This is a genomic window from Chitinivorax tropicus (assembly GCF_014202905.1).
GTDB classification, from domain to species: Bacteria; Pseudomonadota; Gammaproteobacteria; order Burkholderiales; family SCOH01; genus Chitinivorax; species Chitinivorax tropicus.
In genome coordinates this window covers 1-41560 of record NZ_JACHHY010000028.1, presented here as the reverse complement: position 1 = coordinate 41560, position 41560 = coordinate 1, and the positions used below count along the sequence as shown (strand labels likewise).

General features: G+C 55.3%; 32 protein-coding genes, 1 tRNA gene and 1 pseudogene. 12 read left to right on the top strand and 22 right to left on the bottom strand.

Annotated elements, in window-relative coordinates:
* Positions 1 to 620: 620 nt before the first annotated feature.
* From gyrB to dnaA, 3 genes are all read right to left on the bottom strand, one after another.
* Positions 621 to 3047 (bottom strand): DNA topoisomerase (ATP-hydrolyzing) subunit B, encoded by a 2427-nt coding sequence (gene gyrB / locus HNQ59_RS17315; RefSeq protein ID WP_184041651.1) that lies wholly within the window; start codon positions 3045 to 3047, stop codon positions 621 to 623.
* A gap of 223 nt (positions 3048 to 3270) precedes the next feature.
* A complete protein-coding gene (dnaN, locus tag HNQ59_RS17310; RefSeq protein WP_184041650.1) occupies positions 3271 to 4377 on the bottom strand; it encodes a DNA polymerase III subunit beta in 1107 nt (368 codons plus the stop codon).
* Between the two features lie 88 nt (positions 4378 to 4465).
* The gene (gene dnaA / locus HNQ59_RS17305; RefSeq protein WP_184041649.1) at positions 4466 to 5830 is read right to left on the bottom strand and encodes a chromosomal replication initiator protein DnaA; all 1365 of its coding nucleotides are present in this window, start codon (positions 5828 to 5830) and stop codon (positions 4466 to 4468) included.
* Between the two features lie 172 nt (positions 5831 to 6002).
* Here dnaA and HNQ59_RS17300 point away from each other — a divergent pair, with 172 nt between their 5' ends.
* The 6 genes from HNQ59_RS17300 to mnmE all read left to right on the top strand — a co-directional run bounded on the left by HNQ59_RS17300 (position 6003) and on the right by mnmE (position 10135).
* Complete coding sequence (locus HNQ59_RS17300) at positions 6003 to 6290, top strand: hypothetical protein (protein ID WP_184041648.1); 288 nt, start codon at positions 6003 to 6005, stop codon at positions 6288 to 6290.
* A gap of 69 nt (positions 6291 to 6359) precedes the next feature.
* Positions 6360 to 6494 (top strand): 50S ribosomal protein L34, encoded by a 135-nt coding sequence (gene rpmH / locus HNQ59_RS17295; protein WP_184041647.1) that lies wholly within the window; start codon positions 6360 to 6362, stop codon positions 6492 to 6494.
* Positions 6495 to 6499: 5 nt separating this feature from the next.
* The gene (gene rnpA, locus HNQ59_RS17290) at positions 6500 to 6871 is read left to right on the top strand and encodes a ribonuclease P protein component (protein ID WP_343074314.1); all 372 of its coding nucleotides are present in this window, start codon (positions 6500 to 6502) and stop codon (positions 6869 to 6871) included.
* Complete coding sequence (yidD, locus tag HNQ59_RS17285) at positions 6847 to 7056, top strand: membrane protein insertion efficiency factor YidD (RefSeq protein ID WP_184041645.1); 210 nt, start codon at positions 6847 to 6849, stop codon at positions 7054 to 7056. The genes rnpA and yidD overlap by 25 nt, the downstream gene beginning before the upstream one ends.
* A 21-nt stretch (positions 7057 to 7077) precedes the next feature.
* Positions 7078 to 8730 carry a membrane protein insertase YidC gene (gene yidC / locus HNQ59_RS17280; RefSeq protein ID WP_184041644.1) on the top strand — a complete coding sequence of 551 codons (1653 nt, stop codon included), beginning with the start codon at positions 7078 to 7080 and terminating at the stop codon, positions 8728 to 8730.
* Positions 8731 to 8794: 64 nt separating this feature from the next.
* Positions 8795 to 10135 carry a tRNA uridine-5-carboxymethylaminomethyl(34) synthesis GTPase MnmE gene (gene mnmE / locus HNQ59_RS17275; RefSeq protein ID WP_184041643.1) on the top strand — a complete coding sequence of 447 codons (1341 nt, stop codon included), beginning with the start codon at positions 8795 to 8797 and terminating at the stop codon, positions 10133 to 10135.
* Positions 10136 to 10440: 305 nt separating this feature from the next.
* On the opposite strand, the gene hemB is transcribed toward mnmE, so the two are convergent.
* The gene (hemB, locus tag HNQ59_RS17270) at positions 10441 to 11448 is read right to left on the bottom strand and encodes a porphobilinogen synthase (RefSeq protein WP_184041642.1); all 1008 of its coding nucleotides are present in this window, start codon (positions 11446 to 11448) and stop codon (positions 10441 to 10443) included.
* 276 nt (positions 11449 to 11724) lie between these two features.
* Here hemB and HNQ59_RS17265 point away from each other — a divergent pair, with 276 nt between their 5' ends.
* The gene (locus HNQ59_RS17265) at positions 11725 to 12894 is read left to right on the top strand and encodes a THUMP domain-containing class I SAM-dependent RNA methyltransferase (protein WP_184041641.1); all 1170 of its coding nucleotides are present in this window, start codon (positions 11725 to 11727) and stop codon (positions 12892 to 12894) included.
* A gap of 40 nt (positions 12895 to 12934) precedes the next feature.
* Here the strand turns inward: HNQ59_RS17265 and HNQ59_RS17260 are convergent, their stop codons facing one another.
* From HNQ59_RS17260 to HNQ59_RS17220, 9 genes are all read right to left on the bottom strand, one after another.
* Positions 12935 to 13579, bottom strand: a complete 645-nt coding sequence (locus HNQ59_RS17260; protein ID WP_184041640.1) for an MBL fold metallo-hydrolase — start codon at positions 13577 to 13579, stop codon at positions 12935 to 12937.
* 84 nt (positions 13580 to 13663) lie between these two features.
* Positions 13664 to 14035, bottom strand: coding sequence for a VOC family protein (locus tag HNQ59_RS17255; protein ID WP_246491064.1), 372 nt, complete (start codon positions 14033 to 14035; stop codon positions 13664 to 13666).
* Between the two features lie 59 nt (positions 14036 to 14094).
* Positions 14095 to 14901, bottom strand: coding sequence for a substrate-binding periplasmic protein (locus tag HNQ59_RS17250; protein ID WP_184041638.1), 807 nt, complete (start codon positions 14899 to 14901; stop codon positions 14095 to 14097).
* Positions 14902 to 15078: 177 nt separating this feature from the next.
* Complete coding sequence (locus HNQ59_RS17245) at positions 15079 to 15459, bottom strand: SirB2 family protein (protein ID WP_184041637.1); 381 nt, start codon at positions 15457 to 15459, stop codon at positions 15079 to 15081.
* 88 nt (positions 15460 to 15547) lie between these two features.
* Positions 15548 to 16105, bottom strand: coding sequence for a riboflavin biosynthesis intermediates N-glycosidase (gene ybiA, locus HNQ59_RS17240; RefSeq protein WP_184041636.1), 558 nt, complete (start codon positions 16103 to 16105; stop codon positions 15548 to 15550).
* On the bottom strand, positions 16102 to 18879 hold the full coding sequence (locus tag HNQ59_RS17235; RefSeq protein WP_246491063.1) for a M16 family metallopeptidase: 2778 nt from the start codon (positions 18877 to 18879) through the stop codon (positions 16102 to 16104). The genes ybiA and HNQ59_RS17235 overlap by 4 nt, the downstream gene beginning before the upstream one ends.
* Positions 18880 to 19012: 133 nt before the next feature.
* Positions 19013 to 21760 carry a M16 family metallopeptidase gene (locus HNQ59_RS17230; RefSeq protein ID WP_184041635.1) on the bottom strand — a complete coding sequence of 916 codons (2748 nt, stop codon included), beginning with the start codon at positions 21758 to 21760 and terminating at the stop codon, positions 19013 to 19015.
* Between the two features lie 1085 nt (positions 21761 to 22845).
* Positions 22846 to 22922, bottom strand: a tRNA-Met gene (locus HNQ59_RS17225).
* Positions 22923 to 23158: 236 nt separating this feature from the next.
* Positions 23159 to 24307: a class I SAM-dependent methyltransferase gene (locus HNQ59_RS17220; protein ID WP_184041634.1), complete on the bottom strand. Its 1149-nt coding sequence runs from the start codon at positions 24305 to 24307 to the stop codon at positions 23159 to 23161.
* A gap of 150 nt (positions 24308 to 24457) precedes the next feature.
* Here HNQ59_RS17220 and HNQ59_RS17215 point away from each other — a divergent pair, with 150 nt between their 5' ends.
* The 3 genes from HNQ59_RS17215 (at position 24458) to HNQ59_RS17205 (ending at position 28985) form a co-directional block, all read left to right on the top strand.
* Positions 24458 to 25198: a pteridine reductase gene (locus tag HNQ59_RS17215; RefSeq protein ID WP_184041633.1), complete on the top strand. Its 741-nt coding sequence runs from the start codon at positions 24458 to 24460 to the stop codon at positions 25196 to 25198.
* 407 nt (positions 25199 to 25605) lie between these two features.
* Positions 25606 to 28308: a lamin tail domain-containing protein gene (locus HNQ59_RS17210; RefSeq protein WP_184041632.1), complete on the top strand. Its 2703-nt coding sequence runs from the start codon at positions 25606 to 25608 to the stop codon at positions 28306 to 28308.
* Between the two features lie 62 nt (positions 28309 to 28370).
* Positions 28371 to 28985 (top strand): NF038129 family PEP-CTERM protein, encoded by a 615-nt coding sequence (locus HNQ59_RS17205; RefSeq protein WP_184041631.1) that lies wholly within the window; start codon positions 28371 to 28373, stop codon positions 28983 to 28985.
* A 114-nt stretch (positions 28986 to 29099) separates the two neighbouring features.
* On the opposite strand, the gene HNQ59_RS17200 is transcribed toward HNQ59_RS17205, so the two are convergent.
* The 7 genes from HNQ59_RS17200 to HNQ59_RS17170 all read right to left on the bottom strand — a co-directional run bounded on the left by HNQ59_RS17200 (position 29100) and on the right by HNQ59_RS17170 (position 36770).
* Entirely contained in the window at positions 29100 to 29897 is a 798-nt protein-coding gene (locus HNQ59_RS17200; RefSeq protein WP_184041630.1) for an aldolase, read from the bottom strand.
* Between the two features lie 183 nt (positions 29898 to 30080).
* Positions 30081 to 30779 carry an iron-containing redox enzyme family protein gene (locus tag HNQ59_RS17195; protein WP_184041629.1) on the bottom strand — a complete coding sequence of 233 codons (699 nt, stop codon included), beginning with the start codon at positions 30777 to 30779 and terminating at the stop codon, positions 30081 to 30083.
* The gene (locus tag HNQ59_RS17190) at positions 30779 to 32479 is read right to left on the bottom strand and encodes a class I adenylate-forming enzyme family protein (protein ID WP_184041628.1); all 1701 of its coding nucleotides are present in this window, start codon (positions 32477 to 32479) and stop codon (positions 30779 to 30781) included. Before HNQ59_RS17190 ends, HNQ59_RS17195 begins: the two co-directional genes overlap by 1 nt.
* Before the next feature lie 21 nt (positions 32480 to 32500).
* On the bottom strand, positions 32501 to 33694 hold the full coding sequence (locus HNQ59_RS17185) for an MFS transporter (RefSeq protein WP_184041627.1): 1194 nt from the start codon (positions 33692 to 33694) through the stop codon (positions 32501 to 32503).
* Positions 33691 to 34584 carry an NAD-dependent epimerase/dehydratase family protein gene (locus tag HNQ59_RS17180; RefSeq protein WP_184041626.1) on the bottom strand — a complete coding sequence of 298 codons (894 nt, stop codon included), beginning with the start codon at positions 34582 to 34584 and terminating at the stop codon, positions 33691 to 33693. The genes HNQ59_RS17185 and HNQ59_RS17180 overlap by 4 nt, the downstream gene beginning before the upstream one ends.
* 24 nt (positions 34585 to 34608) lie before the next feature.
* Positions 34609 to 35427, bottom strand: a complete 819-nt coding sequence (locus HNQ59_RS17175) for a 2-amino-3,7-dideoxy-D-threo-hept-6-ulosonate synthase (RefSeq protein WP_184041625.1) — start codon at positions 35425 to 35427, stop codon at positions 34609 to 34611.
* A gap of 8 nt (positions 35428 to 35435) precedes the next feature.
* Positions 35436 to 36770: a 3-dehydroquinate synthase II domain-containing protein gene (locus tag HNQ59_RS17170; RefSeq protein ID WP_184041624.1), complete on the bottom strand. Its 1335-nt coding sequence runs from the start codon at positions 36768 to 36770 to the stop codon at positions 35436 to 35438.
* A gap of 1771 nt (positions 36771 to 38541) precedes the next feature.
* Here HNQ59_RS17170 and HNQ59_RS17165 point away from each other — a divergent pair.
* Complete coding sequence (locus HNQ59_RS17165; RefSeq protein ID WP_184041653.1) at positions 38542 to 38871, top strand: TM2 domain-containing protein; 330 nt, start codon at positions 38542 to 38544, stop codon at positions 38869 to 38871.
* Between the two features lie 79 nt (positions 38872 to 38950).
* Here HNQ59_RS17165 and HNQ59_RS17160 read toward each other — a convergent pair whose 3' ends face one another.
* Both HNQ59_RS17160 and ybiB read right to left on the bottom strand, forming a co-directional pair.
* The gene (locus tag HNQ59_RS17160; protein WP_246491062.1) at positions 38951 to 39706 is read right to left on the bottom strand and encodes a glycine-rich domain-containing protein; all 756 of its coding nucleotides are present in this window, start codon (positions 39704 to 39706) and stop codon (positions 38951 to 38953) included.
* A gap of 126 nt (positions 39707 to 39832) precedes the next feature.
* Positions 39833 to 40819 (bottom strand): DNA-binding protein YbiB, encoded by a 987-nt coding sequence (gene ybiB, locus HNQ59_RS17155; protein WP_184041623.1) that lies wholly within the window; start codon positions 40817 to 40819, stop codon positions 39833 to 39835.
* A 219-nt stretch (positions 40820 to 41038) separates the two neighbouring features.
* On the opposite strand from ybiB, the pseudogene HNQ59_RS17150 reads away from it, so the two are divergent.
* Positions 41039 to 41560, top strand: a pseudogene (locus HNQ59_RS17150) (transposase); the annotation flags it as partial.

The following is a 41560-nucleotide window of genomic DNA, read 5'->3' as shown; positions in this document are numbered from 1 at the left end:
GAGCGCTCGCGAACTTCGGGGGAGAACTTAACTGACTTCTTCATCGCTCTATCTTCTCAAGAGTTAGAGCCTCCATCAAACCCGGGGCGGTTCAGATGAGCGAGAAAAGATTGAACGAATTAAGCAGGAGGTCGTAGCAAGAATCCAAGCGCTACGGAAGCGTAGTCCTGCGTTGTACGCGATCGAGTAGCGGATGTCTCGGTGTTTTCAATGGAAATATGCATTAGGAGTTTGGTACAGCATAGTGATTTGACGATGCTATCCGACGGCAAAGAATATATGTAAGGCAATGACCGTTCCTGGTCGACAGCGACGGTGGGCCGAGTCGTCGCGAAAGGCACCATTGGCTCCGGAGGATTACAACCCACCGGCTGCTTACAGGCAACTAGTACGAACAGTGATAACCGGCCAAAACCTGTCCTTCAGTCGCACTCCGCATTGGTCATTTGAGCGGCAGCTTTGATCTAGAGCGGCCATTGTTCATAGATCGCTCCAACGGCCACAAAGGCCGAAATTGCGACAGAAAGTGAAAAGGCCCCATCAGGGGCCTTTTCACTTTCTGCGTCACCAATTTTTCACTAACTTGGCACAGTTTTCACTTTCTGTGTCATCCGACAACCTCACACATCAATATTCCGCGCAACCAGGGCATTGGTTTCAATGAATGCGCGGCGGGGTTCGACTTGGTCGCCCATCAGGGTGGTGAAGATGTCGTCGGCGGCCATGGCGTCTTCGATCTGCACTTTTAGCAGGCGACGGACTGAGGCGTCCATGGTGGTTTCCCAGAGCTGCTCAGGGTTCATCTCGCCCAGGCCTTTATAGCGTTGGATGCCAAGCCCACGGCGGACTTCTGCGAGCAGCCAGTCCAGGGCAGTTTTGAAATCAGGCACGGCGCGGCTTTGTTCGTTGCGTTTGACATAGGCACCCTCGTTGAGCAGACCAGCCAGTGCTTCGCCGGTTTTGCGCAGTTGCCGATAGTCGCCGCTTTGCAGGAAGTCGCTGTCGATGTACCAGAAGTTGGCATTGCCGTGTTGCATGCGGCTGATTTTCAGCACCCAGGCGTCGTTTTTGTCATCGTGGACGGCATCGACACTGAAGTTGATGTCGTGGATAGCAGCGCGGATGTGTTGGGCGGCAGCTTCGGCGGCGTCTTTGTCGCGTAGGCTGATGTCGCTTGGGCGGTTGATCAGTGCGTAAAGTACGGCGGGGTCGATCACACGGCTTTCGCGCTCGATGACTGCTTCAGCCAGCAGGTATTCGCGGGCCAGTTCATCAAGGGTGTTGCCGATGATGGGTGTGGCGCCTTCGCTTGGGTAGAGTTCGGCGCCCTCGAGTGCTTGGCGTAGCAGGAATTGTTTCAGCTCGTGGTCGTCTTTCAGGTAGCGCTCTTGTTTGCCGCTCTTGACCTTGTACAGCGGCGGCTGGGCGATGTAGATGTGGCCGCGCTCGACCAGCTCGGGCATCTGGCGGTAGAAGAAGGTCAGTAGCAGAGTGCGGATGTGCGCACCATCAACGTCCGCATCGGTCATGATGATGATGCGGTGATAGCGCAGTTTGTCCGGGTTGTAGTCTTCTTTGCCAATACCGGTGCCCAGTGCGGTCAGCAGGGTGACGATCTGTTCGCTGGAGATCACTTTGTCGAACCGGGCTTTTTCGACGTTCAGCACTTTACCGCGTAGGGGCAGGATGGCCTGGAATTTACGGTCGCGCCCTTGTTTGGCGGAGCCGCCCGCAGAGTCCCCTTCGACCAGATACAGTTCGGATTTGGCGGGGTCTTTCTCTTGGCAGTCGGCCAGTTTGCCGGGCAGGTTGAAGCTGTCGAGCGCGCCCTTACGCCGGGTCAGTTCGCGTGCTTTGCGCGCAGCTTCGCGGGCACGGGCAGCATCGACGATTTTGCCAGTGATGGTTTTGGCATCGACTGGGTTTTCCAGAAAGAAATCCTGTAGGGCTTGTGACAGCACCTCTTGCACGACGGGGCCGATTTCGCTGGAGACCAGTTTGTCTTTGGTCTGCGAGCTGAATTTCGGGTCGGGCAGTTTGACGGAAAGCACGCAGGTCAGGCCTTCTCGCATGTCATCGCCACTGGTTTCGATCTTGGCCTTTTTGGCGATTTCGTTCTGCTCGATGTACTGGTTGATGGTGCGGGTCATGACATTCCGCAGTGCGGTCAGGTGAGTGCCGCCGTCGCGCTGTGGAATGTTGTTGGTAAAGCATTGCACTGATTCTTGATATGAGTCGTTCCACTGCATGGCGCACTCGACGGACATGCCGTCTTTTTCACCTAGCGAGTAGAAAATGTGCGAGTGCAGGGCGGTTTTGTTGCGGTTCATGTATTCCACGAATGCCCGCACGCCACCTTCGAATTGGAACAGTTCTTCTTTACCCTGGCGACGGTCGATCAGCTCGATGCGCACGCCATTGTTGAGGAAGCTCAGCTCGCGGATGCGCTTGGCCAGGATTTCGTAGTGGAATTCGACCAGGCCGAAGGTTTCGACCGAGGCGAGAAAATGCACTTCGGTGCCACGGTGATCGGTGTTGCCGACGACTTTCAATGGCTCGGTGGCGACACCCTGGCGGAATTCCATGGTATGGACGTTGCCATTGCGGCGGATGGTGAGGCGTAGCCAGTCTGACAGGGCGTTGACCACCGAGACACCAACGCCATGCAAGCCACCCGATACTTTGTATGAGTTCTGGTCGAATTTGCCGCCCGCATGTAGCTCGGTCATGACGATCTCGGCGGCGGAGCGCTTGAATTCATCGTCTTCTTTGATATCGGTTGGGATGCCACGGCCATTGTCCTCCACCGAAATCGAGTTGTCGGGGTGGATGATGACCTTGATATGGTTACAGTGGCCGGCGAGCGCCTCGTCAATGGCGTTGTCCAGCACCTCGAACACCATATGGTGCAAACCGGTGCCGTCCTGTGTGTCACCGATGTACATCCCCGGACGTTTGCGGACTGCTTCCAGGCCCTTCAGGACCTTGATGCTGTTGGAGTCATAACTGTTGTCGCCGTTTGCTGCCGGGTTTGTTTGATCAGACATCTTGCCCTCAACTGCTGTTACCGCGCTGTCTTGCGGTTGGTCGTTATCTGGTTGGAGTGCAGCCCATTTGGCGCATTCCGAAAATTCAGTGCCTGGTGGCGCAAAAGCCTGATGACCCGGCACTGATCGAGCGTTGTTCACATTACTTTGCAAGTGTTGCCGGGCAACGTTAAAACGCTGACGCCGGCAGACGCCGGCGTATGTTCATTGTTGTCGGTCCGGATCAGATCCGCATCGGCATCACGACATATTTGAAATGTTCGTTGTCCGGCACCGTGACCAGCACGCTGCCCATGGCATCACCAAAGCTGAAATGCAGGATTTCCTCGTTGATATTGGCCAGCACATCCAGCAAATAGGTAATGTTGAAACCGATATCGAGCGAATCGCCTTGGTAATCGACTTCCAGCTCTTCTTGGGCCTCTTCTTGCTCGCTGTTGTTACATAGAATGCGCAACAGGCCATTCATCAACACCACCCGAACCCCACGGAATTTTTCATTCGACAGGATCGAGGCGCGCTGCAGTGCCTGTTGCAGCTGCAGGCGATCGATATTGAGGTGCTTGTCGTTGCGCGCAGGAATCACCCGGTTGTAGTCTGGGAATTTTCCATCCACCACCTTTGACACCAGTACCACGTCGCCAAAGGCAAAACGCACCTGGTTCTGACCGATTTCAATCCGAATCGGGGTATCGGTATCGCTCAACTGTTTATACAGCTCCAGCACGGTTTTCCGTGGCAGGATCAAGTCCGTCTTGGCAACGTCGGCTTCCAGCTGATGGCTGACCAACGCCAGACGGTGGCCGTCCGTGGAAACCAGCTTCAGCTCGCGACCATCAGTGACCACGCACAAACCATTCAAGTAGTAGCGGATGTCCTGATGCGCCATGGAATATTGCACCATCGACAGCAGATGCTTCAGGGTTTTCTGTGGCAGCTCGAATGCGACGGACTCACCGGCAGCGGGGGCCAGTTTTGGGAAGTCATTGGCTGGCAAGGTCTGCAGATTGAAGCGGCTCTTGCCGGCTTTGACAGTCAGCTTGCTGTCCGTGTGGTCGAGCGAAACCTGTGTCTGGTCAGGGATCGCACGCAGGATATCCTGCAGCTTTTTAGCGGAGACGGTGATGGCAAAATCATCACCCACCAGTTCGCCCGGCGCTTGACTGGTGATTTGAATCTCCAGATCCGTGGCGAGAAAGGTCAGCTGCGTGCCTTTCTTTTCAATCAAAACGTTAGACAGAATCGGCAGCGTATGGCGGCGTTCCACGATGCCGGTAACGGTGGTCAACGGCTTCAGAATGAGGTCGCGTTCAGCCTGCATCAATACCATTTGCTATTTTCCCGTGTGATCGTTTCGGCAAAAACCGAAAATTTTAACAAATTCAGCGCGGTCATTCCAAACCGGGCGCCGGGGCCCATCAGCCTTTGATCATTTGCATCAAGACTTGAAAATCATGTTTCAGTTGCATGTCCGATTCGCGCAAGTCCGCAATGGTACGGCACGCATGCAACACAGTAGTGTGGTCGCGGCCACCAAAGGCTTCACCAATGGCAGGCAGAGACATCTGAGTCAGCTCCTTGGCGAGCGCCATGGCAATCTGACGGGGTCTGGCGATATTGCGGCTGCGCTTCTTGGAGTGCATGTCCGCCACCTTGACCTTGTAGAAATCGGCTACCACTTTCTGGATGTTTTCAATCGAAACCAGTCGGTTTTCAACAGCCAGCACATCCTTGAGCGCATCTTTCACCAAATCCATGGTGACTGGGTTGCCGGTGAATCGCGAATAAGCCAGCACCCGCTTCAATGCTCCTTCCAGGTCCCGTACATTAGAACGGATGTGGCGGGCAATGAAGAAGGCGACATTATCATCAAGCTTGAAATTCTCCTGCTCTGCCTTTTTCAGCAGAATGGCGACGCGCATTTCCAGCTCGGGCGGCTCAATGGCAACTGTCAGCCCCCAGCCGAAACGGGATACCAAGCGATCATCCATTTCCTTGATTTCCTTTGGAAAGGTATCGCAAGTGATGATGATCTGCTTGTTGGCTTCGATCAGCGCATTGAATGCGTAAAAGAATTCTTCCTGGGTGCGGCTTTTGCCGCTGATGAACTGAATATCATCGATCAGCAGCAGATCCAGCGAGTGGTAATAGCGCTTGAATTCATCAAAAGCCTTGTGCTGATAGGCCTTGACGACATCAGACACATAGCGCTCAGCATGGATGTAGCGAATTCGCGCCTGTGGATTCTGATGATGCACCAGATTGCCAATGGCGTGAACCAAGTGAGTCTTGCCCAGGCCTGAGCCACCATAGACAAACAAGGGGTTATAGGCGACACCAGGGTTCTCGGCAATCTGCATGGCGGCAGCACGTGCCAACTGGTTTGCCTTACCTGTGACAAGGTTGTCGAAGGTGTAGGTCGGAATCAACCGGGTGGTCTCGTTGCTGGCACCCATCTGCTTGAAAGCGGTTGCCTTGGCGGCGGTGGGGGCTTTGGCGGCGGCATCGCCCCCGCCATTGGTGCCAGGTTTGTTGTCCGTGTTTGCAAGCGCAAGCCCGACACTGATCGGACGGCCAAAATACTCGATTGCCAACTCCTCGATCCGGGTCAGGAAACGATCCTTGACGAATTGAATGGCAAACCGATTCGGCGCAATCAGGCGCAGCGCTTCATCATCGGATTCGCACTTGAGCGGCTTGATCCACGTGTTGAACTGCTGGGCTGAAAGCTCGCGTTCAAAGGTGGACAGGCACTCCGGCCAAAACTGCTCTTGTGACGGCATCTTGTTTAAATATCACTATATAAGGCGTGGTGTTGACGAAATTGACGCGGTGGGGGTGCCGCGTGTGCAGACAGCTTTCTGCAGGATGCACTGATTGCGACGCAAGTACAGACTGCCATGTCAGAAAAGAAAATGCCGCGCATGGAACGCGACACGACGACCGGCAGACGGTATGCGCAACAGCAAACATGGAGCGGGCGGCGAGACTGCCCGTTTCAACAATCCACAAGTCGGTATTGGTGCAAATGGCTACAAACACCGCTATGGATTGGTGGTTCCGAACATCGCTTGCAATTGGCCAAACCCAGCGTCGGGTATGCACAAAAAAGCTTACCTGCCCAGCTTTTGCCATAAATTGAAGCATTATGGCTGGCGCCAGAGATACTTTGATCAAGGGCGACTGGAGCTGCATATTTTAGCCCTTTTGGTCCGACTTATCCACAGCCCTGAGAAAAAATAAGCCTTGACAACCCGTTGTATAAAATCGTCTAATCGCACGTTTAATTCGTTCCGTTTGTTGGGGTAACACATGAAACGCACGTATCAACCGTCCGTGGTTCGTCGCAAGCGCACTCACGGCTTTCTCGTCCGTATGAAAACCCGTGGCGGCCGTGCCGTGATTGCCGCACGCCGCGCCAAGGGCCGTCATCGCCTGTCCGTTTAAGCGGGTTGCGCGGTTTGTCGCGCTTTGGCCGTGACAGAAGGTTATTAAAAACGGATGAATTTTCATCCGTTTTTAATTTCCGCTGCTCAGTTCGTGGCGAGTTTCTTCAAGTGTTGGGAAAACGCAACGACCTGTCCCAGGCTCGCCTGGGTATAGTAGTCAGCAAAAAGCTGGCGAAACAGGCCGTTCGGCGCAACACCATGAAGCGTCTCGTTCGCGAAACTTTCAGGTTGAATGATGGCGAATTGGCTGGACTGGATGTTATAGTCTGGCCGCGTCAAGCATTTGGCCACGAAGAAGCGGCTGTCGTTCGAGCTGAAATGCTCGAATTATTCCGGAGGATCCGCCGAAAATGTCGCGCCTCCTCATCGCCCTGATCCGCATTTATCAATACGCGATCAGCCCGATGCTTGGGCCGCGTTGCCGTTTCTCGCCCACCTGCTCGCATTATGCCATTGAGGCTGTCAGCAAGCATGGCGCCCTAAAAGGCAGCTGGCTTGCCATAAAACGCATTTGCCGGTGCCATCCGCTCCATCCGGGCGGTTATGACCCGGTCCCCTGATCAGCACTTTACAGGACTTGCATGGAAACCCGTCGTCTCATCCTGTTCATGGTTATTTCTGTCGCCATTTTGTTTGGTTGGCAGAAACTCGAAGAAAGTCGTCGCCCACCGAAACCTGCAGTAGCGACGAACCAAGCAGGCACTACACAACCTGCAGAGAAAGTCGCCGATATATCGGGGTCTGAATCTGCCAAGCTCACCTCATCTGGTCGTCTAAAGGTTACTACTGACCTTATGCAGCTGGAAATCGACGCCATGGGTGGCGACATCCGTAAGGTGGCGTTATTGAAGCATGGCGATGCCAGTGACCCGAAGAAGCCATTTACCTTGCTGGAGGATGGTGATCGTGTCTATATCGCGCAAACAGGTTTGATGTCATCAGCCCTGCCGAATCTGCCTACCCATCGCACCCAGTTCAAGCTTCCTGAGTCAGAGGTGAAGCTGGCCGAAGGACAGGATGCTTTGACGATTCGACTGGAGGCGCCAGAGCTGGGCGGCGTGAAGATCGCCAAGATTTTTACGCTCAAGCGAGGCAGCTATGTCATTGACGTTGACTATGAGATCACCAATGGCAGTGCTGCGCCTATCAATATGTCGGCTTACTACCGTTTGCTGCGCGATGGGCAGCCGCCGGTTGGCGACCCAAAAATGTTGCATACCTTTACTGGCCCGGCTATCTACACGGAACAGAAAAAATTCCAGAAGGTCGAGTTCAGTGATATCGAAAAAGGCAAAGCTACAGATAAGTACGTTGCCGCATGCGACAATGGCTGGATAGGCATCATTCAACATTACTTCACTGCTGTCTGGTTGCCCAAGCCTGCGACACAGCAGGTTGCCGCGAGCTGCGATGGCAAGACTGACCTGCGCTATGACCTGAAAAAAGTTGGCAATCTGTACTCGGTTGGTGTGATTCGTGATGTGCCTGCCGTGGCGCCTGGTCAAACAGTGAAAACAAGCATGCCATTGTTTGCTGGCCCCATCGAAACTGCCATGGTTTCAAAATTGGCCCCAGGGCTGGAGCTGACCAAAGACTATGGTATTTTCAAGGTCATCGCCTCGCCTTTGTTCTGGTTGCTTGAAAAGCTACATGGTCTGGTGGGCAACTGGGGGTGGGCGATCATTCTGCTGACCGTTGTAGTGAAGGCGATTCTGTACCCGCTGTCTGCTGCAAGCTATCGCTCGATGGCGCAGATGAAAGCATTGGCACCTCGGCTGGAGCGACTGAAAGAGCAGTTTGGTGATGATCGCCAGAAGATGCATCAGGCGATGATGGAGTTGTACAAGACCGAGAAGATCAACCCGTTGGGTGGTTGCTTGCCCATGCTGTTGCAAATGCCGATATTCATGGCGTTGTACTGGGTACTGGTGGCGGCAGTCGAGCTACGTTTTGCACCTTTCATGGGATGGGTGACGGATTTGTCGGCAACGGACCCCTATTTCATCTGGCCGCTACTGCTGGCCATTTCGATGGTGGTGCAGACGTATATGAGCCCGCAGCCGACCGATCCGATGCAGGCCAAGATGCAAAAGATCATGCCGATCGCGTTCTCGGTGATGTTCTTCTTCATGCCGGTTGGTCTGGTGCTGTACTGGCTGGTGAATAACTTGTTGACGATTGCGCAACAGAAGTTTGTCGAACGTCAGTTTGCGCAGTCCAAGAAAGCCACCTGAGTATCGGTAAATGAATGACAATGACGGCAGGCCTTGGCCTGCCGTTTTTGCTGATGGAACCCATATGTTGACCAACGAAACCATTGCCGCGATTGCAACCGCCCCTGGTCGAGGTGGGGTGGGCATCGTCCGTGTGTCCGGCCCTGCTGTGCAGGCTATGGCTCAGTCCCTGTTGGGCTGTGTTCCCCCCGTCCGCCTGGCAACGTTTGGCCGCTTTCGCAATGCAATAGGTGAAATACTGGATGAAGGGATAGCGCTCTACTTTGCTGGGCCTCACTCCTTTACGGGTGAGGACGTGCTGGAATTGCAGGGTCATGGTGGCCCCATGGTGTTGCGGCGTGTTTTACAACGATGCATCGAGCTGGGTGCGCGGATGGCAGAGCCTGGTGAGTTCACCAAGCGGGCTTTCCTGAACGACAAATTGGATCTGGCCCAGGCGGAAGCCGTGGCGGATCTGATCGATGCCAGCAGCGAAGAGGCCGCCAAATCAGCCCTGAGATCATTGCGTGGCGAGTTTTCCAGCCAGGTCAGACAGCTGGTTGATCAGGTCATCCACCTGCGTATGTTGGTTGAGGCATCATTGGATTTTCCGGAAGAGGATATTGATTTTCTGGAAGCGGCTGATGCCAAGGGACAACTCAAGACCATCCAGGGACAGCTGGCTGCGGTCAGCAAGGCGGCCAAGCAGGGCAGTATCCTGCGTGAAGGTGTACATGTTGTCTTGGTTGGTCAGCCCAATGTCGGCAAGTCGTCCTTAATGAACGCGCTGGCTGGCGATGATGTTGCGATTGTCACGGATATCGCCGGTACGACGCGCGATGCCATCCGTGAGCAGATCCATATCGAGGGTGTGCCACTGCATATCATCGATACGGCGGGCCTGCGGGAAACCATTGATCAGGTTGAACAGATTGGGATCAACCGTACTTGGCAGGCAATCGAAAAGGCTGATATTGCCTTGTTGCTGGTCGATGCCCGGCATGGGTTGACCGAAGCGGAACAGGCCATACTGGATCGTTTCCCCGACAAGCTTCGACGCCTCAAGGTCTTCAACAAAATCGATCTATCGGGCGAACAGGCAGGGCTGGGTGAATCAAATGGTATTCCAGTCATTTATCTATCCGCCAAACAAGGGCTGGGTATTGATTTGCTACGTGCGCAGCTGCTGGCGGCGGTTGGATTCGAAAGCGATGGCCAAGGCGTGTTCATGGCCCGAGCACGCCATCTCGACGCCATCCGGCGGGCAGCAGGCCACCTGGGCGAAGCTGACATGCAATACATGCAAATTGAACTGTTTGCTGAAGAGTTACGGCTCGCACAGAATGCGCTGAATGAAATCACCGGTGAGTTTTCAGCGGATGATCTGTTGGGTGAGATATTCAGCCGTTTCTGTATCGGCAAATAACCCACATGGCATTGATGCCCCCACTCACTTGGTAGTGGCTATTCGAGAGAGCGGCGTTGCCCGCCGGGTTTTGCGTCGCCAGATAGGAATGGAGCAGTCTCAGTGGACTGGGTGCCCTCGCTTTCATGCGGAGCCTTGCTGAGCAAGACGCTCGGGTTGGTTTCCTCCGAGAGCTTTCTGTGAAGCCCGCCCCATGCGGGGAGCCATGATCTGCTAGGCTGCACACGCGGCACCCAGCCTCGCCAGGGGGCTGGCTTGAACACAGGTCAGGGGGCCAGGTCAGCAGAGCCTGGCCTGGGCACCGATCAGCGCTGCTCTTTCAACCAGCGGGCCGCATCCAATGCGAAATAGGTCAGAATCCCGTCTGCCCCAGCGCGTTTGAAGCACAGTAACGATTCCAGCACGCAGTCACGCTCCTTCAGCCAGCCGTTTTGTACTGCAGCCTTCAACATGGCATATTCGCCAGATACTTGATACGCAAAGGTCGGTGCCCCGAATTCATCTTTTACCCGGCGTACTACATCCAGATAAGGCATGCCGGGTTTGACCATCACCATATCGGCACCTTCAGCCAGGTCACGCGCTACTTCGTGCAGCGCCTCGTCGGTATTGCCAGGGTCCATTTGGTAGGTGAATTTGTTGCCCTTGCCCAGATTGGCGCTGGAGCCCAGTGCTTCACGGAATGGGCCGTAGAAAGCCGAAGCATATTTGGCAGAGTACGCCATGATGCGGGTCAGGATATGGCCATCTGCCTCCAGGGCTGCGCGCAGGCTGCCGATCCGTCCGTCCATCATGTCGGAAGGGGCCACGACATCGGCGCCGGCGGCGGCATGACACAAGGCTTGTTTGGTCAGAATGGTGACGGTTTCGTCATTGAGCACATAACCATTACCGTCTATCACGCCATCCTGACCGTGACTGGTATAGGGGTCGAGTGCAATGTCAGTGATGATGCCCAGCTCGGGAAAGCGCTCTTTCAGTGCTTCGACGGTACGGGGCACCAAGCCATCCGGGTTGTAGGCCTCCTTGCCATCCAGCGATTTCAACTGTGGATCGATCACCGGAAACAGCGCCAAAGCGGGCACACCCAATTCTGCTGCCTGTTCTGCGGTGCGCAGTAACCGGTCGATGGTCTGGCGCGCTACACCCGGCATGGAGGAAACGGCCTCGATCTTATCGCTGCCATCCAACACAAACACTGGGTAGATCAGATCATCGACAGTCAGCGTGTGTTCCCGCATCAGGCGGCGGGAAAAGTCGTCCCGACGCATGCGGCGGGATCTGGCCAATGGGAACTTACCTTGAAAATTCATAGTGCTACCTCAGTTGATTGTCAGAAGTGCCAATTCAGTGCCGCAAAACAACGTACCAACAGAACCTGATGCTTTATCACGTAGTATCAGAGGCTAAATATGCTATGCTGCGCCGCTTGTGTTGGAAAGCATGTAGCAATCTGAAAAACCGATCGGACGGGGTCTGCTCACATCGGTTTCTCGTCCAAATTCGCCTATCCTTCGATATGTCTCAACATTCGCCGCGGGCCTGAGCGCATCATTCTGCCCACGACGGCTTTCGAGGTTCACCAAAAGATGTCGCAAAAACCCACTCACCAATTCTTCGCCCCATGCCCCCGTGGACTGGAAACTCCACTTGCCCAAGAGCTGTCCGAGCTTGGCGCTGGTGGTATCAAAGCCGTCGATGGCGGCGTGCATTTTAACGGCGACTGGCTGACCGGCGCAAAGGCGAATCTGTGGAGCCGACTCGCCAGCCGCATCCTGTGGCGGGTTGCCGATGGGCAGTACCGTAGTGAGCAGGACATCTACAAGTTGGCACGCGATACGGAATGGCACTGGTTGTTCAAAGTGACCCATACTTTACGCATCAACGTATCTGCGCATAAAAGCCCCTTGCGTAGCTTGGAATTTGTCACCTTGAAGATCAAGGATGCCGTCTGCGACCGTTTCCGCGATGAATGTGGCGAGCGTCCCAATATCGATAAAAACAACCCGGATGTCAGCATCCATTGTTTTCTGGATATGAGCCGTTGCAGTATCTACCTCGATTTCTCGGGCGAGCCGTTGTTCAAGCGTGGTTGGCGTATGGCCACCAATGAGGCCCCCCTGCGCGAGAACTTGGCGGCTGGCATTTTGCGGCTGGCTGGTTGGGCGCCCGGCACACCGCTTTACGACCCGATGTGTGGCAGCGGCACCTTTCTCGTCGAGGCGGCGATGATGGCGCTCAATGTCGCACCAGGGTTGAATCGACACTTTGCTTTTGAAAAGCTCAATACCTTCAACAAAGCAAAGTGGCAAGCCTTGTTGAATGAGGCCCAAGCGGCGAGAAAGCCCGTCGAGCCGCTACCTATATGGGGCAGCGACAAATTCGGTGATGCATTGAAAGCCGCCCGCACCAACTTGGCTGAAAATGGCTTGGCTGATTGCATTCAACTCAAGCAGATGGACGTGGTGGATGCCTCTGCGCCAGCCGAGACAGGTGTCATGGTGTGCAACCCGCCTTATGGGGTGCGACTGGATGAGGAGGAGCGCTTGGCTGCGCTATACCCGCTGCTGGGCGATGTGCTGAAGCGGCACTTCGCGGGCTGGAACTGTTATTTCCTGACGGGCGACCCTCGCCTGGCCAAGTTGATTCGCTTGTCCACAACCAAGCGCACAGTGCTGTTCAACGGTGCGCTGGAGTGCCGCCTGTTTGAGTACAAAATGCGTGCTGGCAGCAACCGTAAGGATCAAGTGGCCGAATAAGCCACGCAGTGGCCGCCGTGGTCACGTCATGCTGTCGGCCTCAACCAAAACGGCGATCCGCCACAAAGGGGTTGGTTGCGCGCTCTTGCCCGATGGTGGACATGGGGCCGTGCCCTGGTACAAAGCGGGTGTCATCCCCCAGCGACCACAGCTGGTTACGAATGCTATCCAGCAACTGGGCATGATTTCCGCCGGGGAAGTCTGTTCGTCCGATGCTTCCCGCAAACAGCACATCACCGACAAACGCCAGCTTTTCACTTGGCTCGAACAAGATCACATGCCCTGGGGTGTGCCCGGGGCAGTGGCGGACTTCCAATCTGAGCTGGCCGACTTCGACCACATCCCCCTGTTTCAGCCAGCGGGTGGGGGTGAATGATTCCGCCGCGCCGAAGCCGAACATGGCCGCCTGGATCGGCAACTGGTCAATCCAGTATTGGTCACCAGGGTGTGGGCCCTCAATCGGCAGTGATAAGCGTTTGCCCAGCTCCGCTGTACCACCTACATGATCCAGATGACCATGGGTGAGGATCAGTTTGGTGAGGTTGACTTGTTCTTCCGCCACGATCGACAGCAGGTGCGCCACGTCGCCGCCAGGGTCGATCAATGCTGCGTCGCGGGTGTGTTCGCACCACAGCAAGCTGCAATTCTGTTGAAAAGGGGTCACCGGAATGATTCGGAATGGCATGAGGCCCGCCCATCAGAGTATCGATGGCGCAGTGTAGCATGGCCGCTGTATATAGATGGCGCGAGGGCGGATGATGCAGGACCACTACACCGGCTTGCCAGATGTGTGGCTTGAGAAGAACGTGATGACCCACCCTGACGGGTCTTGCAGGTAGAAGACTTCATGGTCAATGGCAGGCCGTGACTCAATAGGCGAGGGAGCAAGCCCCAGTGCGGTGAGGTGCCGATGCGTTTCATGGAGGTCATCCACCATCAGATCAAATGGGGCATCACCGGGTGTGATCGAGTCCTTTTGCTGCAAAATAAGGTGTGTGCCACCGCGTAGCTCATAGACGGCCACCGCGTTCCCTTCGAAGATGGGTCGCATGCCAATGGCCCGGATAAACCGGGCAGACTCACCCATTCGATCTGTTTCAAGCGTGATATGCGCCACGGCTACCACAGGACGTTGTTCCATATCTTTCATCTTCCCTTTTCATGACTGGCCATCAGCGCACACCGGTGCCATATTGGCGATCAACGTGGGGCGAGGTGTGTGTGCCATATTTTCTGAAGGCGCCCGGTCTGCTCCAGCTCAGAGATGCCGGTGTTCAATAACTTAAGTAGAGCCTGGGCGTGAGGGTAGCTGCGCGGAACCATGAAATGAAAGGGAGTTGGCTCGATGCCTGGCAGGGGGGCGCTGGCCAGATCAGGGTCACTGAAATAGTCGATGCCGACGATCTTGAAGCCCTCGATCACCTCGATTTTTTCAACGAATAGATCGCAGCTCATCAAATGCAGTCGCTTGATGACTGTGTGGAGATTCGGCGCATCTTGATCGATCCGGCCTGGCGGATAGCCATAGTGCTCATAATTGAATCCCCAGACGCCGCACGCCTTGAACTGATACAGCTCAGCCAGGCCATCGAGTTTCAGGCCATCTGGAAAACGGCGCTTGGAATAGAAATAATGACTGGTCAGCGAATAATAAGGACGGGAGATCAGGTAATCGCGAGCCCGTTCTTTACTGAGGCTGGCGTTCTGAAGCATCTGATATCGAAGACCTAATTTACCCTCGGCCAGGCAGCGTGCCCAGGATTGCAGCTTGACCTGGAACCTGACTTTCGCCTTGTCCAGAATCGCATGCAGAACGTCGATCGAGTAGCCTTTCAGTACCTTACCGCGTTTGCCATTCGCGTCGCGCTCCAGATAGGTGAATGGCGGCCATTCCTGCACATCTTCACAGATGGTGATCAGAGTATTGTCTGGCAATGCATCGGCAACAGCCGCCGGATGCGCTGCCAAGATCAACAACCCCAATGCAGACTGCGTTTTCCAGAGCATCACCGCCAACACCCATCAGGCACATGCTTTAGTGTAGGTGGGAAACGCGCTGCTTTCAGTGATTTATCCGAACATTCAGATCATCAAGCTGGCCTTGTGTGATTGCTTGGCTGGGGCTTACAGAATACATGGTAGCCAGCTAGGCATGGCTCATAAACCCGCACTGATGGCACGGGGTCATCCAGCCAACACCGGGGATTTGGTGAGGGCAACACCGACGATATAGGTGAAAGTCAGCGTGGCGCCCAGCAAGGCCAGCAGCCGAATCGGCTTGGTCCTGCCGCGTTTGAGGGCAATGCTTCCAAGGACGATATAAAGGATGAGCGCGAGGAGCTTGGCGGTCAGCCAGTCCATCACGAACGGATACTGGCGCGACCAGATCACCATGGCGATTGCCGTGCCAAGCAAAGCGGTGTCATTGATGTGGGGCACGACCTTGACCCAGCGCTGTTGCAACCGAGGGGATGTTTGCCACATCCAGTACCCACGGAGCAGGAACAGCGAGATGCTGATGGCGGCAAAGGTCATGTGCAGGTGTTTGAGTGCGATATAGGGCATGGTGGGTGGCTTTCGCAATGGGATGGGCCCTGTGGCGTCGCCAAGCGGATTTGCCAGGCGACGCCACGGGTGAGTGGCTTGCTGCTGTTTACAGGGGCTCCGTCAATAATCGATCACGGACGGCCATCAGGACAAAACCCAGCAGGTTCAGCCCTGGCCATTGGCCTGGGTGATTGGCGTGCGCGTGATCGGCGGACAGACCGATTCCCCAGATGGCATCGGTCGGGCTGGCCTCGACCAGCACCTGTTCCCCTGTGCTTAGCAAAAATGCGCGCATGGCGGCATGTTGGCGGAATTTGGCCAGATTGCCTTGCAGCACGATATCGAGCCGATGATCAACCCAGGTCTGGTCGTGAAAGCCCCGGATCTTGCGCCCGAGCTTTTTGGCCTCGGCGGGGCTCGGGGTGGCAAGGATCGCCTGACGGATCGGCTCATCGCTGAACAAGCGTGCCTTTTCGGCCATCATATAGTGCTCTGCCGTGGCATAGCGGTCGCCATCCAGCTCAAACGATGCGGGAAACCATTGGCTGAGGCAGCCTTTACCTGGGCTGCCGTCGTGGTTCGGCTGATGTCCCCAGAAATGCAGAAAGGGTACTTGGTGCCCCGCTGACACCTGTGCAATCAGGCTGTCCCGGTCTGAGATCATGGTTTGGCCTCTGCTTTTTTGTCTGCCCCGGCAAAATCGCCAGCGTAAACATGGACAAATTGTGCAGGTTGCAGGTAGTGACGCAACACCGTGTTGACTTGCTCGACGGTCACTCGCGCCAGCGCTGCCTCCCGATCGATGGCAAATTGCATGGTGCGTTTCAGCAGCATATTGCTCGCCAGTGCGCCCGCCAAGGCCCCGTCTTGGGTGCGGGCGATTTTGGCTGCTTCCAGCAGGCCGTTGCGAGCTTCATCCAGCTCTTGCTGGGTGACACCCTCTTTGAGGATGCGATCGAGCTCCTCTGACACCGCCTGTTGTAGTCGTTGACGATTTTGTGGGGCGTAGATCGCATACAGACTGAGGCCGCCATTCGGCTCGAACGGCGAGGCGCTCAGGCTGGAGCCCGCGCCATAGCTGATGCCTTCTTTCTGTCGCAAACGGTCTGCCAATCTGGATTTCATGCCACCAGCACCCAAGATCTGGTTGGCAATCGCCAGCGGCACGTAATCCGGCGCGTCATCCTGCAACGGGAAGCGCAACGCTGCCAGATAGTTGGCATTGGCCTTGTCCGGCGTTTCGATCTGCATCGAGGTGGCGGGCTTGACCAGATAAGGCATGGCAACCCGCTGGTAATTGGTTTGGCTCTTCCAATCCGCAAACAGCTTGGGCAGGATCGTCCGTATTTTGCTTTCTTCGAATTCGCCTACCAAGCTGAATTCGGCATGATTGGCGCCGTAAAACTGCTGGTGGAAGTGGGTCAGATCGGCCAGCTTGACGGAGTTGATGGCCGCCAGCTGTTCGTCAAAGTCTTTGACATAGCGGATATCGTCTGGCGGATAGCTATTGCCGTGACGCATCAATGCCAATCGAGCCAGGGCATCGGGCTGGGCACGGCTGATGTCCAGATTGGTGCGCCATGCGGTACGGAATTGCTCGAACTCTGTCTCGGGGAAAGTAGGCTTGCGCAGAATGTCTGATAGTAAGGTCAGCAAAGCAGGTAGTTGATCACGGCGGGTCTGGAACGTGACCGAAAGACCTGTCGCATCCCCTGTGATCGAAACATTGGCTTTCAGCTCATCCAGTCGATCAGCGATCTGCTGGCGGGTCAGGCCAGCAGCACCTCTCAACAGCAGGCCAGCTACCATCTCGCCCGTGGTTTTCTGGTTGCGTAGCGCCTGCTCGTTGCCAAAATGCAACAACAGCGTGCCATTGACGGTATTGCCACGGGTGGTCTTATGCAGCAGAGCGGCCTGCAGACCATTTGCCAGCTTGAATCGCTGTGTCTGTTTCTCGATGTTGGCGGGGCTGGCGTCGAAGCTCTCACCTGCTGTCACCGCAGCCCGCCCTTGGTAGCCGGCGACCAGTGTGGCCGCACTCGGGGCTGCAGGCACGACCACCCGTTCCGATTTCTGTGTGGGTACAAACTGCCCAAAGGTGCGGTTGTTTGGTTGGAAATAGGTATTGGCGACGCGTTGTACATCTTTCAACGTCACAGCTTCAATCTGGTCGCGCCCGAGAAAGAACAGGCGCCAATCGCCTAATGCAATGGCCTCGGACATGATTCTCCCCAGTGATACCGGGTCGTTCAGAATCTGCTCGTATCCGTTCAGACTGATGGTTTTGGCCCGCTTCAGTTCCTCCTCGGTGATCGGCTGGCTGGCCAGGCTTTCCAGTCCATTCAACAGGGCCTTGCGAGCCGCTTCTGGTGATTGGTCATTGCTCAGGCGCACCAGGAATTGCGCCAGGCCGGGCTCCATGGTCGGTACGAGATAGCTTGATACCCCCGTCGCCAGCTTACCCTCCACCAATGTCTTGTGCAGACGCCCGGTGGGCGTATCAGCCAAGATATCCATCAATAGACTGAGCGGTGCGAAGTCTGGATGCGTGGCGGCGGGCACATGGTAAGCACTGCCCAGTAGCGGGGTCTCGCCTGCGCGCCGCAGGGTGACTTCCCGTGGGCCATCTTGCGGTGGCTCGACTGTGTAGGTGGGTGTCAGCACGCGTGTGGGCTTGGGGATGACGCCAAAATACTGGTGCACAGCCTTGAGTGCGGTGGCCGGATCGAATTTTCCTGTGATCACCAGCACAGCGTTGTCCGGCTGATAATACTTGCGATAGAACGCCTGCAGATGGTCGATGCTGACATTTTCGACATCTGACCGGGCACCGATGGTTTCCTTACCATAGTTGTGCCATAGATATGCGGTAGCCCGCATCCGCTGTGACAGAATCCGGAACGGGCTGTTCTCGCCAGACTCCATTTCGTTTCTCACCACTGTCATCTCGGTATCGAGATCTTTACGGGCGATGAAGGAATTGACCATCCGGTCTGCTTCCATTTTCAGCACCCAATCCAGATTGTTGTCGCTGGCGGGGAAGGTTTCGAAATAATTGGTGCGATCCAGCCACGTTGTGCCATTGAACTGCATCCCCCTGCGGGTCATTTCCTGCGTCAATTGCCCGTTCGGCAGGCTGGGGGTGCCTTTGAATACCAAGTGTTCCAGCAGATGCGCCATGCCGGTTTCGCCATAGCTTTCGTGCCGCGAGCCAACCAGATAGGTTACATTGACTGTCGTTGTAGCCTTGCCGGCATCAGGTGCAAATAGCACCCGTAGGCCATTGGCCAGCTTGTATTCGGTCATGCCTTCCACCTCGGTTTGGAAAGTCACACCAGGGGGAATCAGAATCTGCGCGGCGGTGGCGGATTGAAAGAAAAAAGCCGCCAGCGACAGGCTGACGGCGAGAGTCATCGATTTCAGTTTCATGGTTTCCATTCATCGCTTCCCTGGCCTTGCGAGCCAAGAGAGCTGGCGTATGATCCTGGCCAGCACCTGAAGTGACGCGGGTGCTGGCCAGGCCGTGGTTCAATATGTTTGATCACCACACCGGTATTACCGGTATGGTTGATTATTGCTTGAACTCACCTGCATAGACTTTCACAAATTTGGCTGGGTCGATGTATTTACGGATCACCGCATTGACATCTGCCAAGGTCAGTTTTGCCACTTTGGTTTCCAGCTCGGCAACGAACTGCATCGTGCGGCCATCGTCCATCAGGCTGGCCAACTCAGCCGCCAGTGCCGGGTCTTGCGCACGTTCCAGTTTGAAGTTCTGCAGCAGACCCGCCTTCGCATCCTGCAGCTCTTTCTCGGTGATGCCGTCCTTGACCAGCCGGGCCAGCTCCTCGCTGACGCCTGCCTTCAGCTTGGGCAGATTCTCCGGCGCATAGATTGCCTTTACCTGCAGTGTACTTGCATCGTCAGCGGCATCGACTTTCAAGGAAGAACCAGCACCATAGCTGATGCCATCTTGCTGACGTAGGCGATTGATCAAGCGCGAGCTGAGGCCAGAGCCTTGACCCAGCACATAGTTACCAACCAATAAAGCAGGGTAATCCACGTCAGCATTTACCATCTTGATAGGCAACGCAGCGGAGAACACCGCATTGGCTTTGTCTTTCAGCTGCATGGTCAGCTCTTTAGGCTGGATGGGGTCAAATTTGCGTAGAACCTGCTGATAACGTTCAGTGCTCCGCCAATCGCCAAACAAGGTCGCCACCTGCTCACGAACCGCTGCTGCGTCGAAATCCCCGACGATTGCCAGTTGCGAATGGCTGCCACCGTAGAAGCGCTGGTAGAACTGCTGGATCTGCGGCAGTTGCAATTTGTTTACATCGGCCAGTGTCTCTTCAAAAGAAGGCTGATAGCGCACGTCCGTGGGGTCGTATCGGTTGAACTGGCGTTTCAGGGTGTTCCTGGCAACCGCATTGGGGTCGCTACGCTGTTCTTCCAGGGCCGCCGCCAGCTCATGCTTGGCGCGGTCAAACTCGGTGGCATCCAGCGCAGGCTCACGCAGCACGCTCTGCGCCAGCTTCAGCGCCGCCGGCAGGTTGGAGCGATTGGTCTGCATCGTCAACACGCCGCCCTCGGCGTTGCCCTGATAGGCCCAGATGGTCTTCAGTTTATCGAATTCGGCATGCAGTTGTTCACGGGACAGGCTGCGGGTGCCACGGGTCAGCACTGCGGCCAGCAGGGCACCTGCTTCGCGTTGTCCCTTGAGTGACTGCTCATCTCCGAAGTGAAGGTTGAAGGTCACCGCGACGGATTCGGCCCGGGTCTTTTTGGGCAATAAGGCAAGCTGGAGGCCATTGGGCAAGGCACTGCGCTGGGTGCGGGCTTCAATGTTGGCTGGTGTTGGATCGAAGGCTTCGCCTTGGGCTACTGCCGGGCGAGCCTTGAAATCCTTGAACGCCAGCTTCAGATCGGCTTTGGGTGGAATCACCGCGCGCTGTGGCTGCGCATCGGGAATGAACTGCCCCAGTGTGCGATTGGTTTGTTTCAGGTATTGTTCAGCCACGCGCTGGACATCGGCCACGGTCAGCTTCTCGATGCGATCACGATTCAGGAACAGCAAGCGCCAATCGCCCATGGCGATGGTTTCCGACAGTGCCGTGCCCAGCTGCTCCGGGTCACTCATCAATTTGTCGAAGCCATTCATCCATTTGGATCGTGCCTGATCCAGCTCGGCTTCAGTAATCGGTTGTTTGGCGATGTTTTCCAATACATCCAACATCACGCGTTTGACCTGCTCACGGTCGCCATCGGTCCGCAGCTTGGCGCCAGCGATGCCATAGCCTGGCTCGTTCATTGACATGCCCAATCCAAAGGCTTCACTGGCCAATTTCTTCTCCACCAGGGCCTTGTGCAAGCGCCCATTTGGTGTATCGCCCACAATCTGCATCAGCATCTGGAATGCAGGCGAATCGGCATGTCCGCCATCCGGTGCATGATAAAGCGCCGCAACAATCTGTACGTCGCCAGCACGACGCAGCACCACCTCGCGCTCGCCATCCTGTACCGGCTCGCGGGTGTAGGTCGGCTCGATCACGCGGCTGGGTTTCTTCACTGGGCCGAAATGGCGCTGGATCATGGCCAGCGTCTTCGCCGCATCAAACTTACCCGATACCACCAGAATGGCATTGTCGGGCTGATAATACTTATGGTAGAACGCCTGTAGACGCGGGATGCTGACATTTTCAACGTCGGCGCGCGCACCGATGGTGTCTTTACCATAGTTGTGCCACTGATACGCAGTGGCAGACATCTTCTGCCACAGAATCGAGAATGGATCGTTTTCGCCTGATTCCATTTCGTTGCGTACCACGGTCATTTCGCTGTCCAGATCCTTGCGGGCAATGAAGGAATTGATCATCCGATCTGCTTCCATCTTCAAAGCCCAGTCCAGATCTGCATCGTTCGCCGCAAAGGTTTCGTAATAATTGGTACGGTCATACCAAGTCGTGCCATTGGACATCATGCCCCGGCGGGTGAATTCGACATCGATGTTCGGATGCTTGGGGGTGCCCTTGAATAACAAGTGCTCCAGCAAATGCGCCATGCCGGTTTCACCGTAGTTTTCGTGACGCGAGCCCACCAGGTAGGTCACATTGACAGTGGTGGTGGGTTTGGAGGCATCTGGCGCCAACAACACACGCAAGCCATTCGGCAGGCGGTATTCAGTCACCCCCTCGGCTGTCGTGACCGGTTGCAGCCCGGCAGGCTGACTGGCTTTGGTCGCAGTGTCCTGTGTTGCAGCAATGATGGATGCGGGTACGGTATTGAGCGCCAGCACCACGGCAAGCGCGATATGTCTCATTTGCACCTTATTTCCTCTTTCCCAAGTAGTGGCCCCGCTGGGCCTGAATAAGTTATATACAGTGTGCCCCACCCGTTTTGAAGGACTGCCACGGGCGGTTTAGGCTATGAAATACCACCCATGGAATCTGGGCTACACCATCAATTACGATTGGCTGAAGTATCAGTCTCGCTGGATAAATCAGCAGGGTAACAACTGACAACCAAGCTGCGTATCATGGCTGGGGCTGTCCAGGCGAAATGGACACCACCGGGTATTTTCATTGATCGTCGATAATATAACTGGGTTTGGATGGCATCACAAAAGCTCTTGGAAGTGATTTCACAATTACCCAGTGGTCATGCCCTAAAAAACAGTCTAAATGAGGTATCCACCGGCCCGCCCATCTGCCCCAGTGCTCGGATGCTACCTCCGGACCGCCACTCATATCAGCTTCTCAGACACGGGTTTTGCCATCGCGTTCAATATTTGCAAACAGCCAGTGACGCTATGAATTGTTCAGATGGTCACTCTTTTCTGGGTGGTGACCAAATCACCCAGCCACCGCAGATGCAAAAGCTATCCTGAAAAACAAACTGTAGGGAAATCAAGCTCCCGGCATAAGGTGCGACAAGCCTCAGCTGATCTATCCGACCAGACCGAGCACAGGGGAGTCTGACGGTTTATCATTTCACCAACCAATAACCGTGCCAAACTTGATAAAAGGTAGATTGTGAACGACGTGCTTTATGGGGCACTTTTAAAGAGTGCCCCCGGTGACGGATGCCGAAGCAGCTCACTGAACACCGAGCCATAAACCCGTGCCAGCACCTGGGCTGGTCAGGAAGGTGGGTGTCAGCATGGATTGCCGTGCCCGATTGAAGATGGCGGATCGGCGTTGGTATACACCAGCCGTGGGATTGCAGGCAGGATCGAGTTCTAGAATGATCAGCATCTGCATCAAGTTTAAGGGGCGAAGGCCCCCGTGATGGGGTGTCGGATGATAACCTAGCCGATGCAAACTGGCTGGGTCGTTGTAGTAGAGGGCATCAAGAATTTGCAGGAAAAACTAAAGGGGTTAGCTTGCGCTAACCCCTTTATAATTCTGGTGGCGAATCAGGGACTCGAACCCCGGACCTGCGGATTATGATTCCGTCGCTCTAACCAACTGAGCTAATTCGCCGACATGAGCCGCGCATTATACGGGTTCTTTTTTTTCTGTCAAACGTTGTTTGCAACTTTTTTGAGAAATATTTGCGTGAGGTGGCCTGGTCAATAGATGAGTTTTTATAATAGATTGATATGTAAATATATTTTCAATGGGCGGGCTTGCGTGGGTCGGCTTGGTGCTGTTTGGGTGTCATTGGTTGAGGGGGGCCAGATCTCCGCAGATTGCGGTGTCTGGCCTGGTTGATTGGGTTACAGTGAGCGGCTGCGATCTCCAAATGTGAATCCACTAGGTGAGTGGTTAAAGTTTTTTCCAAAGCCGATGACTTTGAAGAGTTCGCCCATTTCAGCCGGGCTGGTCAGCTTTTGCACGGCATTGGTGATGGGTAGCCAGGTCTTGACGTCGTTCTGATCGTAACGTGCCAACACTTGCTCCAGTCCGCCGCCAAGTAAGAACATGGCCTGGGTGGTATAGCCGATGAATGCCAAGCCGTGGTCTATCGCTGTGTGGGCAATGGCGCTGAAATCGACATGTACGGTGATGTCTTGCAGGCCCGGCAGGTAAAATGGGTCGCTGTGTGCGTGGTGGCGATAGTGGCACATCAAGGTGCCTTGATCACGTTGGGGGTGGTAATACTCACCGGCCCCAAATCCATAATCGATCATCAAGATGAGGCCTTGTCTGAGGTGATCGGCCAAGCTTTTGATGAAGCCACGGTTGGTCAGGCTGATTTCCGTCAGATAGGGTGTGGGGACATCCAGGTGGGCGCAATGTTTTTCAAGGCTGGGGTGGCTGAGTGGCCGATCAACATAGGTGAGGTGATCGTTTTGCCAGCTCACGCCGCGCTCCTGCCAGCCGCTTTCGGTGTAGTGAACCAGCCGGGCGGGCATGGCATCCAATACTTCGTTACCGATCATGACGCCTTCGAAATTTTCTGGAATCTGATCAATCCACTCCACGTGCTTGAGTAAGGTCAGATCATGTTGAAATGTTTGCCATTGTCGCTCTTTGAGGTCGGCGGAGACATCTAATATGTAATAACGATCAGGTAATTGGTTAAGGGCGGCCAGCTCGCGCAGGATATCCAGGGCCAGTTTGCCGCTACCGGCGCCAAATTCGAGTATGTTCCGTCGGGTGTGTTGAAAGGCTTCGGCAAGTTGTTGAGCGATGATTTGCCCGAAGACGGGCGTCATCTCTGGGGCGGTTGTGAAATCTCCGGCTCCGCCGAATTTGGCGCTACCCGCTGTGTAGTAGCCCAGACCCGGTGCATAGAGCGCGTCTGCCATGTAGTCCGCGAATGACAACCAGCCTTGCGCGTGATCAATGTGGCTACGGATGTGGGAAACCAACCGGTTGCTATGTTCGAGCGCATCCGCGCTGGGCGTAGGTAGTGATGACATTGGTGTTATGCTAAATTAGTTCGATTAATGGCGTGATGAATGCCGCCAATCTGTGGGCGGCTTGTCACGATTCCATGCTGATTTTACAGGGTGTCAATGTGGCCGGCGAGCGATGTTCAATGATCGTGCGGGTCAATTAGGAGAGCAGCGGTGCAAGGTAAGGTGGTATTGGTGACTGGTGGCGCGAAACGGGTTGGGGCTGCGATTTGCCGCCAGTTACATGCTGCCGGGGCACAGATCATGGTGCATTACCGTACTTCAACCGGCGATGCGCGAGCTTTGGTGGCAGAGTTGAATCTGCAGCGCCCGAATTCCGCCGCCATGGTGCAAGGCGACTTGTTGAATGCGGGCGCACTGTCTGCGCTGGTAGCGCAAACGATCGGATCGTTTGGTCGGCTGGATGGCTTGGTGAATAATGCGTCCAGCTTCTATCCGACTCCCGTTGGGGATATTTCCGAAAAAGATTGGGATGACCTGCTTGGTTCCAATCTGAAGGCACCCCTTTTTCTGTCGCAAGCCGCTGCGCCAGAGCTGCGTAAAACACATGGCGCGATTGTGAATATTGTCGATATCCATGCGGAGCGGCCCATGCGGGGCCATGTGGTGTACAACATTGCCAAAGCGGGTTTGGCTGGGCTGACCCGCTCCCTGGCGCGTGAATTGGCGCCTGATGTCCGTGTGAATGGTGTGTCACCTGGGGCCAATATCTGGCCTGAGGGAGAATCGGTATTCGATGAGGTTGCTCGTCAGCGTATCTTGCACACGGTGCCATTACGTCGGGTGGGTGAGCCGGAAGATATTGCGCGCACTGTCAGGTTTTTGATGCAAGATGCCGACTATATTACCGGGCAGATCATTGCTGTGGATGGTGGGCGTTCAATTCACTTGTGATGTGCGATAAAACATTCCTGTTCAATGCTTTATATCTTGATCTGAGCATCTGTATTCTGCTTGTCTCTCCAGATTGATTCTGTGTGGTGCGATCAGCACCCCTGGTCATGTCTGTCATGTGCCCTCTGCGGCACTCCCCCAGTCGGAATGCATTCCGCCGAGCGGAATGAAATTGTGCTTGCCCGTAAAAGTCTGCTGCTAAATTAATTATTTCAATTCAGCAATTTAAATAGTATCGGATGTTTGAACGTCGGCACGCAGGCTTGCTTTGAGCGGGATGGGCTTATATTACCATTTGGCGAAATTTTGCTGACGTAATACTGCAATATCTGTAGGCTATGCTGCCCAAATTTTCAAGCGTTCCACTTTTGAAAATTCAATTATAAAATTTCAGGAAGAGAAACAGAATGTTAGCGAAGATTTCTATAGCGCCGCGAGTGCTTGCGCTGTCATTGATGTTGTTGGGCTCCGCACAGGCTGCTGGCCCGGTGGTGATCAGCCAGGTCTATGGGGGCGGTGGCAATAGCGGGGCGACACTCCGTCATGACTTCATCGAATTGTTCAACCGTTCCAATGCGCCGGTCGATCTGACTGGATGGAGCGTGCAATACACCTCCAGCGGCGGCGGTGTGTGGCAGGCAACGACCCTCAATGGCGTCCTGCAACCTGGCCAGTATTGGCTGGTACAACAGGCAGCGGGAGCAGGTGGCAGCCAGGATCTGCCGACACCAGACAGTATCGGCACCATCAATATGTCATCCACCAGCGGCAAAGTCGCTCTGGTGAACACCACCGCCTTGCTCGCTTGCAGCAGCAATTGCCTGCCGAACAGCCAAGTGGTGGATTTTGTCGGCTTCGGCGCGGCCAGCAGTGCTGAAGGTGCTGCCGCTGCAGCGCTGAGCAATAGCAGCGCGGCCCTGCGCCGTGCCAATGGCTGTACCGATACTGATAATAATGCAGCGGACTTTGCTGCTGGCACCCCGGCCCCACGCAACCGTAGTACTGCGGTGGTCAACTGCGCGAATGGGGGCGGTGACAATGGCGGTGGTGGTGATAACGGCGGCGGCGACAATGGCGGCGCAACTGCCCGCATCCGTGATATTCAGGGGCGTGCACATATCTCGCCCTTGAACGGTAAACCCGTCAGTAACGTGCCTGGCGTGGTGACCATGGTGGTCAACAATGGCTTTTTCATGCAAGACCCGCAGCCAGACAACGATGCAGCCACTTCCGAAGGCATCTTCGTCTTCACCAGCAGCGCACCGACTGTACAGTTAGGTGACGCGGTGACCGTGACCGGCAAGGTGGCGGAGTTCCGCGCAGGGGGCCCGACCGGTACCAACAACCTGACAACGACACAGCTGACTGGTGTGACTGTCAAGCGGGTGTCAAGTGGTAATCCGCTGCCAGCAGCGATGGTGATCGGTAGTGGTGGACGTATCCCGCCATCCAAGGCGATCTACGCCGGCCCCGCTGGTGATATTGAATCGGTGGGCACATTCAACCCGGCTGTGAATGGCATCGACTTCTGGGAAAGCCTGGAAGGCATGCGTGTGCAATTGAACAATGCCGTGGCCAGCAGCCCATCCAACAAATTCGGAGAGGTGGTCTTGTTGGGTGATGGTGGCGCCTATGCCAGCACACGCACGCCTCGTGGTGGTGTGATCATCGCCGCAGACGACTTCAACCCTGAGCGCCTGATGGCACAAAACGGCACAGTGAAAGTGCCGACTGTCAATGTCGGTGATCGTTTCGGCCAGGCAACAGGTGTGATCAACTACGCATTTGGCAATTACAAATTGCAATTGTCGGAATTGAGCCCGCTGATCAGCGGCAATTTGCAGCAGGAAGTCACCCGCAAGCAAGCGGCAGATGAATTGGCCATTGCGTCATTCAACGTGGAAAACCTGTCGCCAAATGATTCCCAGAACAAGTTCGATCGTCTGGCCAATCAGGTTGTGCGGAATCTACAGGCACCTGATATCGTCGGTTTGATGGAAATTCAGGACAACAACGGTGCAACCAATGATTCCGTTGTGGACGCAACCGACACCTACAACCTGCTGATCGAAGCGATAGTGCGTGCGGGTGGCCCGCGTTACCAGTTCCGCTCCATCAATCCGGCGGATGACCAGGATGGTGGCCAACCTGGGGGCAATATCCGCCAGGGCTTCTTATTCAACCCGGCTCGGGTTGCCTTTGTGGATCGCGCTGGTGGTAGCGCCACAGCAGCGGTCAGCGTGGTCAAGCAGGCAGATGGTGTTGCGTTGTCTTTCAGCCCTGGCCGTATTTCCCCGAGTGATTCGTCATTCGACGCCAGCCGTAAGCCGCTGGTTGGGGAGTTCCGTTTCAACGGTCAGAAGGTGTTCGTGGTGGCCAACCACCTGAACTCCAAAGGGGGTGACCAGGGCTTGTATGGCCGTAACCAGCCGCCCGTGCGCTCCAGCGAGGTACAGCGCAATCAACAGACCACACTCGTGGCGGGCTTTGTGAAGAGCCTGTTGGCTGCTGATCCGCAAGCCAATCTGGTGGTGCTGGGCGACATGAACGACTTCGAGTTCTCTGATGCGCTGGGCAAGCTGAAGCAGGCTGGCCTGCATGATCTGGTGGAATTGCTGCCTGCAGGCGAGCGTTACACCTATGTGTTTGAAGGCAATTCACAGGCACTGGATCACATCATGGTCAGCCATAGCCTGGCCAAACAGGCAGAGTACGATGTCGTGCACACCAATAGTGAATTTTCCGATCAGACCAGTGATCATGATCCGGAAGTGGCACGCCTCAAGTTGTCCCCCAAGGTGGTGGATATATCAGCACAGTTGAGCATCAGCCAATCCGGCCTGAGTCTCAATCGCGCGACAGGGCAATATCAGGGCACGGTCACTCTGACAGCCAAGCAGGCCATCAATGCACCGATAGCCGTTGCACTGCAGGCGCTGCCCGCAGGTGTGACCTTGCGGAACGCCAATGGTCAGCTTGGCGGCGTGCCTTATGTCAAGGTGTTCCAGAACTTGAATGCAGGGCAATCGGTGGCGGTCCCCGTGTTGTTTGTCAACCCAACCAACGCGCGTATCGGATTCAATACCGTCGTGTATAGCGGTCAGTTGTAAGCAATCTGTATGATGGCGGCCATCGGCCATGGTCATGGCCGCCAAGTAAAAAAGGGAAGAAGATGTTGAAGCGATTCAAAGAGCAGGTGCTGGCCGGGTTGGCTGGTTTGTGCATGGCGGCCTCCAGCTGGGCAGGGCCGATGTATCAGGTGTCAGTGGATACACACACGCTGGAAAGCCAGCAAGGGTTTATCGACTTTGGCTTGATCGGTCTGGTCGATTCGCCCTTGGCCAAGGCCCTGGTGAGCAAACTGCAAGGCGGCAAGCAGACTGGCCCGGCTGACATCTTGGGGAATGTATCTGCGGCAGGTGCGGACTGGTTGTTGGTCAACGATGCCAACAGCGATTTGCTGCTGCCTTGGCAATTCGGTAGCAACTTGAGCTTTGAGGTGGAGCTGTCTGGTGATTGGCTGACGCAGCATGCAACCAGTGGAACAACCTTTGCGGTCAAGTTGTTCGATCAGGCATTCAACAGCCTGCTGACCAACGATTCAGCAGGTGATCTGTTCCGTTTGGAATTGAGCAACCAGCAGGTAGGGATCTCGATTTTCGGCCATGGTAGCGATTCGATACCTGCGGCCACGGTGACGGCAAGTACCGTACCCGAGCCCGACACCGCATTGCTGGGCGCGTTGGCCGTGGGCGCATTGTGGCTGGCTCGTCGCCGTCAGGCATGATCGTTCCACTACTGCTCGCAACACCCTGCTGCTGGCGGGAGTTGTAGCAACAATGCGAGACGGGAAAACCGCCTCGCATTGTATTCCACCCTGTCCATGGCCCGTGTGCCGGACTCATTCTGCCAACAATTCGACCGTTTCTGCTTCCGACAGGCGACGTAGGATCTGGCGGGCAAAGTAGAAGAAAGTGGCTTGGCTTCGGCTGGGTTGCAAAATCCAGTCATGTGCTTCCTGAGCGAGTGCCGGGTCGATGGGCTGGATGGTGCCGACTGCCTCTGCCAGTAACTGCATCCGGGCAGCCCGCTCGATCTGAACCGCAAGTACACAGGCTTCCTCAATGGATTGCCCCGCAACCACCAATCCATGATGGGCCAGAATCGCTGCCCGTTTTTGTCCCAGCACACCACTGATCAGCTTGCCTTCCTCATTACCGACAGGCACCCCGGGCCATTTCGCCAGAAAGGCGACATCGTCGTACAGCATGCATGCATCCATGTGCGACACTTGCAAGGGGCGCTCCAGCATGGACAATGCCGATACATGCAGCGGATGAGTGTGGATGATGCACTGTACATCAGGTCGGGCACGATAGATCCAAGAGTGGAAGCGATTGGCCGGATTGGCCATGCCATCACCTTCCAGCACATTCAGGTCTTCGTCCACGATCAGTAGAGATTGCGTCGTGATCTCGTCAAAACCGTAGCCCAGCTGTTGCGTGTAATAGGTGCCTGCCGTACCTGTACGGGCGGTGATCTGCCCCGCCAGCCCGGATTCGTGCCCATAGGAGAACAAGATGCGGCAGGTCAGCGCCAGTTGTTGCCGAACGGACCAATTGGCCTTGGGCAGACGCGAGCGTAACTGTTGCTTTCCCGCCTCGATCAGCGATGCTTTGGTGTCGTGGATGGTTTTCAAATCTGGCTTACCTTGCTGAACTGGTTCAATGATTTGCCTATCTTGCGGTTGAAAAGGTCGCCGTAAGTGGCTCTGGGTGCTTCGGTCAATGGCTCCCGAACCTGTCGGAAACTGTGTCCACCCGTCACGCCATCGGTGGGTGATGGGCACTGCCCGAAGCCAGGCTCCGGGCAGTGTCTGGCATCAGGCCACTGCGTCTGCTTGTTCAACCTGGAATTTGCGCTCGATGGCATCGAAAAAAGCACTCCGCGCTGCAACCAGGGCCTGTCCGGTTTCAATGATGTGATTCATCTGGGCCGAGTCTTTTTCGATCATTTCCACCAGGATGTTCTCGATGGTTTCCGCATGGCCATCATCGCATGCCACATGCAGGTGGAAGAACCAGATCGCCGCTTTGTCCACATTGTGGGCCTCGAAACCTGTGATCAGGTCGCTGTATATGGCGGGCACCAGCGCCTCTGCACCCAGGCACAGCGCAGCCAGACCAATGCTGGGCTGTGGGTTGCGACAATGCGCGAACATGGTGTCGATCAGGTTTCGGGTGGCGGATGTCGGCTCGTTCTGATCCAGGCTCAGGCCAAAGTCAGACAACATTTTACGGTATATCAGGTAATGCGGTGTTTCATCGCTGCCTGAGAAGCCCAGCTCCTCGAACAGATTTTCAGCCAATTCGAAGACCTCCACATTGCTGGGCAGATTGGCCATCAGTGCGCACAGATAGCGCGTGAAAAATGCACTGTAATGGCCTTGTTGCACCAGGAAATATTTCAGCTCATCCAGCGAAACCTGCCCCGCTCGGCAGCGGGTCAGGAATGAATTGGTACGTAAAGTCTCAATCAGTCTGGCCTTTTCGGTGTCCAGCATCTTTTTGGCGTTCAGCATCACAGGGCCTCGCACAGTGTGGTGTTGGTAAGTGTTGGATCGGTGTCCTGCACATGGCCGAACACGCTCAGGTCCTGATTGCGATAGGCGTTCAGATCCTGCCAGAAACGTTCACGGATGACGCGTTTGAGCACTTTGCCGGTCGCGCCGAGGGGTAGCGTGGAATTGGGCGCCAGACTGGCCACGCAGACCGGTACATTGGCGGGCACCTTCAGGCGCAGGGCATCGTGCACCTTCTGGCAGCGTTCGCGTTCGCTGCCCGGTGCAGCGGCAATCAGGGCCACCACCATTTCGCAGGTGCGCGGGCTGAGGGGCACGCCGACCACGGTGACATCTACTTCATCACATTGGCGTAGCACCAGTTCTTCCAGCTCAAGTGTATAGGCTGGGCCGCTGGCGGTACGGATGACATCGACCGCACGATCCAGATGCATGAAGGCACCATTTTCATCGAGGTAGCCGACATCGCCAGTCAGCCAATAACCCTCGGGTGCTTGGCAGCGCCGGGTCAGCGGCTCATCGAGGTAGTAGCCGGGAGTGATGGTGCGAGAGCGGATCGCCACGTAGCCGATCTGTCCAGCGGGGAGCACGCGGCCCAGGTCATCCAGAATGCGCACGGTTGCAAAAGGAACAGGCTGCCCGACACAGCGACCCGTTGTGACATTGCCGCGAGTCGAGACTTTGCTGAATAGCGCCATACCCAACTCCGATGCGCCGAAGCCATCGTGGAAGGCCGCATTGGGTGCGGCTTCCAGCAATGCGCGGATATGCATCTCATGCGCGGTGTCGCCGGTGTTGAAGAATCGGCGCAGGAATGGAAACGCCTGGGCGGGCAGTTTCGATTCGGCCAACGCACCATAGGTTTGGGGGAACCCGACCACGATGGAGGGCTGAAATCGGGCAATCTGGTCACCAAGGGTGTGGCCGGTCAGGCTCGACAGCACGCGGGTGGGGATGCCAAGCAGGACAGCGGTCATCAGATAACTGACCCCTGCCGAGTGCGAGTGTGGCAAGGCACTCAGCATGCGATCCTGATCCGATTGCAGAAATACCCGTAACCGCTCGCGCTTGCCATGGAAAAACTGCTGATGGCCAAACAACACGGCTTTCGGGATACCAGTGGTGCCTGAGCTGTGGCAGATCATCACCATGGCTTCGCCGTTGTAGCTGGCAGGCCACTCGCCACTGGGCTGCAAGGGCAGATCTGGCGTGGCTTCACCATAGCGGTGTACGTTGTCCACGCCCTGGCACAGCACTTGGAATGTGTCGCTGTTGCCATGTTGCTCATACACCAGATGATCGAACCGATATTTCTGGTGATATAGCAGGGTGATATCGGGCCTCATCCGGCAGTTCACCGGTGCGGGAATTGCCTGGATGCTGGTCAGCGCCAGAAAATGCAGGAATTGTGAAATACCTTCGGCAGTGTAGGTGCACACAATCTGCCCAGGTGTCACCCCCCGCTGCTGGTACCAAGCTGCCAACTCTGCCACGACAGCGTACAGGTCTTGCAGGGAAAGCGTCTCATAAGCCTTGCCGCGTGGGGCGACGAACGGCTGCTCCAGCGAGAACAGCACGCTGAGCGCATCCACCGGCTGGGCCAGAACTTTGAACAGGAAGTTGCCAATGCCCAGTGTGTGGTCGTGATATAGCGATTCGCGTATCGCCCGGGTGTGAGGTGAGATCAAATGCGTTGTCATCGTGTATCTTTCCATCGCGAATTATTGGGTGCGCGCTGTCGGCGTCGGCTGGTTTGAGATGCCAGAGGCAATGGCCAGGCCGATCAACGCCATGGAGGTAGAGAACAGGATCACCTGGGTCATGCCGGAGTGGCCAAACAATTGCCCACCTACCGCTGCCCCTGTCGTCATGCCGACATACAGGCTGCTGCTGAGGAATCCCATGACTGTCGGGCGGCGCACGGTAAAACGCTGTGCAGCGCATGCCTGCAAGGCAGGGAAAAAGCCATAGGCCACCAGCGAGATCAGGAACAGATTGATCAGCAAGGCGTTGACTGACCCAAGCGGGTAGGTGAAATACAGCACCCCCAGCGTGACCGCCATCATTGCAAATGCCAGCCGGACCATAGTGGCCGGGCCGATCCGATCAGCCAGCTTGCCGCCCAGCAGGCCGCCCAGCGCCGCGCCGATACCATAGCTGGTCAGCAGGCTGGCCAACGTCGAGACCTTGACCTGGTATTCACTGCTCATAGCTGTTGGCAACAGCGTATAAGTGGCATAGACACAAGCAGACCAGCAGATCATGCAGGCGAAAAAGCGGACTGCATCTGACAGCTTTTCCTGCGTAGCAACCCGCCCGGTCGTGCCTCGCCTACCTGCGGGCGCTGTTTCTGCCTGCCAAGCCAGGTTATTGATGGGCAGGACCAGCAGAAAAGCCACTGCCAAGCCGGCAAATACCAACCGCCAACCGGAGAACGTGCCCAACAGCAGGCCAAACGGCGCCCCGAGCACCAGTGCGATCACCAGGCCGGAATTGACCTGTGCCAACTTGCCAGCCCGCTCGGCAGGCAGCGTGCGCTCGGCGGTCAACGTGTAGATCATCGGTGAAATGGATGCCGCCCCCAGCCCTGCCAGCGCCCGGCTCAACAGCAAGTGCGAATAGTCTGCCGCCAGCGAGGTGTAGAGATTGGCCAGACCGATCAGCAAGATGCCGAACTGCAACACCTTGCCCACGCCGAAACGCTCAGCAAACTTGGCTTGGATCGGGCAGGCGATGGCATAGGCGATACTGAACACGCTCACCAGCATGGCCAACGATTCAGCAGGCTGATGCACCTCTTGCCCGATGGCGGGCAGGAACGGGGAAACGATGAACAGATCCGTCCCGACCAGAAAGATCGTGATCCAGCCGACAAACATCCAGGATCGATTCAAGGTCATTGCCAATGAAGTCACGGTGAGACCTTTTCAAGCAAGCGTGTTGTTTGTTCGGTATGCATCGCACCAATCTGCTCCAGATACTGGAGTACATTGCTGTAACGAGGCCGCCACCCGTGTTTCATCAGCCGCTGATTGCTTACCCGGAACGATGGCAGCGCATTCAACGGGGTGGCGTCGGGCGCATGCTCGCCATCTTGTCCCAGCGAGGCGAACAGGGTGCGATAGGTCAGTGGCGAGCTGTCCGCTGCGATGTAGGGCTCGTGCAAGGGCAGATGCAGAGCTGCCATGAAAGCCCCCACCAGATCATCGATGTGGATCAGGCTGAGATAGCGCCCCGGAGATTCCGGTGGTGCAATGAGCCCTTGTTGAATCCGTCGGAAGAACGCCTCATCCCTCGCCGTATCTGGGCCGTATACCGCACCACCCCGGATCAGCACCCACTGGGCAGCGGATGACTGGATGGCTGCTTCCATGACCAAGGCCGAAGTCAGCACCCCCTGCCCGCAGACCTCTGCGCACTCATCCACCAGCTCTGAAGACTGATGCAGCATGGCGATGCTTTGCTGCACCAGTCGGCACTGGTTGCCATGATGGGCCAGTGCCGCCAGTAGATTGCGTGTGCCCTCGATACGGATTCGATCGTTGAGCTGCCAATCTCCCTTTCCTTTGCCATTGGGAATGCTGGTAGCCAGGTTGATCACCACATCCTGCCCCTGCAGGGCGGCAGTCAGTGATGCTTCGTCCAGAATGTCCGCCGTGACACGCTCATATAGACCATTTGGCCAGGTAGGCAGGGTACTGGTTGCCCGCGCAATACAGCGGACATGGGCACCCATCTTGAGTAGTTTGGCGACCAGGCGACGCCCTATCACGCCACTGGCCCCGATTACAGCGACCTTCATCATGTTTACTCCTGATCGAGAGCCGACTCAGGCTGCCGCAGAGTGCTGCGCATCCTGATTGGCCAAGGCTTCTACGTGACTGATTCCATGGACTGCTTGCCCAATCTGAGCGATGAAGCCCGCCATATTGGCCTGCTGAAACAGGTTGCGCCCCATGCACACCCCAGCAGCGCCGCCTTTCATGGCTTGCTCCACCATCGATAGCGCCTCGGCATTGGAAGCTTTCTCACCGCCTGCAATCAGCACTGGAATGAAACATCCTTCCACCACCTCCCGCATGGCTTCCGCTGAGCCTGGGTACACCACCTTGACCAGATCCGCACCCATCTCGGCGGCCAGCCGGGCCGCGCTGCAGATGTGGTGTGTCGCCTGGCTGACCACGCCATCCACGCGCGTATACATCATGGCCAGCAACGGCATGCCCCACTCCCGACAGCGTGATGCGACCAGACCAAAATCGCGCACCATCTCCGGCTCGGCCTGAACCCCCAGGTTGACGTGCACTGATACGGCCACTGCACCCATCCGGATGGCGTCCTCTACGCTGGCGACCAGCGCCTTCTCGGTTGAGCGTGGGCTGACCGTGGTCGAGGCAGACAAATGTAGGATGCGGGATGGCGTGTCATAGGGTGATAAGGACTGCACCACATGCTCCATGACCCCACGGTGTAGCACCAGGCCTTGCACCAGCTCTAAATCCGCACAGAGCTTGGTAATGGTCTGCATCGGGTGGACCAGCCCAGCGACTGGCCCCAGTGTCGCGCCGTGATCCATGGGGATGATCAGGGAGTGCCCAGATACCGGATGGAACAGATTGGCCAGCCGGGTTTTCTTTCCAATGTTCATATCCAACCTCACTTTTCGAGAATATGCTCAGTCACGCGCAAGCCGGTGTGCCGACCTGGTACATCGATGTATGCCATCACGGTGTCGCCAGGCTGCAACAGCGTGCAATGCCTCACCACGCCATCCGCTCCCATCACCCGTACATGCCAGTCGTTTTGCAAAAAGGTATTGATATAGACATAGTGCTCGTCGGCACTGGCAATCGACTCGCCTGTCGGTGTCACATTGCGCTTCAATGTGGCATCACGGCGGGCTGCATCGCGAATACGGCTATCCACTTTGTCCAGCGCCACTCGGCATTTGATTTTCAGCATTGGGCGGCGCTCGATCTTGGCGCGACCGACCGATACCACCCGCGCTGAGCCATTTTTATTGACGCACAGCACTTCCGATCCGGCTTCCATCTCGCTCAGGTACAGGGCCGAGCCATCTTTGCCCCATATATAGGAATGCACTGCACCCGCATTCACACGGAACTCGCGAAGATTCATATGTGGCAGGAAATGTGTCTCAGAGCACACGAAAATCCCGCCCCAGCCCGTAGAGCCGATGATCATGCCTTCCTCGGCAGTCATCATCGATGTGGTATCAACACACACCCGGTTGCCCAGCCCGGTATGTTGCACCTCGACCACCTCGGCCTCTACCAGCCCGATCTGGCTGGATTGCCTGCTCTGCAGATTCTTACTGAGGGATTGGATGCTGCCGACCTTGTCAGTCTTGAACAGCACACCTACACCTTGTTCCATCGTGGCAAATGCATTCAGCGACTGATCCACATCCTCGACGATGTTCTGTAACCCCTTGATGGGCACACTCCGCAGAATCTTGGTGTGCGTCCCCTCCGCCTTGGCGAGCATCAACTCATAAGGGATATAAGTGGCGTGGGTGATGTCGATCACCACAAAATCATCCCCTCGCTCACAAACCGTGACGCAATATGGAAACTCCGCCTGTAAATCTTCTACATTGATCAACAACCCGGCCTTATGCTGTCGCGCCACCGCAGCAAGGCGGATTTCCTCACTTTGCGTGAATACCCAGACCTGTGGGTCCAACTGCTCCAGCTGTGTCAGGTGGTCAATCCACACCACACGCTGCTTATGGGTGTGCATCGACGGCAACTGCTCAACATTCAATACCAGATGGGTACAGTTGCTCTTTTCCACCGCATCAAGCAAAGCTGTATCCTGGCAACCACGCGCATCGAACCACCACTGCGTTTCACCCGCATCATGCACTGTTGCCCCATCGGATTTGAGCTTTACCTGCTTGACCAAAGCCACATCCGCCACCGCACTCAAGGCCGTATTCTTCTCGGCTACCGCTTTTGAATTCTTCATGTTTTCTCCTTGATCCATCTACTTCTATTGGCAATAGTCAAAGCCTGGACAAATTCCTGATCCAAGACATTCCCCCTGCTGCCGATCAGACGGCAGTACCAGGTTGATCTGCTGCTTCCAGGTGGCAATACGCCACCCAGCCCCGCAATCTATGCAGGCTGATTCAATCGACATCGACATGCCGAGTCATAAGCAATGAATCCACCAATCGACCAGCTCGTTCATGCAACTTGTTGAATCTTGCTGATTAACAATGAGCAGTGAATGATGGTGGTTGCATTTGATTGTTCAGATTGAAATAGTATTGAAATTCAATCATGCGAATATAATTTCATTCAATAAATAAAAAGCATATTTACGCGGTGTAATTGACTGTATCAATCAAAAGGCAAGCCATGCCATCCACACTGCCTCAAGATGTAGAAAGCCAACCACCAACCAGGTTGAGCGTCGATCTTCACCGTCATCTCGAACGCAGCATTGATATAATCAATTGTATTAATTGAATTTTTTATGAATTTTTGCGAAATGGCATAGGCTGTCCGCTGCTTCGGATGATTGTTCTCACCAGCTCCATACTATTTCTCATGGAGGATTGATCTTGGCGATAGTTGCCATAATTAGAGGTTGATGATTTAAGGCGAATCATATTTGTCATCTCCATTTATTTGCTTCTTGTAGTTATTATTCGCATATTACCAGGCTTATTGGCGGTTGCAATTATTATTCGCATGTTACCAATATTGCGTCAACGATTTAATTATTAATTCAGATTTTTTGTACTAATGATAAATTGTATATATTCGCAGATCAAACTGTTACTCAGCTTGGCGTTGCGGTTGAAATAATTGGCTTTTTGGGTGGGGGCGCTTGATGGGATTGAATGTGCGGCAAAATTTGGGCAAGCAAATCAAGCCTGCATGAATAGTGATAGGCACCTGTCAGGTTACCAAACGGCCATATTTCTCATACCTTGCATCAAGGTTTTTGGATAAGGCGAACAGATCATGACGATCATTGGTGGGTGCGGCCAGATCATCTGACACGGTTTACAACTCATATAAACGCGCCGTACCAGCCCTGTGGGATCAGTATGGGTGGCATACTTGCTTGTGAGCGGTTGAGTGGCCAGTGTGTTTTTCATCACCAATGTCATGTACCCACCGCATCAAAGTAGGCCACGGCACCTGGTCAACCAGCACGCCTGATATGTGTGATGCACCTGCGAATCACTGATGGACATCAATGAACCAAGACACACGCTAATGCGGGAGCCGGTTGGCGGCCAAGCATCTATGAATGAGGAAGCAATGATCGCTCCCTCAGAGGGTGGACTGCGGTCAGCTCACATCGACTGAGCCAATCATGTATTCAATGGATTTCAAAGCCCGTTTCGCATCAGACTCGGCACTCCAAGCATGCATCCTGCGGCCTCGTATCAAATATGCAAGTTTCAACATGCGTTAATACTGCATTCATAGTCAGATACGCATAATTCAATTATCAATATGAATCAGGGAATATGTATTGCAGGGTTGTATGCAGCCTTTTGATAAATGGATTATCTATTGGATGTTTTTATTATTTTAATAATCAATGACTTGGATTTGAGGGGGAAGGTTGGATTGCCATGTAAGTCATTGCATTTTATGTGTGGTATATAAAAATTAATAAATTTATTACTTGGTGATTATCTTTCTTGCCGGGTCAAATGGATAACTCTGCCATGCCTTTTGGGCAGGCCGCCAACTTCACAGCACAGGAATCATTTATGACGAGTACTACCAGCGTATATCAGTTGGTCAGCTGCAATGGCTGCGGAAAACAGATCCACAGCAGCGCTCTTGCTTGCCCTGGATGTGGTGCGCCACAGCCAGCCGCCCAACTTGTTACCGACAAACGCATTCTTCCGGCAATGCTGCTGTGCTTTTTCCTTGGGTGCTTTGGGATACATCGTTTCTACGTTGGCAAGGTCGGTACCGGCATCCTTCAGCTATTGACACTGGGCGGGTTGGGCATTTGGGCGCTGATTGACTTGATCATCATTGTCGTAGGCTCATTTACTGACAGTGAGGGAAGAAAAATCAAGCAGTGGACATAAGCATCTGTTGATCTAGGGGCTGCAGGCCTGCGCTCCTGCAGACAAAGGGTGTTGGTGGATGAGGCTGATTCATATGGCCTCAATCTCCTCCGCCCCCGCAGCCACCACCACAGCTACTGCTGCTACAGCCACTCCCATCGCTATCTCCAGCCGTATCACCACCACCGCAACCAGACGAGCTACGGCTACTGTCATCTGCATCGTTGATGAAACCGCCGCCTGCATCGCCATCGCCCCCCGCTACGTCAGCGCCGCAATAAAGAGTGTTTGTTGTGCCATCACTCCCCGGCGCTGAGTTGGTCGCCCGGCAGTCAGGCACATAATAAAAACCACCTGCAATACTCAGTGTAAGATCCAAACCGAAAATGAGAGGAACCTGCTGGGTGCTGTGGACAGGAATGCCCTCGTCGAAACAGGCCAGGTGCCAGGCTCGGCGGATGGCGTGTTGCTGAGTGGTTGGGCTGCTCATTGAGGCTGCGGGAGTGTGATGCAAAAAGTAGCCAAAGGCCTTCCGGCAAAAATCCTGATAATTGCGGGTATGCAGAATGAACTCATGCCATAGCTCGTCCACTACCTTGGAGGGCATGGCGACCAATTTGCGATTTGACCGTTGTGAGATACGAAAATATTGGCGCAGGCCAGCCTCAACCTGTTTGAGCTGGTGCTCAGTCAGCTCTGGTCGGTTGTTGCGAAATCGCACGATCAGCGATTTCGGGAATTCATACTGGCGTAGAAACTGTGCTCTGCGCCTATGGCGGCGACGGCGCCAGGTGCCAAGTACCAAGGGGGTGGCAGCAATACACCCCGTTATCGCCACCCAGCCAATCAAATTCATGACAGTCCTTCCTCAAATCAGGCGTTGACACGGTTTTTTGCTTCGCATTGAGCTGATTCTGGGGGAGGGCAAGAAACCTCAGCATGGCCTACATGCCCAATGCCCATCAAGCGGGTGAGCAGTTGCCTATGTAGATACGAAATGATTGGTTTCCACTGCGGCAATGGCCTTCGCCTGATTCAAATCTGCCGCATAACCACAAGCATATAGGCAGCATGCCAGCTGATTGACCAGCGGGGTGGGTAATGGCACCTGACCATTCAACGCTTGGCGAATCCACTTGGCAGTGGCATCAGCATCAATTGACTCCGGCAACCTGGGCAATTGGGCAATCGGTCCGCTTTCCGCTTCAAACAATACTTGATGCATTTGATTCTTGAATAATTCCATCTGGGGGCGCCGCTTGGGATTGGCAAAAGCTTCTCCTTCCGTGCCTCGGAGCAACAAGGCAGTTGCTCGATTCGTAACAAAGAAATCACGCATCTTGATCAGGTACTCGGGGTGACTGACACTGACCAGGCGGACGCTGTCGCCTTCTATTGGATCGATCATCTTGACCAAGCTGTGCGCGCTGTTGCGCACCCCCAGTCTGGCACGCAAGGCAAGCAGATTATTCAATCCTGGTGCTGTCACCTGGGTCGGGACAAAGGCCAACCCTGTCTTATCCAGCGCATCCTGTGCTTTGGCCAGCGTGGCACACGGCAAGATCCCCAATTCGCGGAAAATGGAGGCTGTGCCGACTCTATCCATGCCTTCCAGTGGCCCATGCACCAGCACGGGTACCCCAAATCGTTGCAGCAACAATGCTAGAAGCGGCGTCAGATTTGCCTGGTGCCGTGCACCGTTATAACTTGGAATGATCACCGGCAGCAGCTTCCCACTGGGTTTGCGCAGGCGGATCAACCGATCTTCGCAGGCACGGAAAAAGCCAAGCAGCTCTGCCTTGGATTCAGATTTCATGCGAAAAGCAATCAAGACCGCACCCAGCTCCAGCGCATCCAATCCGCCATCCAGCATTGCGGCAAATAGCGTATAGGCCTCAGCCTCATCCAGATCACGAGCACCATCACGTCCTCGGCCAATTTCACGTAACAATCGAGGTATGCTCAGCATGCATCGTCTCCTATCTACCGATATTGTGAATCACCATGGCATTGCATTCTACATGTTGCCGCCAACATGGAAGCCCGCATACGAGCACGTGTTGATGCATCACAAACATCACTCAATGCGGCATTTGATTATGAAATGGCGGTTGTCAATATCGACGTCCCCCCGGAATTGAGTAGCGCCTGACTTGAGAGTCCAATCCCAAGCGACAGGAGATTGGACATGAAGAAACGTTTCAGTGAAGAACAAATCATTGGCTTCCTGCGGGAAGCCGAAGCGGGCTTGCCGGTTGCAGAGTTGTGCCGCAAATATGCTTTTTCGGAATCCTGTTACTACCTCTGGCGCAGCAAGTTTGGCGGAATGAGCGTTTCGGATGCCAAGCGCCTGAAGGAATTGGAAGCAGAGAACACGCGGCTGAAGAAGTTGCTGGCCGAATCGCTGTTGGAGAACGAGGTCACGAAAGAGGCCTTGAGAAAAAAGTGGTGAGCGCACCGTCACGGCGTGATCTAGTGCGCTACATGATTGACCAGGGACTCAGCGAGCGGCGCTCGCTCCGGGTCATTGGCATGCGCACAAGTGCCTTCCGCTACCAACCGGTGACTGACCGGAATGCTGCTCTGAAGGGGAAGATCATCGCGCTCGCCCAACGCCACCGGCGCTACGGGGCCGGGATGATCTATCTGAAGTTGCGTCAGGCTGGAGAGGTCGTGAATCACAAGCGGGTGGATCGCCTCTATGCCGAAG

Excerpts from the sequence above, each read along its gene's own strand:
- gyrB (WP_184041651.1), bottom strand. The coding sequence starts at position 3,047 with ATGTCTGATCAAACAAACCCGGCAGCAAACGGCGACAACAGTTATGAC.
- dnaN (WP_184041650.1), bottom strand. The coding sequence starts at position 4,377 with ATGGTATTGATGCAGGCTGAACGCGACCTCATTCTGAAGCCGTTGACC.
- dnaA (WP_184041649.1), bottom strand. The coding sequence starts at position 5,830 with ATGCCGTCACAAGAGCAGTTTTGGCCGGAGTGCCTGTCCACCTTTGAA.
- HNQ59_RS17300 (WP_184041648.1), top strand. The coding sequence starts at position 6,003 with ATGCGCAACAGCAAACATGGAGCGGGCGGCGAGACTGCCCGTTTCAAC.
- rpmH (WP_184041647.1), top strand. The coding sequence starts at position 6,360 with ATGAAACGCACGTATCAACCGTCCGTGGTTCGTCGCAAGCGCACTCAC.
- yidD (WP_184041645.1), top strand. The coding sequence starts at position 6,847 with ATGTCGCGCCTCCTCATCGCCCTGATCCGCATTTATCAATACGCGATC.
- yidC (WP_184041644.1), top strand. The coding sequence starts at position 7,078 with ATGGAAACCCGTCGTCTCATCCTGTTCATGGTTATTTCTGTCGCCATT.
- mnmE (WP_184041643.1), top strand. The coding sequence starts at position 8,795 with ATGTTGACCAACGAAACCATTGCCGCGATTGCAACCGCCCCTGGTCGA.
- hemB (WP_184041642.1), bottom strand. The coding sequence starts at position 11,448 with ATGAATTTTCAAGGTAAGTTCCCATTGGCCAGATCCCGCCGCATGCGT.
- HNQ59_RS17265 (WP_184041641.1), top strand. The coding sequence starts at position 11,725 with ATGTCGCAAAAACCCACTCACCAATTCTTCGCCCCATGCCCCCGTGGA.
- HNQ59_RS17260 (WP_184041640.1), bottom strand. The coding sequence starts at position 13,579 with ATGCCATTCCGAATCATTCCGGTGACCCCTTTTCAACAGAATTGCAGC.
- HNQ59_RS17255 (WP_246491064.1), bottom strand. The coding sequence starts at position 14,035 with ATGGAACAACGTCCTGTGGTAGCCGTGGCGCATATCACGCTTGAAACA.
- HNQ59_RS17250 (WP_184041638.1), bottom strand. The coding sequence starts at position 14,901 with ATGCTCTGGAAAACGCAGTCTGCATTGGGGTTGTTGATCTTGGCAGCG.
- HNQ59_RS17245 (WP_184041637.1), bottom strand. The coding sequence starts at position 15,459 with ATGCCCTATATCGCACTCAAACACCTGCACATGACCTTTGCCGCCATC.
- ybiA (WP_184041636.1), bottom strand. The coding sequence starts at position 16,105 with ATGATCTCAGACCGGGACAGCCTGATTGCACAGGTGTCAGCGGGGCAC.
- HNQ59_RS17235 (WP_246491063.1), bottom strand. The coding sequence starts at position 18,879 with ATGGAAACCATGAAACTGAAATCGATGACTCTCGCCGTCAGCCTGTCG.
- HNQ59_RS17230 (WP_184041635.1), bottom strand. The coding sequence starts at position 21,760 with ATGAGACATATCGCGCTTGCCGTGGTGCTGGCGCTCAATACCGTACCC.
- HNQ59_RS17220 (WP_184041634.1), bottom strand. The coding sequence starts at position 24,307 with ATGTCATCACTACCTACGCCCAGCGCGGATGCGCTCGAACATAGCAAC.
- HNQ59_RS17210 (WP_184041632.1), top strand. The coding sequence starts at position 25,606 with ATGTTAGCGAAGATTTCTATAGCGCCGCGAGTGCTTGCGCTGTCATTG.
- HNQ59_RS17205 (WP_184041631.1), top strand. The coding sequence starts at position 28,371 with ATGTTGAAGCGATTCAAAGAGCAGGTGCTGGCCGGGTTGGCTGGTTTG.
- HNQ59_RS17195 (WP_184041629.1), bottom strand. The coding sequence starts at position 30,779 with ATGCTGAACGCCAAAAAGATGCTGGACACCGAAAAGGCCAGACTGATT.
- HNQ59_RS17190 (WP_184041628.1), bottom strand. The coding sequence starts at position 32,479 with ATGACAACGCATTTGATCTCACCTCACACCCGGGCGATACGCGAATCG.
- HNQ59_RS17180 (WP_184041626.1), bottom strand. The coding sequence starts at position 34,584 with ATGATGAAGGTCGCTGTAATCGGGGCCAGTGGCGTGATAGGGCGTCGC.
- HNQ59_RS17175 (WP_184041625.1), bottom strand. The coding sequence starts at position 35,427 with ATGAACATTGGAAAGAAAACCCGGCTGGCCAATCTGTTCCATCCGGTA.
- HNQ59_RS17170 (WP_184041624.1), bottom strand. The coding sequence starts at position 36,770 with ATGAAGAATTCAAAAGCGGTAGCCGAGAAGAATACGGCCTTGAGTGCG.
- HNQ59_RS17165 (WP_184041653.1), top strand. The coding sequence starts at position 38,542 with ATGACGAGTACTACCAGCGTATATCAGTTGGTCAGCTGCAATGGCTGC.
- HNQ59_RS17160 (WP_246491062.1), bottom strand. The coding sequence starts at position 39,706 with ATGAATTTGATTGGCTGGGTGGCGATAACGGGGTGTATTGCTGCCACC.
- ybiB (WP_184041623.1), bottom strand. The coding sequence starts at position 40,819 with ATGCTGAGCATACCTCGATTGTTACGTGAAATTGGCCGAGGACGTGAT.